General features: G+C 68.9%; 52 protein-coding genes and 2 pseudogenes (1 of these 54 only partly in view). 36 read left to right on the top strand and 18 right to left on the bottom strand.

Annotation, left to right across the window (positions count from 1 at the left end; genetic code table 11):
* Positions 1-182 precede the first annotated feature (182 nt).
* From trpD to AB0M65_RS09035, 3 genes are all read right to left on the bottom strand, one after another.
* Positions 183-1,211, bottom strand: a complete 1,029-nt coding sequence (gene trpD / locus AB0M65_RS09025) for an anthranilate phosphoribosyltransferase (protein WP_364023795.1) — start codon at positions 1,209-1,211, stop codon at positions 183-185.
* Between the two features lie 164 nt (positions 1,212-1,375).
* Complete coding sequence (locus AB0M65_RS09030) at positions 1,376-1,786, bottom strand: hypothetical protein (protein ID WP_364024025.1); 411 nt, start codon at positions 1,784-1,786, stop codon at positions 1,376-1,378.
* Between the two features lie 42 nt (positions 1,787-1,828).
* Positions 1,829-2,263, bottom strand: a complete 435-nt coding sequence (locus tag AB0M65_RS09035) for a hypothetical protein (protein ID WP_364023798.1) — start codon at positions 2,261-2,263, stop codon at positions 1,829-1,831.
* Positions 2,264-2,358: 95 nt separating this feature from the next.
* Between AB0M65_RS09035 and AB0M65_RS09040 the strand changes: the two genes are divergently transcribed.
* The 4 genes from AB0M65_RS09040 to AB0M65_RS09055 are packed head-to-tail and all read left to right on the top strand — an operon-like array spanning position 2,359 to position 6,651.
* Positions 2,359-2,982, top strand: coding sequence for a heme-copper oxidase subunit III (locus tag AB0M65_RS09040; protein ID WP_364023800.1), 624 nt, complete (start codon positions 2,359-2,361; stop codon positions 2,980-2,982).
* 56 nt (positions 2,983-3,038) lie between these two features.
* Positions 3,039-3,857 carry a cytochrome c gene (locus AB0M65_RS09045; RefSeq protein ID WP_364023803.1) on the top strand — a complete coding sequence of 273 codons (819 nt, stop codon included), beginning with the start codon at positions 3,039-3,041 and terminating at the stop codon, positions 3,855-3,857.
* Positions 3,854-4,987: a ubiquinol-cytochrome c reductase iron-sulfur subunit gene (locus AB0M65_RS09050; protein WP_364023806.1), complete on the top strand. Its 1,134-nt coding sequence runs from the start codon at positions 3,854-3,856 to the stop codon at positions 4,985-4,987. Before AB0M65_RS09045 ends, AB0M65_RS09050 begins: the two co-directional genes overlap by 4 nt.
* Entirely contained in the window at positions 4,984-6,651 is a 1,668-nt protein-coding gene (locus AB0M65_RS09055) for a cytochrome bc complex cytochrome b subunit (RefSeq protein ID WP_364023809.1), read from the top strand. Before AB0M65_RS09050 ends, AB0M65_RS09055 begins: the two co-directional genes overlap by 4 nt.
* 75 nt (positions 6,652-6,726) lie before the next feature.
* On the opposite strand, the gene AB0M65_RS09060 is transcribed toward AB0M65_RS09055, so the two are convergent.
* Complete coding sequence (locus AB0M65_RS09060) at positions 6,727-7,011, bottom strand: Lrp/AsnC ligand binding domain-containing protein (protein WP_364023812.1); 285 nt, start codon at positions 7,009-7,011, stop codon at positions 6,727-6,729.
* Between the two features lie 314 nt (positions 7,012-7,325).
* A complete protein-coding gene (locus AB0M65_RS09065) occupies positions 7,326-9,044 on the bottom strand; it encodes a DEDD exonuclease domain-containing protein (RefSeq protein ID WP_364023815.1) in 1,719 nt (572 codons plus the stop codon).
* Between the two features lie 96 nt (positions 9,045-9,140).
* On the opposite strand from AB0M65_RS09065, the gene AB0M65_RS09070 reads away from it, so the two are divergent.
* From AB0M65_RS09070 to AB0M65_RS09090, 5 genes are all read left to right on the top strand, one after another.
* The gene (locus AB0M65_RS09070; protein ID WP_364023818.1) at positions 9,141-10,529 is read left to right on the top strand and encodes an NYN domain-containing protein; all 1,389 of its coding nucleotides are present in this window, start codon (positions 9,141-9,143) and stop codon (positions 10,527-10,529) included.
* Between the two features lie 148 nt (positions 10,530-10,677).
* Complete coding sequence (locus AB0M65_RS09075; protein WP_364023821.1) at positions 10,678-10,920, top strand: hypothetical protein; 243 nt, start codon at positions 10,678-10,680, stop codon at positions 10,918-10,920.
* A 445-nt stretch (positions 10,921-11,365) separates the two neighbouring features.
* Complete coding sequence (locus tag AB0M65_RS09080; protein WP_364023824.1) at positions 11,366-12,418, top strand: C40 family peptidase; 1,053 nt, start codon at positions 11,366-11,368, stop codon at positions 12,416-12,418.
* A gap of 98 nt (positions 12,419-12,516) precedes the next feature.
* Complete coding sequence (locus AB0M65_RS09085) at positions 12,517-13,674, top strand: glycosyltransferase family 4 protein (RefSeq protein WP_364023827.1); 1,158 nt, start codon at positions 12,517-12,519, stop codon at positions 13,672-13,674.
* Positions 13,674-14,243, top strand: a complete 570-nt coding sequence (locus AB0M65_RS09090) for a dienelactone hydrolase family protein (RefSeq protein ID WP_364023830.1) — start codon at positions 13,674-13,676, stop codon at positions 14,241-14,243. The genes AB0M65_RS09085 and AB0M65_RS09090 overlap by 1 nt, the downstream gene beginning before the upstream one ends.
* Here AB0M65_RS09090 and AB0M65_RS09095 read toward each other — a convergent pair.
* Positions 14,231-14,854 carry a uridine kinase gene (locus tag AB0M65_RS09095; protein WP_364023833.1) on the bottom strand — a complete coding sequence of 208 codons (624 nt, stop codon included), beginning with the start codon at positions 14,852-14,854 and terminating at the stop codon, positions 14,231-14,233. The genes AB0M65_RS09090 and AB0M65_RS09095 overlap by 13 nt on opposite strands.
* A 64-nt stretch (positions 14,855-14,918) precedes the next feature.
* Between AB0M65_RS09095 and AB0M65_RS09100 the strand changes: the two genes are divergently transcribed.
* From AB0M65_RS09100 to AB0M65_RS09145, 10 genes are all read left to right on the top strand, one after another.
* Positions 14,919-15,173, top strand: a complete 255-nt coding sequence (locus AB0M65_RS09100; RefSeq protein WP_364023835.1) for a hypothetical protein — start codon at positions 14,919-14,921, stop codon at positions 15,171-15,173.
* A 25-nt stretch (positions 15,174-15,198) separates the two neighbouring features.
* Entirely contained in the window at positions 15,199-16,479 is a 1,281-nt protein-coding gene (locus AB0M65_RS09105) for an adenosylmethionine--8-amino-7-oxononanoate transaminase (RefSeq protein ID WP_364023838.1), read from the top strand.
* A 239-nt stretch (positions 16,480-16,718) separates the two neighbouring features.
* Positions 16,719-18,980, top strand: coding sequence for a bifunctional SulP family inorganic anion transporter/carbonic anhydrase (locus tag AB0M65_RS09110; protein WP_364023840.1), 2,262 nt, complete (start codon positions 16,719-16,721; stop codon positions 18,978-18,980).
* A gap of 358 nt (positions 18,981-19,338) precedes the next feature.
* Positions 19,339-21,522 carry a bifunctional SulP family inorganic anion transporter/carbonic anhydrase gene (locus AB0M65_RS09115; protein ID WP_364023842.1) on the top strand — a complete coding sequence of 728 codons (2,184 nt, stop codon included), beginning with the start codon at positions 19,339-19,341 and terminating at the stop codon, positions 21,520-21,522.
* 88 nt (positions 21,523-21,610) lie between these two features.
* The gene (gene bioD / locus AB0M65_RS09120) at positions 21,611-22,327 is read left to right on the top strand and encodes a dethiobiotin synthase (RefSeq protein ID WP_364024028.1); all 717 of its coding nucleotides are present in this window, start codon (positions 21,611-21,613) and stop codon (positions 22,325-22,327) included.
* 94 nt (positions 22,328-22,421) lie between these two features.
* Complete coding sequence (bioB, locus tag AB0M65_RS09125; protein WP_364023844.1) at positions 22,422-23,438, top strand: biotin synthase BioB; 1,017 nt, start codon at positions 22,422-22,424, stop codon at positions 23,436-23,438.
* Positions 23,425-23,628 (top strand): hypothetical protein, encoded by a 204-nt coding sequence (locus AB0M65_RS09130; RefSeq protein ID WP_364023846.1) that lies wholly within the window; start codon positions 23,425-23,427, stop codon positions 23,626-23,628. The genes bioB and AB0M65_RS09130 overlap by 14 nt, the downstream gene beginning before the upstream one ends.
* A 165-nt stretch (positions 23,629-23,793) precedes the next feature.
* Entirely contained in the window at positions 23,794-24,399 is a 606-nt protein-coding gene (locus tag AB0M65_RS09135; protein WP_364023849.1) for a DUF2567 domain-containing protein, read from the top strand.
* Positions 24,400-24,441: 42 nt separating this feature from the next.
* Positions 24,442-25,503 (top strand): M48 family metallopeptidase, encoded by a 1,062-nt coding sequence (locus tag AB0M65_RS09140; protein WP_364023852.1) that lies wholly within the window; start codon positions 24,442-24,444, stop codon positions 25,501-25,503.
* Between the two features lie 11 nt (positions 25,504-25,514).
* Positions 25,515-26,258 carry a dienelactone hydrolase family protein gene (locus AB0M65_RS09145; RefSeq protein ID WP_364024031.1) on the top strand — a complete coding sequence of 248 codons (744 nt, stop codon included), beginning with the start codon at positions 25,515-25,517 and terminating at the stop codon, positions 26,256-26,258.
* Positions 26,259-26,451: 193 nt separating this feature from the next.
* Here AB0M65_RS09145 and AB0M65_RS09150 read toward each other — a convergent pair whose 3' ends face one another.
* Both AB0M65_RS09150 and AB0M65_RS09155 read right to left on the bottom strand, forming a co-directional pair.
* Positions 26,452-27,165, bottom strand: coding sequence for an LON peptidase substrate-binding domain-containing protein (locus AB0M65_RS09150; protein ID WP_364023854.1), 714 nt, complete (start codon positions 27,163-27,165; stop codon positions 26,452-26,454).
* A gap of 40 nt (positions 27,166-27,205) precedes the next feature.
* A complete protein-coding gene (locus AB0M65_RS09155; protein ID WP_364024034.1) occupies positions 27,206-27,847 on the bottom strand; it encodes an NUDIX domain-containing protein in 642 nt (213 codons plus the stop codon).
* Between the two features lie 117 nt (positions 27,848-27,964).
* Here AB0M65_RS09155 and nadA point away from each other — a divergent pair, with 117 nt between their 5' ends.
* The 4 genes from nadA to AB0M65_RS09175 are packed head-to-tail and all read left to right on the top strand — an operon-like array spanning position 27,965 to position 32,730.
* The gene (gene nadA, locus AB0M65_RS09160) at positions 27,965-28,975 is read left to right on the top strand and encodes a quinolinate synthase NadA (RefSeq protein WP_364023857.1); all 1,011 of its coding nucleotides are present in this window, start codon (positions 27,965-27,967) and stop codon (positions 28,973-28,975) included.
* Positions 28,972-30,627, top strand: coding sequence for an L-aspartate oxidase (locus AB0M65_RS09165; protein WP_364023860.1), 1,656 nt, complete (start codon positions 28,972-28,974; stop codon positions 30,625-30,627). The genes nadA and AB0M65_RS09165 overlap by 4 nt, the downstream gene beginning before the upstream one ends.
* Complete coding sequence (gene nadC, locus AB0M65_RS09170) at positions 30,624-31,514, top strand: carboxylating nicotinate-nucleotide diphosphorylase (protein ID WP_364023863.1); 891 nt, start codon at positions 30,624-30,626, stop codon at positions 31,512-31,514. Before AB0M65_RS09165 ends, nadC begins: the two co-directional genes overlap by 4 nt.
* A gap of 46 nt (positions 31,515-31,560) precedes the next feature.
* On the top strand, positions 31,561-32,730 hold the full coding sequence (locus AB0M65_RS09175) for a S8 family serine peptidase (protein ID WP_364023865.1): 1,170 nt from the start codon (positions 31,561-31,563) through the stop codon (positions 32,728-32,730).
* A gap of 61 nt (positions 32,731-32,791) precedes the next feature.
* Here AB0M65_RS09175 and AB0M65_RS09180 read toward each other — a convergent pair whose 3' ends face one another.
* The 6 genes from AB0M65_RS09180 to AB0M65_RS09205 all read right to left on the bottom strand — a co-directional run bounded on the left by AB0M65_RS09180 (position 32,792) and on the right by AB0M65_RS09205 (position 37,058).
* Positions 32,792-33,169, bottom strand: a complete 378-nt coding sequence (locus tag AB0M65_RS09180) for a hypothetical protein (RefSeq protein ID WP_364023867.1) — start codon at positions 33,167-33,169, stop codon at positions 32,792-32,794.
* 10 nt (positions 33,170-33,179) lie between these two features.
* Positions 33,180-34,526, bottom strand: coding sequence for an alpha/beta hydrolase (locus tag AB0M65_RS09185; RefSeq protein WP_364023870.1), 1,347 nt, complete (start codon positions 34,524-34,526; stop codon positions 33,180-33,182).
* A 29-nt stretch (positions 34,527-34,555) separates the two neighbouring features.
* Positions 34,556-35,875 carry a PPE domain-containing protein gene (locus tag AB0M65_RS09190; protein ID WP_364023873.1) on the bottom strand — a complete coding sequence of 440 codons (1,320 nt, stop codon included), beginning with the start codon at positions 35,873-35,875 and terminating at the stop codon, positions 34,556-34,558.
* Entirely contained in the window at positions 35,872-36,285 is a 414-nt protein-coding gene (locus tag AB0M65_RS09195; protein WP_364023876.1) for a hypothetical protein, read from the bottom strand. Before AB0M65_RS09195 ends, AB0M65_RS09190 begins: the two co-directional genes overlap by 4 nt.
* A gap of 107 nt (positions 36,286-36,392) precedes the next feature.
* Positions 36,393-36,695 (bottom strand): hypothetical protein, encoded by a 303-nt coding sequence (locus AB0M65_RS09200; RefSeq protein ID WP_364023878.1) that lies wholly within the window; start codon positions 36,693-36,695, stop codon positions 36,393-36,395.
* A 21-nt stretch (positions 36,696-36,716) separates the two neighbouring features.
* Complete coding sequence (locus tag AB0M65_RS09205; RefSeq protein ID WP_073848466.1) at positions 36,717-37,058, bottom strand: WXG100 family type VII secretion target; 342 nt, start codon at positions 37,056-37,058, stop codon at positions 36,717-36,719.
* Between the two features lie 230 nt (positions 37,059-37,288).
* Here AB0M65_RS09205 and AB0M65_RS09210 point away from each other — a divergent pair, with 230 nt between their 5' ends.
* Together AB0M65_RS09210 and AB0M65_RS09215 are read left to right on the top strand one after the other, a co-directional pair.
* Positions 37,289-38,242 carry a hypothetical protein gene (locus AB0M65_RS09210; RefSeq protein WP_364023881.1) on the top strand — a complete coding sequence of 318 codons (954 nt, stop codon included), beginning with the start codon at positions 37,289-37,291 and terminating at the stop codon, positions 38,240-38,242.
* A gap of 78 nt (positions 38,243-38,320) precedes the next feature.
* The gene (locus AB0M65_RS09215; RefSeq protein ID WP_364023884.1) at positions 38,321-39,106 is read left to right on the top strand and encodes a hypothetical protein; all 786 of its coding nucleotides are present in this window, start codon (positions 38,321-38,323) and stop codon (positions 39,104-39,106) included.
* 73 nt (positions 39,107-39,179) lie between these two features.
* Here AB0M65_RS09215 and AB0M65_RS09220 read toward each other — a convergent pair whose 3' ends face one another.
* The gene (locus AB0M65_RS09220) at positions 39,180-39,878 is read right to left on the bottom strand and encodes a trypsin-like serine protease (protein WP_364024037.1); all 699 of its coding nucleotides are present in this window, start codon (positions 39,876-39,878) and stop codon (positions 39,180-39,182) included.
* A gap of 237 nt (positions 39,879-40,115) precedes the next feature.
* On the opposite strand from AB0M65_RS09220, the gene cpt reads away from it, so the two are divergent.
* Positions 40,116-40,646, top strand: a complete 531-nt coding sequence (gene cpt / locus AB0M65_RS09225) for a chloramphenicol phosphotransferase CPT (RefSeq protein ID WP_364023887.1) — start codon at positions 40,116-40,118, stop codon at positions 40,644-40,646.
* A 413-nt stretch (positions 40,647-41,059) separates the two neighbouring features.
* A pseudogene (locus tag AB0M65_RS09230) lies at positions 41,060-41,866 on the top strand (IS5 family transposase).
* A gap of 134 nt (positions 41,867-42,000) precedes the next feature.
* Here the strand turns inward: AB0M65_RS09230 and AB0M65_RS09235 are convergent.
* Both AB0M65_RS09235 and eccCa read right to left on the bottom strand, forming a co-directional pair.
* Positions 42,001-43,071, bottom strand: a pseudogene (locus tag AB0M65_RS09235) (DUF222 domain-containing protein); the annotation flags it as partial.
* A 416-nt stretch (positions 43,072-43,487) separates the two neighbouring features.
* Positions 43,488-47,429 (bottom strand): type VII secretion protein EccCa, encoded by a 3,942-nt coding sequence (gene eccCa / locus AB0M65_RS09240; protein WP_364023890.1) that lies wholly within the window; start codon positions 47,427-47,429, stop codon positions 43,488-43,490.
* 155 nt (positions 47,430-47,584) lie between these two features.
* Here eccCa and AB0M65_RS09245 point away from each other — a divergent pair, with 155 nt between their 5' ends.
* Genes AB0M65_RS09245 through eccD form a run of 6 tightly spaced genes read left to right on the top strand, consistent with a single transcriptional unit; the run spans position 47,585 to position 53,073 of the window.
* On the top strand, positions 47,585-48,361 hold the full coding sequence (locus tag AB0M65_RS09245) for a WXG100 family type VII secretion target (protein ID WP_364023893.1): 777 nt from the start codon (positions 47,585-47,587) through the stop codon (positions 48,359-48,361).
* A 25-nt stretch (positions 48,362-48,386) separates the two neighbouring features.
* Entirely contained in the window at positions 48,387-49,481 is a 1,095-nt protein-coding gene (locus tag AB0M65_RS09250) for a hypothetical protein (RefSeq protein ID WP_364023896.1), read from the top strand.
* Positions 49,482-49,499: 18 nt separating this feature from the next.
* Entirely contained in the window at positions 49,500-50,849 is a 1,350-nt protein-coding gene (locus tag AB0M65_RS09255) for a WXG100 family type VII secretion target (protein WP_364023899.1), read from the top strand.
* A gap of 5 nt (positions 50,850-50,854) precedes the next feature.
* Positions 50,855-51,340 carry a hypothetical protein gene (locus AB0M65_RS09260; protein ID WP_364023902.1) on the top strand — a complete coding sequence of 162 codons (486 nt, stop codon included), beginning with the start codon at positions 50,855-50,857 and terminating at the stop codon, positions 51,338-51,340.
* A gap of 30 nt (positions 51,341-51,370) precedes the next feature.
* Entirely contained in the window at positions 51,371-51,700 is a 330-nt protein-coding gene (locus tag AB0M65_RS09265) for a YbaB/EbfC family nucleoid-associated protein (RefSeq protein WP_233223736.1), read from the top strand.
* The gene (gene eccD / locus AB0M65_RS09270; protein WP_364023906.1) at positions 51,697-53,073 is read left to right on the top strand and encodes a type VII secretion integral membrane protein EccD; all 1,377 of its coding nucleotides are present in this window, start codon (positions 51,697-51,699) and stop codon (positions 53,071-53,073) included. Before AB0M65_RS09265 ends, eccD begins: the two co-directional genes overlap by 4 nt.
* A gap of 162 nt (positions 53,074-53,235) precedes the next feature.
* Here eccD and AB0M65_RS09275 read toward each other — a convergent pair whose 3' ends face one another.
* Positions 53,236-54,309, bottom strand: coding sequence for a type VII secretion protein EccE (locus AB0M65_RS09275; RefSeq protein ID WP_364023909.1), 1,074 nt, complete (start codon positions 54,307-54,309; stop codon positions 53,236-53,238).
* Positions 54,310-54,456: 147 nt separating this feature from the next.
* On the opposite strand from AB0M65_RS09275, the gene eccB reads away from it, so the two are divergent.
* The 3 genes in view from eccB to AB0M65_RS09290 are tightly spaced (at most 14 nt apart) and all read left to right on the top strand, a layout consistent with a single transcriptional unit that may run on beyond the window.
* Positions 54,457-55,881: a type VII secretion protein EccB gene (eccB, locus tag AB0M65_RS09280; RefSeq protein ID WP_364023912.1), complete on the top strand. Its 1,425-nt coding sequence runs from the start codon at positions 54,457-54,459 to the stop codon at positions 55,879-55,881.
* Between the two features lie 14 nt (positions 55,882-55,895).
* A complete protein-coding gene (locus AB0M65_RS09285; RefSeq protein WP_364024039.1) occupies positions 55,896-56,618 on the top strand; it encodes a response regulator transcription factor in 723 nt (240 codons plus the stop codon).
* On the top strand, positions 56,615-56,736 hold the beginning of the coding sequence (locus tag AB0M65_RS09290; protein WP_364023915.1) for a response regulator transcription factor. The gene runs 535 nt beyond the window's last position; the window shows 122 of its 657 coding nt (coding positions 1-122); the start codon lies at positions 56,615-56,617; its stop codon lies off the right edge, out of view. The genes AB0M65_RS09285 and AB0M65_RS09290 overlap by 4 nt, the downstream gene beginning before the upstream one ends.

Genomic DNA, 56,736 nt, shown 5'->3' on the forward strand with positions numbered 1-56,736 from the left:
TTGCACACCTCGCACGGGACGTAGACGTCCGGCAGGAAGTTCATCTCGATCTTGATCGTGCCGTCACCGGCGCACGCCTCGCACCGGCCGCCCCCATAGGACAAAAAATGTCCTATGGGGACCCCTCATGACACTCTCGGGAGGCGTCGCACTCTTGGGAGGCCTTGGGAGGCGTCGCGAAGCTAAGAGAAGGCGATCCACCGGTTCAGCAGGTCGGCGGCCGCACCCGAGTCGACGGCCGAGGCCGCCCGCGTCAGGCCGGCCGCCAGGTCGTCTTCCAGCGATCCGGAGAAGCCGGTGAAAGCGGCCAGCGCGGCCGCCGAGTTGAGCAGCACCGCGTCCCGCACCGGCCCGGTCTTCCCGGCCATCACCTGGCGGAACACCTCGGCGTTGTGCGCCGCGTCACCGCCGCGCAGGTCCTCCGTGGTCGCCCGCGGAATGCCGACCGACGCGGGGTCGAAGCCGCGTTCGGTGATCTCGCCGCCGGAGACCACCCAGATCGAACTCGTGGTCGTGGTGGTGATCTCGTCGAGCCCGTCGTCACCGCGGACCAGCAGCACGGTCATCCCGCGCCGCGCGAACACCTCGGCGAGGACGCGGGTCTTGTCCGCGTAGGCGCAGCCGATCAGCGAACTGCGTGGCTGCGCGGGGTTGGTCAGCGGGCCGAGCAGGTTGAACGTCGTCGGCACGCCGAGTTCGCCGCGTGTCGGGCCGGCGTGGCGCAGGGCGGGGTGGAACTTCGGCGCGAAGCAGAAGCCGATCCCGAGTTCGTTCACGCTGCGCTGGACCGTCTCGGGCGGCAGATCGATGGTGACGCCCAGTTCCTCCAGCACGTCGGCGGCGCCGGACTTCGACGACGCGCTCCGGTTGCCGTGCTTGGCCACCGGGGCACCCGCCGCGGCGGTCACCACCGTGGCCATGGTGGAGATGTTGACCGAGTTGGACCGGTCGCCACCGGTGCCGACGATGTCCACCGACGGCCTGTCGATGGTCACGCGTCTGGCGTGCGCCAGCATGGCGTCGGCCATGCCGGAGATCTCCGCCGGTGTCTCGCCCTTCGCCCGCAGCGCGACGGCGAAGCCGGCGATCTGGGACGGTGTCGCCGCCCCGCTCATGATCTGGTCCATCGCCCACGCGGTGTCCTCTTCGGACAGATCCGCGCGTGCGATGAGCTGGTTGAGCAGGGACGGCCAGGTCTTAGTGGTCACCATCGGAAGTCCTCCGGGGGTCTCGACGGCTGGACGCACGGGCCGCGAGAGCCGAGTACAACACCGGTACGAGGACCTCGCGGCCGCACGACCAGCGGAAACCTGGATGCGCCGGATACCCCCGAAGGGCTTCCGATGGCAACCACTTGGCGGCCACGCTCATCGGCTCAGCCGTGCACGGCCGGCACCCGCCGGGCGCGCAGCACGTCGGCGACCGTCTCGGCGGCGGTCAGCGGGTCGAGCGGGTGGACCAGTACCGCGTCGGCCTGCGACCAGGTCGCGAGCCAGCGGTCGTCCTTGCGCCGCACCGACACCACGATCGGAGGACAATCCTCGATCTCGTTCTTCAGCTGGCGGGTCAGCCCGATCCCGCCGGTCGGCTGCGCCTCGCCGTCGAGGATGGCCAGGTCCACGTTCGCCGCGTCCATCTCGGAGAGCACCTCGGAGATGCCAGACGCCTCGATGTAGTCCACCCGGCCGAGGTCGGCGGCGGGACGGCGGCCGACGGCGTTGATGATCGCCTCGCGCACCTCCGCCTTGTGGCTGAACACCAGGATCCGCATCGCCTGCTCGCCCATGAGCGCGCCTCCGCCTCGTCTAGTCATGTCGACCCCGCGATGTTATCCGCCATGACCGACATCACGTGTACCGGTCGGAGGCTGGAGCGCGTCCCAGCCCAGTGAATCCCCGCCGAGCCGCTGCGCCAGCCCCGCCATCCGCGACCGTTCCTGCGCGCAGTGCAGCGCGTCGAGGAGTTGGACGCGCACCGCGTGTGCCAGCGTGAAGCCACCGTCCGGTCCCTGTTCCCGCAGCTCCCAGCCGTCCTGGGCCAGGATCGAGGTCGCCTCCGCCACCTTTCCGGGCGGAAGTTTCAAATGGTGCCGCAGGATCGCCGGTGCTTCGGCGACCCAAGAGGGTGATCTCGCCAGCACCGAAGAGTCCGCCTCGGCGGGGTCGAAGGCCTCCGCGATGATCTCCACGCCGGGCGTGTCGACGCCGAGGCCGGGGCCTTTGCTCTTTCCGGCCAGGTCACGCAGCCGATCCAGTAAACCCATGAGTAGCCCGGTTCCCTCTTTCGTTCAGATGTGACCCGACACGCACGCGACTTGCCGTGGACCCACCCGGCGGGCCCCATGCGTGAGAGGACATAATGCGACGCGTGACAACGGCAGCTCCCACCATCAGCCAGCGGGTCCACTCGCTGAACCGGCCGAACATGGTCAGCGTCGGCACCATCGTGTGGCTGTCCAGCGAACTGATGTTCTTCGCCGGACTGTTCGCCATGTTCTTCACCGTGAAGGCGCAGAACGCGTCCGGCCAGTGGCCGCCGCCCCTGCACGATGAGCCCTTCCACCTCAACGTGACGTATGCGATCCCGTTCACGGTGATCCTCGTGGCGTCGTCGTTCACCTGTCAGTTCGGCGTGTTCGCGGCCGAAAAGGGTGATGTGTTCGGCTTGCGCCGCTGGTACATCATCACGTTGATCATGGGTGCGATCTTCGTCGGTGGCCAGGGCTACGAGTACCTGAGCCTGATCGACGAGGGATTGACCATCCCGTCCGGTCCGTTCGGCACGGTCTTCTACCTCGCGACCGGGTTCCACGGCCTGCACGTCATCGGCGGGCTCATCGCGTTCGTGTACCTGCTCATCCGCACCAAGCTGAGCAAGTTCACCCCCGCCCAGGCGACCTCGGCGATCGTCGTGTCCTACTACTGGCACTTCGTCGACATCGTGTGGGTGGGCCTGTTCGCGGTGATCTACATCCTTCCGTGAACCAAAGCCGCCACCACGACCTATCGGCCTGAACTGACAGCAAGGGTTGCCGCAAGATGACCTCCAGCAAGAACACTACGGAGCGCCGCTTCCGCAAGCGGTCGAAGGCTCGCAGGCGGTTCGCCGGCGCGCTGGCGCTCGGGATCGCGCTGCTGAGCGTGGGCGGGTTGTACGCCGTTTTCGCCCCGGAGCCGCAGACCGCGCAGGCGCAGGGCGAGTCCGCCCTCCTGCGTGAGGGCGAGAAGCTCTACAACAACACGTGCATCGAATGTCACGGTCCGAAGCTCGAAGGTGTCACCGACCGTGGCCCGAGCCTCATCGGCATCGGCGACGCGGCCGTGTACTTCCAGACTTCGACCGGCCGTATGCCCGCGGTGCGCCAGGAAGCCCAGGCGCAGCGCAAGCCGCCGAAGCTGTCCGAGGCCGAAATCAACGCGCTGGGTGCCTACATCCAGTCCAACGGCGGCGGCGCCCAGCGCCCCGCGGAGAAGGGCGACGCGCTGCGCGGCAAGGACGTCGCGCGCGGCAGCGAGCTCTTCCGCCTCAACTGCGCCTCCTGCCACGGCTTCACCGGCCGCGGTGGCGCGCTCTCGTCGGGCAAGTTCGCCCCGAACCTGGACCCGGCCACGGAAGAGCAGCTCTACACGGCGATGCTCACCGGGCCGCAGAACATGCCCAAGTTCTCCGACCGGCAGCTGTCGCCGGAGGAGAAGAAGGACATCATCGCGTTCGTCAAGTCCGTCAGTAACGGGAACAACTCACCCGGCGGTAGCTCGCTCGGCGGTATTGGCCCGGCTTCGGAGGGCGCGATCGCGTGGATCGTCGGGATCGCCGCGCTGATCGGCGTGACGTTGTGGATTGGATCGAAGGCATGAGCGCCGAAGGGCCGAAGCCGCCGACAGAGGCGGAATTGGCGGACATGGATCGCGACCAGCTGGTGAAGCTGGGTACCGCGCTCGACGGTGTCGAGATCGTGGAGTACCCGAAGCCCTGGCCGGTCGAGGGAACACGGGCGGAGAAGCGTGCCGAGCGCGCTGTCGCCCTGTGGTTCGTGCTGGCCGCACTCGCCGGCCTCGCGTTCGTCGTCCTCATCGCGTGGCCGCATTGGTTCGAGTACAAGGAGCCGGGTACGACCGGCTACACCAAGTACACGCTGTACACGCCGCTGCTCGGGGTCACACTGGGTCTCGCCGTGCTCAGCATCGGCATCGGCGCCGTCCTCTACACCAAGAAGTTCATCCCGGCCGAGGTCGCGGTCCAGGAGCGTGGTGACGGCGGGTCGAAAGAGGTCGACAAGGCCACCATCCTCGCGCAGCTGGCCCACTCGGGCAGCGACAGCACCATCGCGCGCCGTTCGCTGATCAAGCGGTCCGCGGGTGCCGGTGCCGGTGTACTCGGCCTCGCCGTCGCGGCGCTGCCGGTCGCGTCCTTCATCAAGGACCCGTGGAAGGACACCGAAGGCCGCGACTCGCTGTGGCACTCGGGCTGGAAGAAGAACTTCCCGGACGAGGTCGTCTACCTGCGCCGCAACACCGGCCGTCCGCACGAGGTCTCCCTGGTCAAGGTCGAGGACCTCGACGCGGGCGCCATGGAGACGGTGTTCCCGTTCCGCGAGTCCGAGCGGGAGGACGAGCACGCCTTGTCCGCCGCGTTCAAGCGGGTCGACAACCCGGTCATGCTGATCCGCCTCCGCCCCACCGACGCCGCCAAGGTCGTCAAGCGGGCGAACCAGGAGGATTACAACTTCGGCGACTACTACGCGTACACGAAGATCTGCAGCCACGTGGGCTGCCCGACCTCCCTGTACGAGCAGCGGACCAACCGCATCCTCTGCCCCTGTCACCAGTCGCAGTTCGACGCGCTTCACTACGCGAAGCCGATTTTCGGTCCTGCTACGAGGCCGTTGGCTCAGCTTCCGATTACAGTGGACAAAGAGGGTTACCTGGTCGCGCGCGGAGACTTCAACGAGGCAGTCGGGCCGGCCTTTTGGGAGCGTAAGTCATGAGTTCACTCACCACCCCGACGAAGGGGACGAACCCGGTCGAGAAGGCCGCGGGCGCGGGTGCGAAGTGGGCCGACGACCGGTATCACCTGGCCAAGGGCATGCGGCACCAGATCAACAAGGTGTTCCCGACGCACTGGTCGTTCCTGCTCGGCGAGATCGCGCTCTACAGCTTCATCATCCTGCTGCTGTCGGGTGTCTACCTGACGCTGTTCTTCGACCCCTCCATGGAGGAGGTCGTCTACAACGGCAGCTTCACCGGCCTGCAGGGCGTCGAGATGTCGCGGGCCTTCGCGACCACGCTCGACATCTCGTTCGACGTCCGCGGCGGTCTGTTCGTCCGTCAGCTGCATCACTGGGCCGCGCTGATCTTCGTGGCCTCGATGATGGTGCACATGTTCCGGATCTTCTTCACCGGCGCGTTCCGGCGCCCGCGTGAGGCGAACTGGGTCATCGGCGCGCTGCTGCTGGTGCTGGGCATGTTCGAAGGCTTCTTCGGCTACTCACTGCCGGACGACCTGCTCTCCGGTACCGGTATCCGCGCGACCCTGTCGGGCATCGTGCTTTCGGTGCCGGTCATGGGCACCTGGCTGCACTGGGCGCTATTCGGCGGGGAGTTCCCCGGCAACGAGATCATCCCGCGCCTGTACACGATCCACATCCTGCTGCTGCCGGGCATCATGCTCGCCCTCGTGGGCGCGCACCTCGCGCTGGTCTGGTACCAGAAGCACACGCAGTTCCCCGGCGTGCGCCGCAAGGAGACCAACGTCGTCGGCGTCCGGATCATGCCGGTCTTCGCGCTCAAGGGCGGTGCGTTCTTCGCGCTGGTCACCGGCATCATCGCGCTGATGTCGGGCCTCTTCCAGATCAACCCGATCTGGAACATCGGCCCGTACAACGTGGCGCAGGTCTCGGCCGGTTCACAGCCTGACTGGTACATGGCCTGGGCCGACGGCATGCTGCGGATCTGGCCCGCGTGGGAGCTCTACCTCGGGAACTACACGGTCCCGGCGGTCTTCTTCGCCGGTGGGCTCGGGATGCCGATCCTGATCGGGTTGCTGCTGATGTATCCCTGGATCGAGCGAAAGCTGTCCAAGGACACGGCGCATCACAACCTGCTGCAGCGTCCGCGCGACGTCCCGGTCCGGACCTCGCTCGGCATCATGGCGCTGACGTTCTTCGCGGTCATCATGCTTTCGGGCTTCAACGACATCATCGCGTTCGCCTTCGACATCTCGCTGAACGCGACGACGTGGGCGGGCCGGATCGGTGTGCTGCTGGCACCGCCGATCGCGTACTACATCACCTACCGGATCTGCCTCGGCCTGCAACGGGCCGACCGCGAGGTGCTGGAGCACGGTGTCGAAACCGGCATCATCAAACGCCTGCCGCACGGTGAGTTCATCGAAATCCACCAGCCGCTCGGCACGGTGGACGACCACGGTCACGCGATCGGACTCGAGTACCAGGGCGCGTCCGTGCCGAAGAAGATGAACAAGCTCGGCTCGGCCGGTCACGCCGTCGCCGGTTCGACCTGGTCGCCGGACCCGGTCGAGGAGACGATCGCGCTGGAGCGCGCCCGGTCCAACGGGCACGGCAACGGCAAGGTCGACGACATCGGCGGCGAGCCCTCGGCGGAGCGCAAGGAGATCACCTCCGGGCACTAGCTCGTCAGAAGTACGTGAAGGCCCCCTTACTTGCGCCAGGCGCAAGTAAGGGGGCCTTCATGTACTTGGGGGCGATCAGGCGCCTTCGACGCCGATGTCGAACGCGGACTCGCTGTCGGCCTTCGAGTACGAGCGGAACGCGATGTGCGTGACCGTGCTCAGCACGCCGGGGACCTTGCCGATCTTCGCCGGGATGAGGTCCGCGAGGTCCTCGTGGGCACTGACCCGGGCCGAGGCGATCAGGTCGACGTCACCCGCGCAGGAGTAGACCTCACGGACGCCCTCGATGTCCGCGATCGCCTGGGCCGCTTCGGGAATCGCATCGGCCTCGACCTGGATCAGCACGATCGCGGTGATCACTACAGCGCCTCCTACATCAAGGGATCCGGTGTCGCGATCCTAGCCCGCGACCCGTTCCGGCGCCGTCGCACTCACCGCCGTCACGTGAGTTCCGCCTTCAAGCACGCGAGTTACGTCCCCAAGCACGCGAGTTACGTCTTCAAGCACGCGATGACGGGGCGAAGAACGTCAAACGGCAGGGCACGCGACGCCAGGTCGCGACGTCGCGCGTGCTTGAAGGCGGAACATGCGTGCTTGAGGGCGGAACTCGCGTGCTTGAGGGCGGAACATGCGTGCTTGAAGGCGGAACACGCCAAACAGCGGGGCACGTGTCGCTAGCCCGCGACCTGTTCCAGTGCCGTCGCACTCGCCGCCAGGTCCAGCCACTCCTGCCAGCCACCCGCGACGGCTGCCTCCGCCCACGGGTGGGTCGTGCGCACGAGCCGGACGCCGGGCCGCGTCAGCCAGCGCAGCAGGATGCGGATTTCCTCCGAAATCGCGCCGAAGAGCGGGCCGGGGCCGGGGATCACCGTTTCCGCCGAGGCCACCAGCATCTCGACCACGGGCATCGGGTGGATCCCGCGCCGCGCGACGCCCGCCGACGCGAGCCTGCCGTGCCGGATCACCGCCAGTTCCCAGCCGCCGTTGCCGTCGGGTCCGGCGGCGATCAGTTCGGGGATGCCTGCCAGCGCCGACTGCCGGTGCGCCCGGCCGACCGCGCGGATCAGCCCAGCCAGTTCGTCACGGTGCTGGGCGGCCTGCTCGAAGTGCTCCGCCGCGGCGAGCCGGGCCAGCTGATCGGCGGCGGCGCGCAGCGGACGGCCGTCCGTACCGGCGATGAGACCGGACACGGCCAGCACACCGGGCCGGTACGCCTCCACCGTCTGCTGTCCCGCACACGGGGCCCCGCAGCGGCCGAGTTCGGCCAGCACACAGGGTTTGCCGCTCGGCGCGGTCGCCGAGATGCGTTGTGTGCACGTCCGCAGGCCGGAGGCGCCGGCGAGGGTGTCCGCGGCCGACCGTGCGTCGGTCTGGCTGCGAAAGGGCCCCAGCATGCCGTCTCGCGGCATGCGGACCACCGAGAGGCGCGGGAACGCCTCGTCGGTCAGTGCGACCCACCAGGCGTGCCGTGGGTTCTTGGAACGGCGGTTGTACATCGGGCGGTGTGCGGCGATCAGCCGCAACTCCCGGACCGCCGCCTCCAGCGCGTGCGAGCATTCGACCGCGTCGACCCGTTCGGCGAGCGCGACCATCTCCCGGATCCGGCCGCGGCTTTCCGAACCGGTGAAGTACTGCCGGACCCGGCGGCGCAGGTCGGACGACGTCCCGACGTAGAGCACCTCGTCGCTCGGGCCGCGGAACAGGTACACGCCGGGCCGCGACGGCAGGTGCTCGGCGAGCGAACGTTTGCGTCGCTGGGCCGAGGTGACCTCCGGCAGGTAGTCCAGCAGTTCTTCGAGGGTGTGGACACCGACGTTGCCGACGCGTTCGAGGAGCGCGTGCAGGACGTCCACGGTGGCGCGCGCGTCGGCGAGGGCGCGATGGTTGGGCGTCGTGCTCGCCCCGAACAACGCGGCCAGCGCGGAGAGCCGGTAGCTGGGCGTCTCGTCACGGGAGATGACCCGGCGGGCGAGCCGGACCGTGCAGACGACGGCCGTCTTCGGCCAGCGGTAGCCGTGCCCCTCGCAGGCCGCGCGCATGAACCCGGTGTCGAAGGGGGCGTTGTGCGCCACCAGCACGGCACCGGAGATGAATTCGAGGAACGCGGGCAGCACGCGCTCGATGCGGGGAGCGTCGTAGACCATCGCGCTGGTGATGCCGGTGAGTTCGACGATCTGCGGCGGGATCGGCATCCCCGGGTTGACGAACGTGGCGAACTCGCCGACGACCTCGCCCGCCCGTACCTTGACCGCGCCGATCTCGGTGATCCCGTCCGGACCGGGTTTCGTACCGGTGGTCTCCAGGTCGAATACGACGAAAGTGGTGTCCCGCAAGGGTGTTCCGAGTTCGTCGAAGGCGAGTTGTGCCGCCCCCGGCCGCCGTCCGGTGTCCATGTTCGGGCACAGTAGGGGTGGGCACCGACAATCTCAGGATCCGCACACGCCGTCCCATCGAGCGCGCCCCGAGCCCATGGGGCCTACGCTGGTGCGATGCAACCGCAGCCCGCAGTGCCCGAACTGCCGGAGGACGCCACCGGCGGACCCTCGGGTGTCGTGCCGTCGGCTGACGGTGACGACGCACTGGAAGAGGTACCCGCCGAAGGGTGGACGTCCCTCCCTGAGGCCGTGCGGGAGCGGATCGCCGAGCTCGCGGCGGCCGCCGTCGGCAAACTGCCGGTCGCCGACGTGCCGAGGCAGCTCCGTCCGGTCGCGAAGTTCGCCCCGGCGAAACGCGCGAAACTCGGCGGGACGGCGCTGATCGCCGCGCTGGGGGAGTCGTCGCAGTTCCGGGTCGCGGTCACCGAATGGCTGCGTGACCACCGCAAGGACGCCCTCGACCCGAACGACCCCGATTCCGTCACCGCCGCGGCCGCCGCCGTGCTGCTTGGCGAAGCCGGTGCGGCCGGACGGGTCCGGCTGGTGGCGAAGAACGCCGACGAGACGGCGTTGCGTGCCGAACGTGACACCGCGCTGGCCCGCAACCAGCGGCTCGAGGCCGAACTGGCCCAGCTGCGCGCGGAGGTGCGCGAGGCCAAGGACATCGCCGGTGGCGCGCGGGGTGAACGCGACGCCGAAGTCGAGAAGCTGCTGAAGCGCCTGCGGGAACAAGGCGTCCAGCTACGCCAGGCGAAGGACGCTGTCGCCGAAGCCCACGCGCAGATGGAGAGCGGCGGCGCGGAGCGGGCCGAGGAGATCAAGACCCTGAAGGCCCAGTTGGACCGTGAGAGGCAGCGAGTCGCCACTGAGCGGGCGAGGGCCGAGAAGGCCGTTATGGACGCTGAGATCGCCCGTCAGTCCGCGCGCGAGGCACGTCAGGCCGACGAGGTCCGGCTCGGACTGCTGCTGGACACGATCGAAGGCGCCGTCGGCGGCCTGCGTCGCGAACTTTCGGTGAGCGCGCGGGGCCAGCGTCCGGCGGACATGGTCCGCGGCGCGACGTCGGGTCTGGGGGCGGGCGGCAAGATCCAGGACGTCACCGCGCTCGACAGGCACCTCGCGCTGCCCAACGTGCACCTGATCGTCGACGGCTACAACGTCACGAAGACCGGATATCCGGAGCTGGCGCTTTCCGACCAGCGAGACCGGCTGATCCACCAGCTTTCCGCGCTGGCCGCGCGGACCTCGGCCGAGGTCACCGTCGTCTTCGACGGCGCCGGTGTGCTTTCCGTGCCGGCCGCGGTGCCGCGCGGGGTGCGGGTGCTGTTCTCCGAACGCGGGGTGCTCGCGGACGACGTCATCCGGTCCCTCGTCGCGGCCGAGCCGCCAGGGCGGCCGATGGTGGTCGCGAGCACGGACCGGGCGGTGGCGGACTCGGTGCGGCGTAAGGGTGCGCACCCCGTGCCGTCGGCGGTTCTCGTGTCCCGGTTGAGCCGGGTTTAGGGACTCCTTCCCCAGTACATGAAGGCCCCCTTCCTTGCGTCTAGCGCAAGGAAGGGGGCCTTCATGTACTTCAGGACAGCGCGGCCCTCGGAAACTGTCGGTGGTCGCTCTTAATGTGCGTCTCACCACTGAATGTGAGGAGACCGAGATGGACGACAAGGCCATCGCCGATATAGCGGACATTGAGAACCTCGTCATCGATTGCGACCGGTGCGCGGTTCGCGGTGACGCGTGTCATGACTGTGTCGTGAGCGTCCTTCTCGGCGCGCCACTGGCGCTCGAATGGGACGCCGACGAGCGGAGGGCGGTCGACGCGCTCGCCGAGGCGGGGATGATCCCGCGCCTCCGGATGGTGGAGATGGTGGAACAGGAGCGCCGGATGACGGCTTGAGACACGCCCGGACCGGGGCGTTCGACGAGTGGTCGATCCGATGAGGTGAACGGTAGGTAGTCATGACCAGCCCCAGGATGTAACGCCCGTCACATATTTCCACTCATGCTGGTCCGAAGGTGTTTCGGCGCATCACAGAGAGTTTTTACGATGGGCGTGGTGGACGTGGTGCCCGTGGTTTCGTAACCTGTCCGAGATCTCGTGGCCGGAAAGTCGTCGCCAGACGACGACACGGGATCGCCACTGAAGCAGCTTTGTCGGGGAGTTGCACCAGAACCAGCCGTGCGCCAAACCTGTTGCGATAGCACTCGGCCAGGCGCAAGGCGGGAACGCGGGGAACCGCGCGGGCCTCACGGCCGGCGACGCGGCCGCGCGGAAGAGGGCCCCCGACCTCTTCGTCCCGGGTTTCGGTCGGTGGCCGACAGCAAAGGAGACACGCGCGACCGTGCAGTCGCATCCAGTCAAGCGCGTGGTAGCAGGAGCTTTGGCCGCGGCCGCGGTGATCACCGCCGTTACGGTCGCCCAGCCTTCCGCCACCGCAGCCCCAGCCCCCGCCCCCCAGCAGCCCCCTTCCGGTTCGGAAGCGCTCGCCAAGTACCGCGACCTCGCGGCACAGGCCGAGAAGGCGAACGAAGACCTCCTCAAGGCGAAGGACGACCTCGCCGCGAAGCAGGGCGAGCTCGACAAGGCCACCGCGGACGCCGCGGCCGCGAAGGACAGCGGTGTCAAGGCGGCCGGTGACGAGAAGACCTACCAGGCCGAGGTCAACAAGTTCGCCGGTGCGTCGTTCACCAGCGGTGTGCAGCTGAACAAGCTGTCGTCGCTGCTGTCGGGCGCGTCGACCCAGGACTTTTTGGAGCGTTCTTCGGCGCTCGAGGTCCTCGCCGCGAACAAGAACGCCGCTCTCGGCAACCTCAGCGGTGCCGTCGCCCAGTCGGCGGCCGCTTCCAAGCTGGCTTCGGACGCGCAGGCGTCGGCCACTTCGGCTCGTGACGCCGCGGCGAAGCTGACGACGGACATCCAATCGCGCCAGAAGACGCTGAACGACCAGCTCAAGGAAATCGAGCGGGCCGGTGGCAACCTGAGCACCGCGGACAAGGCCGCCCAGAAGGACAAGGGCGGCGCGTTCCCCAACCTGCCCGCTCCTGGCCCGGCCGCCGCGGCGGCGCTCTCGGCCGCGAAGAGCAAGCTCGGCAGCGCCTATGTGTGGGGCGCGACCGGTCCGTCCACCTTCGACTGCTCCGGTCTGATGCTGTGGGCGTACAAGCAGGCCGGGCTCTCCCTGCCGCGGTCCAGCCGTCAGCAGTCCACCTTCGGCGCGCCGGTGGAGAAGTCGCAGCTTCAGCCGGGCGACCTGGTGTTCTACTACTCGCCCGTTTCGCATGTGGGCATGTACGTCGGCAACGGCATGATGGTGCACGCGCCGACCTCCGGTGACGTCGTCAAGGTGTCGCCGCTGCAGAACAACTACGTCGGGGCCCGTCGCCCGACCGCTTGATCGAGCACCTTTGTCCTGTGACGGGACAACCGAAAGGGGCGGCACCGCGCAGGCGGTGCCGCCCCTTTCGCGTGCGGAGGGCCAAGTAGCCTGCAGGGGTGCTGAGGACCCTGCTGGTGACCAACGACTTCCCGCCCCGGCCCGGCGGAATCCAGAACTACCTGAACTCGCTGGCCACTCGCCTGCCCGCGGACGACCTCGTCGTCTACGCGCCTTCCTGGGAGTCGAGCACCGGCTCGCACGGCGAATTCGACGCCGCCGCCCCGTTCGAGGTGGTCCGTCATCCGACGTCGCTGATGCTGCCGACACCGGACGTTCTCAAGCGGGCGAAGGAGATCATGCGCGCCCGTGACTGTGAGGCCGTCTGGTTCGGCGCCGCCGCGCCACTCGCACTGCTGGGGCACTCGCTGCGTTCGGCCGGTGCCCGCCGCGTGCTCGCCTCGACACACGGCCACGAGGTCGGCTGGTCCATGCTTCCGGGGTCGAGGCAGGCGTTGCGCCGCATCGGCGACACCGTCGACGTGGTCACCTACGTCAGCAAATACACGCGCTCCCGCTTTTCGGCCGCTTTTGGCCCGATGGCGGGGTTGGAGATGCTCCCGTGCGGCGTCGACACCGCGCTATACCGCCCGGATGCCGCCGCGGGCAAGGAAATCCGCGACCGGCATGGTCTCGGCGACCGGCCGACGATCGTCTGCGTTTCCCGGCTGGTTCCGCGGAAAGGCCAGGATATGCTCATAAAAATCCTGCCCGAACTCCGCAGGCGGATCCCGGACGTGGCGCTGCTGCTCGTCGGCGGCGGCCCGTACCGCAAGACGCTCGCCGGGCTTGTCGACGCGCTGGGGGTTGAAGACAACGTGGTTATCACTGGATCGGTGCCGTGGAAGGAGTTGCCGGCTCATTACAACGCCGGTGACGTCTTCGCCATGCCGGCACGGACGAGGGGGAAAGGGCTCGACGTCGAGGGGCTCGGCATCGTGTACCTGGAGGCTTCGGCGACCGGACTGCCGGCCGTCGCGGGGAATTCCGGCGGTGCGCCGGAAACGGTGCTGGACGAGGTCACCGGCCACGTCGTCGACGGCCGTGACGAACAGCAGCTGAGGGAGACCCTCGCGGCCTTGCTGGCCGATCCGGTGCGGGCGCGGCGCATGGGCGCCGCGGGCCGCGAATGGGTTGGCGAGAACTGGCGGTGGGACACCATGGCGAGCAGGCTTTCCGGCCTGCTCGACGGCGACCCGGTCGCGGCGGTGCGGTGATGGCCGACGTCGTGCTCTTCCACTCCGCGCTGGGACTCCGTCCCGCCGTGCTCGCCGCGGCCGATCGGCTCCGCGACGCCGGGAACAAGGTCTGGACACCGGATTTGTACAACGGCCGGACCGCCGACAACCTCCCCGACGCCATCGAGATCCGCGACTCGATCGAGCCGCATCTGATGTTCGACCGGGCAGAGGCGGCGATGGCGGACGTCCCGCCGGGTGTGGTCTACGCCGGGTATTCGCTCGGCGCGAGCTATGCCGCGCTGGTGTCCCGCGCCCGCGGTGACGCCTCCGCGCTGGTGTTCCTGCACGACGCGCCGACGTTCCTGCCCGGCATTCCGGCGACGATGCATATCGCCGACCCGGACCAGTGGCTGGTGCGGGACGATCTGCACCGCGCCGAGGAGAATCCGGACACCGAGGTCTTCAAGTACGCGGGATGCTCGCATTTGTTCACCGACCCGGAGACGAAGGAGAGCACGCCGTCCGACGCCGCGGCGGCGGAGCTCACCTGGGAGCGGGTCATCGATTTCCTGGAGCGGACCGACAAACGTCGTCAGGGTTCGTAGCGCGCCGGGTGGTTCGGGTCGTCGACACGGATGACGACGTCGGCCAGCGCGGCGGGGTCGACTTCCTGCTCGTAGCGCTCGTAGGCGGGCAGCGCCCACTCGTCGGGCACCCGGCGTTTGAGCGCTGACGGCGAGAGCCACAGGTGCACGCTCAGGTCGAAGACGAGGCCGGCCCCGAACAGGAACTCGCCGTCCACCAGGACGACGCCACCTTCGGGTAGTTCGACGCGTTCGGCGCGGGTGGCGCGATCGCGGACCGGGTCCCACAGCGAGGGGAGGACCCGGCCGCTGCCGTCCTCGGCGAGCGGGTCGAGCACCTCACGGCGTAGCGCGCCGATGTCGAGCCAATCGGTGTAGCGCGCGTCGGGGTCTTCCTTGCCGTGTTCGAAGCGCAGTGACGCCGGACGGAGGAAGCCGCCCGCCGAAACCCGCAACACCGCGTGACCGGCGATCCTCAGCGGATCGACCAGGGCTTCGGCGAGTTCTGTGGTGTTGGTCGCACCGGCCGCGCCGTCGATGGCGACCGCGATCCGGCGGCGGCCGGTGATCGCCGTGACGCGTTCGGTCAGTTCGGAGACCAGCAGGGCGGGAGAAATCGGACGGTAGCGCACAGACAGAGATCCTCCACCCGGACCGGTGACTGTCGCACAGTACACCCGGTAGGAGGATGAGGCAGTGCCCAAAGCAGCCGGAAGTGGTTGGCAGGTAGGCGTTTCCCAAACCGTGCCGGTCGGCGGCGCCAGGGTGTGGGACTTCCTGGCCGGACGCGAGGGTGTGGAGATCTGGCTCGGCCCCGGCGCCGAACTCCCACGCTGGCCGAACGCTGGACCAGTGCACTGGGATGGCCTGGACGTCGAGCCCGAAACCTTGCACTGGCGGGAAAGCACCCTCGTGCACGGGCTGGAAACCCTCCCTGTGCGCCTGCGCTGAGAAAGGCGTGTCGTAGGGTCGCCGGATGGACGCCGCCGAACTCCTCGCCCTCGACGCGGAACACGTCTGGCACCCGTATGGGCCGATGCCGGGCACGGTCGACCCGCTGCTGGTCCGCGAGGCGAGCGGTGTCCGGCTCACCCTCGACGACGGCCGCGAACTGGTCGACGGGATGTCGTCCTGGTGGGCGGCGATCCACGGCTACCGGAACCCGGTGCTGGACGCGGCGCTGGCCGAGCAGGCCGGGCGGATGAGTCACGTCATGTTCGGCGGGCTCACCCACGAACCGGCCATCACGCTGGCGAAGAACCTGGTCGACCTCGCACCCGACGGGCTGCGGCACGTGTTCCTGTGCGACTCCGGTTCGGTGTCGGTCGAGGTCGGCGTCAAGATGTGCCTGCAGTACTGGCAGTCGGTGGGGCGCAAGGAAAAGCGGCGCCTGATGACCTGGCGCGGCGGCTATCACGGCGACACGTTCACACCGATGAGCGTCTGCGACCCCGACGGCGGGATGCACTCGCTTTGGCGCGGGATCCTGCCGGACCAGCTGTTCCTGCCCAAGCCGCCCGGCGGATTCGACGACGAGCCGGACCAGGCGTATCTCGACCTGCTCGCGGCCGGGATCGAGCGGCACGCGGGCGAATTAGCCGCGATCATCGTCGAGCCGGTCGTCCAGGGCGCCGGCGGTATGCGCTTCCACCCGCCCGCGTACCTGCGCGCGCTGCGTGAGCTCACCGAGGCGAACGACGTCCTGCTCATCTTCGACGAGATCGCCACCGGTTTCGGCCGCACCGGCAAGATGTTCGCCGCCGAGCACGCCGGGGTGACGCCGGACGTCCTCTGCCTCGGCAAGGCGCTGACCGGCGGTTACCTCACGATGGCGGCGGCGCTGTGCACGCCGGGGATCGCCGACGGGATCTCGCGCGGCGAACTGCCGGTGCTCGCGCACGGGCCGACGTTCATGGCGAACCCGCTGGCTTCGGCCGTCGCCAACGCCTCGCTCGGCCTGCTGGCCGAAGGTCGCTGGAAGACCGACGTCCCGCGGATCGAGGCCGCGTTGCGAGCCGGGCTCGAACCCGCCCGCGAGCTGTCTTCGGTCGCCGACGTGCGGGTGCTCGGCGCCATCGGCGTGGTGGAACTGGATCATCCGGTGGACATGGCTGTCGCGACCGAGGTCCTCACCGCGAACGGCGTCTGGCTGCGGCCGTTCCGGAACCTGATCTACACGATGCCGCCGTACATTTCCGATGCCGACGACCTGGCCTCGATCACTTCCGCAATGGTCGCGGCCGCGCAAAAAGCGTAAAAACGGCCAAATTCAACCTAAAGAGTGTGACGGCGGCCACAGGAAACCTGGAAGGCCACGCTGGGTACAGAGCGTGGTCATGGGTTGGTCTTGATCAGGCGAACGGGCGAGTCCGATCGAGACCCTTCCCGGCTGGTTTGTCGCAAAAGTGTGGTATGCCCTAGTTCTCCAGTGCACAAGCAAACCTGAGAAACCTTTGCGTAGCAGACTTTTCGGCGCCGATCGGGTTTCCTGCCCCCATGATCGACTTCGTTGGTGACGAGCACGACACCGGGCCTCCGGGCCGCCGCCGTTCCGTTTCTTCGACCCTCCTGAGCAACCTCCGCCACGACATCCCGGCTTCGGTCGTCGTCTTCCTCGTGGCCGTTCCCCTCTCCCTCGGCGTCGCACACGCCGCCGGGGCCCCCTTGCTTGCCGGACTTGTCTCCGCCGTCGTCGGCGGGCTCGTCGCGAGCCTGTTCGGTGGTTCCGCCCTTCAGGTCAGCGGCCCGTCCGCCGCCTTGACCGTCGTCCTCGCGGAAACCATCGCCACCTTCGGCTGGGCCGCCACCTGCGCCATCACCGTCGCGGCGGGCGTGGTCCAAATCCTTCTCGGGGTGAGCCGCGTCGCCAGGGCCGCGCTGGCCATCTCCCCGGCGATCGTGCACGGCCTGCTCGCCGGGATCGGCCTGATCCTCGTGCTCGGCCAGTTGCACGTCGTGCTCGGCGGAGCCGCGAAGGGTTCCGCGATCGCGAACGTCCTCGCGCTGCCCGGTCAGATCGTCGGCCACCACGACCAGGCCGCGCTGATCGGTGTGGTCACCATCGGCGTGCTGCTGGCGTGGACCCGGATGCCGCGTTCGGTGCGCCGCGTCCCCGGTCCGCTGGCCGCCGTCGCGCTCGCCACCGTCCTTTCCGTCGCGGCCGGTATGGACCTGCCGCGCGTCGACCTCCCGAATGTCCTGCCGGGGCTGGGTTTCGTCCCCGAGGCGCCGTCCGGCTCCTGGACGGCGATCACCGCCGCCGTGCTCTCCATCGCGCTCATCGCCAGCCTGGAGAGCCTGCTTTCCGCCGTCTCCGTCGACAAACTACGCGACGGCCCCCGCACCGACCTCAACCGCGAACTGATCGGCCAGGGGCTGGCGAACGTCGCCGCCGGGTCGCTCGGCGGATTCCCGGTCACCGGCGTCGTGGTGCGGACCATGACCAACTTCGAAGCGGGCGCCCGGACCCGGGCCTCCGCGATTCTGCACAGCATCTGGATCCTCGGCTGCTGCCTGTTCCTGGTGGGTGCGCTGCGGCAGATCCCGCTCGCCGCGCTCGCCGGACTCCTCGTCTACGTCGGCGCGAAACTGGTCAACGTCACCAGCCTGCGGGAGGTTCGCCGCCACGGCGACCTGCCGGTCTATCTCGCGACGCTCGCCGGCGCGGTCGCCGTCAACCTGCTCACCGGGGTCGTCGCCGGCGTCATGGTGGCGCTCGTGCTCATGTTGCGCCGGATGCTGTTCTCCGGCATTCACGTCGAACCCGACGGTGCGCGGACCCGCGTCGTCATCGAAGGCGCGCTCACTTTTCTTTCCGTGCCAAGGCTCACGGCCATCCTGGCCGGTGTTCCCCAGCGCTCAGAAGTGACGCTGGAACTGCTCGTCGACTACCTCGACCACGCCGCTTTCGACTGCCTGCGCGGCTGGCAACGCGCGCATGAGCGAGCCGGGGGAGTGGTGATTGTCGACGAGATCGGGCATCCGTGGTTCGGACGCGGCAAGGCAGGTGTGCCGACCGTCCGCCGCGGCGTCGCGTCCCGGGTGGTGCCGCGCTGGCTCGCGCCGTGGTCGGAATGGCAGGCGGAGCACATCGAACTGCCGGGGCAACGCGGCGGCAGCGTGCCGTTGTGCCGGGGTGCTTCGGAATTCCAGCGGCGGACCGCGCCGCTGCTGCGGCAGACCTGGGACGGGCTCGCGCACGGGCAGCAGCCGCACACCCTCTTCGTCACCTGCGGCGACGCGCGGATCGTGCCGAACCTGATCACCACCAGCGGCCCCGGGGACCTGTTCACCGTGCGGAACATCGGAAACCTCGTCCCGCACGCCAGTACTGAAGCGGATTTCTCCGTGGGAGCGGCGATCGAGTACGCCGTCGGGATACTGCGGGTGCGGGAAGTGGTGGTGTGCGGGCATTCCGGCTGTGGTGCGATGAAGGCGCTGCTCGGGGACGCGCCTGCAGGGCTCGCGCAACTCGGCGGCTGGTTGCGTCACGGCGAGGAAACGTTGCGGCGCCGGGAAAGCGAAGGCCCGGTGCTGCTCGACGGCGCCCGTCCCGATCGCGAAGCCGATCGGCTCGCCCTGCACAACGTGGTGCAGCAACTGGAAAACCTGCGCTCGTACCCGGTCGTCGATGCCGCGCTGGCCCGCGACGAACTCCGGCTCACCGGGATGTACTTCGACGTCGGCAAGGCGAACGTATACCTGCTCGACGCGGCGCACCGGTCGTTCACTTCGGCGGCGACTCCGGTGACGTCCTAGCCCTTGCTGGGTCGTGAGTGGCGATTCGGGTTATTGAGGGGTAAGGCAATCGTGGTGTGATGCCCGGGCTCGCTGTGACCGGCTTGTTCGCGGGGTTGGCGGCCAAGGCGACGGCGTGACTCGCGTGCTTAAGGACGTAACTTGCGTGCTTGAAGGCGTAACTTGCGTGCTTGAAGGCGTGACTCGCGTGCTTGAAGGCGGATCTCACGACCTTCTGGGCCCGTAAGGCTTTTCGCAATGTCCCCGACATCTCGGGGCAACGAAGAGGCTTGGAAGTGGGCCACGCCACCCGCCCGTGGGACGATATTCACTCGAACAGGTGGTGCATAGCGGACAAATCACCAGTTTCCTGGTGATCATGAGATCCCTCGCCGTGCTCCGTCACGACCTGCCCGCGTCCTTGGTGGTGTTCCTCGTCGCCGTCCCGTTGTCACTCGGGATCGCGCTCGCGTCCGGGGCGCCGATCGTCGCGGGGCTGATCGCGGCCGTCGTGGGAGGTGTGGTCGCCGGCGCGCTCGGCGGCTCCCCGCTTCAGGTCAGCGGCCCGGCCGCCGGGCTGACGGTGATCATGGCCGAAACCATCGCGACCTTCGGCTGGGCGACCACCTGCGCGATCACCGTCGCCGCGGGCGCGCTGCAGATTTTGCTCGGGCTGAGCCGCATCGCGCGTGCCGCGCTGGCGATCTCGCCCGCCATCGTCCACGGCATGCTCGCCGGTATCGGCGTCACGATCGTCCTCGGCCAGCTGCATGTCGTCCTCGGGGGCTCGGCGCAGAGCTCCGCGCTCCAGAACATCGCCGAACTGCCCGCGCAGATCGTCGGCCACCACGACACCGCCGCGTTGATCGGCGTGCTCACCATCGCCGTCCTGCTGCTGTGGCCGCGGCTGCCCACGGCCGTCCGCAAGGTGCCCGGCCCGTTGGCCGCCATCGCGGTCGCGACCGTGCTTTCCGTGACGACCGGGATGACCCTGCCCCGCGTCGAATTGCCCGGTGACCTGCTCGCCATCCGGTTCGCACCCGAACTGCCGGGCGGAGGCTGGGGCGCGTTCGCCGTCGCGGTCGTCACCATCGCGCTGATCGCCGGCGTGGAAAGCCTGCTGTCCGCCGTCGCCGTCGACAAGATGCACACCGGCCCGCGTTCGAACCTCGACCGCGAACTCATCGGCCAGGGTGCCGCGAACCTGACCTCCGGCGCACTCGGCGGCCTCCCGGTCACCGGCGTGATCGTCCGCAGTTCGACCAACGTCGCCGCCGGTGCCCGCACCAGGGTGTCCGCGATCCTGCACGGGGTCTGGATCCTGGTGTTCGTCGCGGCGTTCGCCGGGCTGATCCAGAACATCCCGCTCGCCGCGCTCGCCGGTCTGCTCGTCCACGTCGGCGCGAAACTGGTCAACCCCGGGCAGCTGCGGCAGGTCCTCAAACACGGCGACCTGTGGCTGTATCTGGTGACGCTCGCCGGTGTCGTCGTCTTCGACCTGCTCACCGGCGTGCTGCTCGGCATCGCACTGTCGGTGCTGCTGATGCTGCGCCGCACCGTGTGGTCCGGGATCCACGCCGAACGCGACGGTGAGGAATGGCGCGTCGTCGTCGAAGGTGTCCTGACGTTCCTTTCGGTGCCGAGGCTCAGCCGCGTGCTCGCGACCGTGCCCGACGGCGCGAAGGTGACTCTGGAACTGATCGTCGACTACCTCGACCACGCCGCCTTCGAAAGCCTGTCCAGCTGGCAGCAGGGGCACGAGCGCACCGGCGGCGAGGTCGTCGTCGACGAGGTCGGGCATCCGTGGTTCGCCAACGGCAAATCCGGCGATCCCACGCTGACCAGGACGGACGCCGTCCGTTCGGTGCCACGGTTCCTCGCGCCGTGGTCGGACTGGCAGGCAAAGGACGTCGAGGTACCCGGCCAGCGCGGCGGACCGACCTTGCGTGGCGCGACCGAGTTTCAGCGGCGCACGGCCGCGCTCATGCAGCCCGCGCTCAGCAAACTGGCGGGCGGCCAGTCACCGCACACCCTGTTCATCACCTGCGGTGACGCCCGGATCGTGCCGAATATGATCACCACCAGCGGTCCCGGCGACCTGTTCACCGTCCGCAACATCGGGAACCTGGTGCCGGCCCGCCGGGCCGACCCGTCGATGGGCGCCACCGTCGAATTCGCCGTCGGCGTGCTGAAGGTGCGCGAGATCGTGGTCTGCGGGCACTCCGGCTGCGGTGCCATGCAGGCGCTGTCGACCGGTGCTCCCGACGGCACGCCGATGCTGGTGTCCTGGCTGCGGCACGCCGAGCCGAGCGCCCGGCGCAAGACCACGGTGACCATCGACGGCGAACGCCCGGACGCCGAGGTCAACCGGCTGGCGCTGCAGAACGTCCTGCAGCAGCTGGACCATCTGCGGCATTACCCGCTGATCGCCGAGGCCGAGGCACGCGGCGAACTGCGTCTGGCCGGGATGTACTTCGACGTCGGAGCCGCCCAGGTGTACCTGTCGGACGACGGTGACCGCAACTTCACGTCGGTGGGTGCCGTCACTACCTCAGGGAGCTGAAGGTGCCCTTCGGTCACTCCGGAGCGTGACCCAGAGCACCCTCGATCGTGGGGCCGCGCCCCGCAGACTAGATTCAACCCACGTGAGCATGCTGGTCATAACCGGCACCGGAACCGGTGTCGGCAAGACGATCACCACCGCCGCCATCGCCGCCTTGGCCGCCGTGCGGGGTCAACGCGTCGCCGTGCTGAAACCGGCGCAGACCGGGGTCGGCCCGGACGAGCCGGGTGACCTCGCCGACGTCCTCCGCCTCGCCGGTCCGGTCACCACCCGTGAGCTGCGTCGATATCCGGATCCACTGTCACCGGAGGCGGCCTCGCGGACGTCCGGGCTGCCGACGCTCTCCCCGAGTGAGATCGCCGCCGCCGCGAGCGACCTCAACGGCGGGCACGACCTCACCCTCATCGAGGGCGCGGGTGGTCTGCTGGTCCGGTTCAACGCCGACGGCGCCACACTCGCCGACGTCGCCTGGTCGCTGGGCGCGCTGGTCATCGTGGTGGCCGAGGCCGGGCTGGGCACGCTCAACGCGACCGCGCTCACCGCCGAGGTCGCGACCAAACGCGGGCTCACCGTGGCGGGTGTCATCGTCGGCTCGTGGCCCGAAGATCCCGACCTCGCGGCGGTGTCGAACCTGCAGGACCTGCCGGTCGCGGCCGGTGCCCCGCTGCTGGGTGTCCTGCCCGCCGGACTGGGCTCGGCCGATCACGGGGAGTTCGTCGAGCGGGCCAAGGCGGGACTCTCGCCGTGGTTCGGCGGCGAGTTCGATCCTGAATGCTTCGTCGGGCGCGCCTCCGCCCAGAAGTAGGGGGGTAGTGATCTGCGTCGCTGTGGCCGAGGCCGTCTCTCGTGCACGATGATGTGCCTTGCCGTACCGCCCCACCCCGAACAGGAGCCGCCCCGTGACCACAGCCCCGGAGACCGTCGACATCCTCGCCGCGGCGCGTGACCAGGTCCTCGAGCGCGGTGTCGGGCTCAGCGAAGAGCAGGTCCTCGAAGTGCTGCGGCTCGGCGACGACCACCTGACCGACCTGCTGGCGCTGGCCCACGACGTCCGGATGCGCTGGTGCGGCCCCGAGGTCGAGGTCGAGGGCATCATCAGCCTCAAGACCGGCGGCTGCCCAGAGGACTGCCACTTCTGCTCGCAGTCGGGCCGGTTCCCGACGCCGGTGCGTTCGGCGTGGCTGGACATCCCCGGCCTGGTCAAGGCCGCCCGCCAGACCGCCGAGACCGGCGCGACCGAGTTCTGCATCGTCGCCGCCGTCCGCGGTCCGGACCAGCGGCTGCTCTCGCAGGTCCGTGAAGGGATCAAGGCCATCCGCGAGGACGGCAACGACATCCAGATCGCCTGCTCGCTCGGCATGCTCACCCAGGAGCAGGTCGACGAACTCGTCGAGATGGGCGTGCACCGCTACAACCACAACCTGGAGACCGCGCGCTCGCATTTCGCGAACGTCGTCACCACGCATACGTGGGAAGAGCGCTGGGAGACCCTGCGCATGATCCGCGAGGCGGGGATGGAGGTCTGCTGCGGCGGCATCATCGGCATGGGGGAGAGCGTCGAACAGCGCGCCGAGTTCGCCGCGCAGCTGGCCGAGCTGAACCCGGACGAGTGCACGATGAACTTCCTCATCCCGCAGCCGGGTACGCCGTACGAGGGTTACGAGGTCGTCGAGGGCAAGGACGCGCTGCGTACCGTGGCCGCCTTCCGCCTCGCCATGCCGCGTCCGCTGATCCGGTTCTCCGGCGGCCGTGAGCTGACCTTCGGCGACCTCGGCACCAAACAGGGCATGCTCGGCGGTATCAACGCGATCATCGTCGGCAACTACCTGACCAACCTCGGCCGCCCGGCCAGCGCGGACCTGCAGATGCTCGACGAGCTGAAGATGCCGGTGAAGGCGATCAGTGACGTCCTCTGACCAACCGGCGTTCTGTGTCCACTGTGGACAGACGTCCGGCGGTGGTGCGGAACACCCCGCTTGTCACAACCCGAGAACGGCACTCGAACCGCCGCGTTACTGCACGTTCTGCGCGCGGCGGATGGTCGTCCAGATCACCCCGGTGGGCTGGACGGCGCGATGCAGCCGCCACGGCACCCTCTCCGGCTGACCCCCTCTGCCCGCGTTTAGTCCTCTAGTTGCGGTAGTTGCACGTGCAAGGACCGCAACTAGAGGACTAGACGCGGAGGGGTGGCGCGACTCGATGCCGGGGTTGCGTGCGCTGCGGGCGTCATTGGTTACGCTCTGCACAAGCAGCGTGAGGGAGGAGTCCGGGTTGGGCGAGACGTCGGGCAAACCAGCACACCTGTCTTCCAGCGTGCCCGACCCCTGGTCGGTGCCCATGCTGCCGAAGCCGCGGCGCCCGCATCCGAAGGTCGTCATCAAGGCGGATCTGCTGCCCGCGATCAGTGTGCTCTCCACGGCCGGGTTGCTCGGCTTCCCGCTGGCGTGGCTGTGGTCGCTGCTCGCGCCGCCGCAGCGGATGCGGGTGATCAACGCCAACGGCGGCCTGGCACCACTGGAGATGGAGAGCTGGCACCGCTTCGACGACCTCGCGATCTACGGTTTCCTCGCGCTCGGCACCGGATTGCTGATCGGGGTCGTCGCCTGGCTGCTGCGGGAGCGCCGCGGTCCGGTCGTGCTCGCCGCCGCCACCGGCGGGGCGGCACTGGCGGGCTGGCTCGGTACGACGATGGGCGTCGCGTTCGCCAACAGCCGCTACGAGATCGCCGCGACACCGGTGATCGGGGACGTCATCGCGAAGGCTCCGCAGATCGAGTCGACCTGGATCATGCTCGCCGCGCCGCTGATGACCACACTGGCCTACACGCTGCTGACCGCGTGGAACGGCCGGGAAGATCTGGGCCGCCGCCTCGGCTGAGTTTTCCTCTAGGGTGGGCCGGGACTTCTCTAGGGGGCTTTCTTGACTGACGACATCGAGGTTTCCCGGCACAACGCCGTCCGCTTCCCGGGTATCAGCCCGCGTGCGTACGAGCATCCCGTCGACCGCGGCGCGCTGGCCACGCTGCGTGCGGTGCCCGGGTTCGCGCAGGTCGTGAAGGCGGTTTCCGGTTTCTACGCCGAACGCGGTGAGCGGCTGATGGCGCTGGCGTCCGGGATCCGGGTGGGCCCGAAGCAGTATCCGGAACTGGACAAGATCCGCAACGAATGCGCGGAAACACTCGACCTCGAACGCGTGCCGAACTTGTTCGTCGCCCGCAGCCCCGAGGTCAACGCGCAGACGATCGGGATGGACGAGCCGTTCATCGTGCTCAACACCGCGGCCGTCGAGGCGATGGACCTGGCGTCGCTGCGGTTTGTGATCGGGCACGAGATGGGACACGTGCTGTCCGGGCACGCCGTGTACCGCACGATCCTGCTCCGCCTGATCAACCTGCAGATGTCGATGTCGTGGACGCCGGTCAGCGCGATCGGCATCCGGGTCGTCATCGCCGCGTTGCGTGAGTGGTACCGCAAGGCCGAACTGTCCTGCGACCGCGCCGGGCTGCTGTGCTCGCAGGACCCGACCGCCGCGTTGCGGTCGCAGATCCTGGTCGCGGGTGGTGTCGACCCGGCGAAGATCGACATCCCCGCCTTCCTGCAGCAGGCCGCGGAGTACGAATCGGTCGACGACATCCGCGACAGCTACCTGAAGCTGCGTTACGTCGAGACGATGTCGCATCCGCTGGCCGTGGTGCGTGCCGCGCAGCTGCAGAAGTGGGCGGCTTCGGAGGAGTACCGGGCGATCCTCGCCGGCGAGTACCCGCGCCGCGACGCGGACGCGCCGTCCTCGAACTGGACCGACGACCTGAAGTCGGCCGCGAGGTCCTACAAGGATTCCTGGAACAGCTCGGCCGATCCGCTGACGAAGGTGTTCGGCGACGTCGGCGAGGCGGTGTCCGGGGCGGCGGGCAAGGTGTGGAGCAAATTCGGCGGCGGGAACGAAGGCAACGGCTCCGGGGAAGCCCCGGAGCCCGGAAAGTAAGGACGAGGACCATCCCGACCAAGACACTGCGGATCCCCACTCCCGACGGCGAGGCCGACGCGTTCGCCGCCTTCCCCGACAGCGGCGGTCGGCACCCCGGGGTGCTGATGTACATGGACGCCATCGGCCTGCGCCCCGTGTTGCGGGAGATGGCCCGCGAGCTGGCCGGGCACGGGTACTACGTGCTCGTGCCCAACGTCTACTACCGGCATGGCCCGGCACCGGTGGTCGAACTGCCCGAGTTCATCGGGAACGACGACCGGCCCGGGCTTTTCGCGAAGCTGATGCCCTTGGTCCAGGCGCACACTCCCGAGCACGCCCTCCGCGACGCGGCCGCCTACCTCGGCTTCCTCACCACTCAGCCCGAGGTCGCCGCCGGGCCGGTCGCCGTGACCGGGTACTGCATGGGCGCCGTCCTGGCGATGCGCACCGCCGCCGCGCACCCCGGCCAGGTGGCGGCCGTCGCCGGATTCCATCCCGGCGCACTGGTCACCGACGCGCCCGACAGTCCGCACCGCCTCGTTTCCGGGCTCACCGCTCAGGTCCACCTCGGCCTCGCCGAGAACGATCTGACGCCCGAGGCCCGCGTCGAGCTCGAACAGGCGTTGGACGCCGCGGGTGTCGGCTACACCTGCGAGGTCTATCCCGGTTCGGTCCACGGTTTCACCATGGCCGACACCGGCGCCTTCGACCCCGCTTCGTCGCAGCTCCACTGGGAGCGGCTGCTGCCTCTTCTCGCGAGCGCCCTGGCGTAGCGCGGCCCTGTTGTGAGGGGCCCGCCATGTCATAAGGGGTCCCCATGGGACGAAAAGTGTCCTATGGGGACCCCTCATGACATTCGGGACCGGTTGGACGGGCTGGAGGGGCGGGACCGGCTGAACCGGCGGGACCGGCTGAACGAGCGAGGCCGGTTGGACGGACGGGACCGGCTGAACCGGCGGGACCGGCTCAGTTCAGGTTCGAGGGGCGCGTGAACTCGCCGAGTTCCCCCGGCGGCATCGGCACCGCGCCGAGAGTGTTGAGGAATCCGGCCTCCCGGGTCAGCAGGCGGCACGCGATCCGAAGCCGTCGCAGCGGATTGGGTTCTTCGAGCAGGCGCTGCCGGTCTTCCAGCGGGAGCAGGCAGTCCGCGGTGAGGCGGTAGGCGAGTGCGTTGATGTCGTCGTCGGGCGGGGAGGTCCAGTCGTCGGCGTGCCAGGCGGATTCGCAGTAGCGCCGGTGCGCGGCCTTGGCCACGTCGGCGAGCCTGGCGACGGTGTCGCCGTGCACCGACGAGACCCGGTCGTCGGGCACCCATTCGACCGAGCCGATCAGGTAAGGCGCGGAAATCCGGTCGAGTTCGAGCAGCCGGAACCGGCGCTTCGCGGTGGTGACGACGTCGAATCTGCCGTCCGGCAGCCGTTTCGCCTCGCGCAGCACCGTGGTGCAGCCGATCTCGTGGACGTGTTCGGTTCCGCTCACCTCCCGGACCATCGCCGTCCGTAGCGCGATGACCCCGAATTCGCGGTCCGGGACGACGTCGCCGACGAGGTCGGTCATCAGCTGCCGATACCGCGGTTCGAAAATGTGCAGAGGAAGGTGTGTTCCGGGCAGAAGCACGGTCTGTAGCGGGAACAGCGGTAAAATCGCCTTCCCGGTGGACTCTTCGCTCGGCTCGGTCACCCGTTCAAGGTACGGGCACGGCGTGTACTTCGCAGGACGGTCACTTTCCGGCAGGTGGACGGAATACCGCGAACGGGTCGGTGATCTGCATCCCCTTGCCCGCGAAGGAGAACAGCGCCGCCGGACGCCCGCCGCTGCGGCCGGGCGGGGCGGTGTGCCCGGTGGGGACGAGCAGCCCGCGTCGCGACAGCACGCGCTGCAGGTTCGTCGCGGACACCCGGTAACCCAAAGCCGCCGAATACAGCCCCCGCAACGCGGAAACGGTGAACTCCTCCGGCGCCAACGCGAACCCGAGATTCGAGTAGCAGAGCTTCGAACGGAGCCTGTCCCGCGCACGCAGCACGATCGACTCGTGGTCGAACGCCGTCCGCGGTAACGCGGAAATGTCGTGCCATTCGGTGTCTTCCGGGATCTCGGGGTCCACATCGGACGGTACGAGGCCGAGGAACGCCGTCGCCACGACACGCGGGCCCGGCACCCGGTCCGGCGCGCTGAACACGGCCAGCTGCTCCACGTGCTTCAACTGGCGGACGTCGACCTTCTCGGCGAGCTGCCGCCGGATGGACGCCTCGACGTCCTCATCCGGCCGCAGCCTGCCGCCGGGAAGGGACCAGCGGCCCAGATGGGGATCGAGCGCGCGCCGCCACAGCAGGACCCGGAGTGTGTCCGAGCGCGCTTGCAGGACCGCTCCCAAAACCTCGTGGACGAGGGGGGTCTGGGTGTTAAGATGACTTCGCACGGTTTTCGATTGTAAGGCGAAAACCGACTTTGGACAAATCGGTCCAGGAGGGCCTGAACGATGACGAGCACCCTGCAGAATGACCTGACCCCGTACGGTGGCGTCGTCGCCGACGCCGCTTGGGCGGAGGAGGTTCGGAGCCTCGCTCGCAAGCGCGACGCCGTCCTGCTCGCGCACAACTATCAGGTCCCCGAGATCCAGGACATCGCCGACTTCACCGGCGATTCCCTCGCACTCAGCCGGATCGCGGCGAACAGTGACGCGTCCACCATTGTCTTCTGCGGCGTGCACTTCATGGCCGAGACGGCGAAGATCCTGGCGCCGGAGAAGACGGTCCTGATCCCGGACGCGCGGGCCGGTTGCTCGCTCGCGGACTCGATCACGGGTGCCCAGCTGCGCGACTGGAAGGCCGAGCACCCCGGCGCCGTTGTCGTCTCGTACGTGAACACCACGGCCGAGGTCAAGGCGGAGACCGACATCTGCTGCACGTCGTCGAACGCCGTCGACGTGGTCGCCTCCATCCCCGCTGACCAGGAGGTCTTGTTCCTGCCGGACCAGTTCCTCGGCGCGCACGTCAAACGCGTGACCGGCCGGGAGAACATGCACATCTGGGCCGGGGAGTGCCACGTGCACGCCGGGATCAACGGCGCCGAACTGGCCGAGCGGGCCGCGGAGAACCCGGACGCGGACCTGTTCATCCACCCCGAATGCGGCTGCGCGACCTCGGCGCTGTACCTGGCGGGCGAGGGTGCCGTTGCCCCGGAGCGGGTCAAGATCCTCTCGACCGGTGACATGGTCCACGCCGCCCGCGACACCAAGGCGAAGTCGGTGCTCGTCGCCACCGAGATCGGGATGATCCACCAGTTGCGCAAGGCCGCGCCGGAGATCGACTTCCGCGCCGTCAACGACAGGGCCTCCTGCCGGTACATGAAGATGATCACGCCCGCCGCCCTGCTGCGGTCGCTGCGCGAAGGCGCCGACGAGGTCCACGTCGACGTCGAGACCGCCGCCCGTGCTCGCGCTTCGGTGCGACGGATGATCGAGATCGGGCAGCCTGGTGGCGGAGAATGACCGACCCGGTTACCGCCCTTGAGGCGAAAACCAGTCCCGTCTGGGAGGCCGCCGCCGATCTTGTGGTGATCGGCAGCGGGGTGGCCGGGCTCACCGCGGCACTGCGTGCGCGGGAACTCGGGCTGCACGTCCTCGTGGTCACCAAGGCGGCGGTGTCCGACGGGAACACCCGCTGGGCGCAGGGCGGGGTCGCCGTGGTGCTGGAGGGGGAGCACGAGCAGGGCGATTCGGTCGTCAAGCACGCCGCGGACACCCTCACCGCCGGTGCCGGGCTCTGCGAGGAGGACGCCGTCCGGTCGATCATCGACGGCGGCCCGGCGGCGGTGGCCAGGCTGCGTGCCGCGGGTGCCCGCTTCGATCCGGCGGTTGAAAGGGAAAACGAACTGGCGCGTACGCGGGAAGGCGGGCACAGCGCGTTCCGCGTCATCCACGCCGGTGGTGACGCGACCGGTGCCGAGGTCGAACGGACACTGGTCGCGAAGGCCGGTGACCGGCGGATCCCGGTGCTGGAGCACCACATCGCCGTCGACGCGATCCGCACGCCCGCCGGCGAGGTGGCCGGATTGACCGTCCTGGACCACAACGGCGTTCCCGGCGTCGTCCGGGCACCCGCCGTGCTGCTGGCCAGCGGCGGACTGGGGCAGCTTTACCAGGCGACGTCGAATCCGGAGATCGCCACGGGCGACGGGCTCGCGTTCGCGTTACGCGCGGGGGCGCAGCTCGCGGACATCGAGTTCGTCCAGTTCCACCCGACGGTCCTGTTCACCCCTGGCGCACGCGGCCGCCTCCCGCTGGTCACCGAGGCCGTCCGCGGCGAGGGCGCCACCCTTCACGACGCGACGGGTGCTTCGGTCATGCGTGGCGTGCACCCGCTTGGCGACCTCGCGCCCCGTGACGTCGTGGCCGCCGCGATCACGCGCCGGATGGTGCGGGCCCCCGGCGGTATCGACGATCACGTTTTCCTTGACGCCACAGGGATCGCGGGCTTCGCGAAGCGGTTCCCGACCGTCTACGCCGCCTGCGCGGCGATCGGGCTGGACCCGGTGAAGGACCCGATCCCGGTCACGCCGGCGGCGCATTTCGCCTGCGGTGGCGTGGTGGCCACTGTGGACGGACGCTCCGGCGTACGTGGGCTCTACGCGGCGGGTGAGGTCGCGCGTACCGGGTTGCATGGCGCGAACCGCTTGGCATCCAACAGTTTGCTCGAAGGACTGGTGGTCGGGCAGCGGGTGGCCGATGCGGTCGCCGCCGACCTCGCCGCCGGGCTGCTGGCCGATCCGCGACGTGGTGTGCTCAAGCCGCCCGCCACGGTCTCCGTCGCCGATCGCGACGCACTGCAGCGGGCGATGAGCCGCTACGCCGCGATCGGCCGGGACGCCGAAGGGCTGTCCGTCGTCGGTTCGGTGCTGGATCTTTCGGTACTCGAAAGTCCTTTGTGGACGCCTCGGATCGTCGAGGACGCGGCACTCACGCTGGTGGCGGAGGCGCTGGTCGCGGCGGCCGCGCGCCGGACGGAATCCCGCGGCTGCCATGTCCGTACCGATTTCCCCGGCCGCGACGAGAACAGCTGGCAGCGCAGTCAGCTCATCCGGATCAGCCCGTCGGGGCAGCCGGTGCTGGCCGATCCGATCGCTTTGGAGGGTGTGGCATGAGTGAATTCTCCCCGTTGGTCATCAAGGCACTGGCCGATCACGGCCTCGACGTCGCCGATGTACACCGCGTCGTCACGACGGCGCTGGGCGAAGACCTGCGGTACGGGCCCGACGCGACGACGAACGCCACCGTGCCCGAAGCCGCGAAGGCACTGGCCGAACTCACCCCCCGGGTGGCCGGGGTGGTCGCCGGGATCCCGGTCGCGCTGGCGGTGTTCGACCTCGTCCTCGGCAAGGAGCTGGAGATACTGGCCGCTCGCGACGACGGCGACCGGCTGATCGCCGGGGAACCCGCGCTGGTCGTGCGGGGCCCGGTCCGCGGGTTGCTCACGGCCGAACGCACCGCGCTGAACCTGCTGTGCCATCTGTCCGGTATCGCCACCGCGACCGCCGCTTGGGTGTCCACAGTGGAGGGTACGGCCTGCCGGGTCCGTGATTCCCGCAAGACCCTGCCAGGGCTGCGGTTGCTGGAGAAGTACGCCGTCCGCGCGGGCGGCGGGGTCAACCACCGGCTCGGCCTCGGCGACGCGGTGCTGATCAAGGACAACCACGTGGTCGCCGCCGGTTCGGTGACGGCCGCCCTCGCCGCGGTCCGCGAGCACGCACCCGAACTGCACTGCGAGGTCGAGGTCGACGACCTCGACCAGCTGGAAGAAGCGCTTGCCGCCGGTGCCGACGAGGTACTGCTCGACAACTTCACGCCGGAGGAATGCGCGAAGGCCGTCGACCGGCGTGACGAGATCTCGCCGAAGACCCGCCTGGAATCCTCGGGTGGTTTGCGGCTGGATTTCGCGCGGGCCTACGCGGAGTCCGGGGTGGACTTCCTCGCCGTCGGCGCGCTCACCCATTCCTCACCCGCCCTCGACCTCGGGATGGACCTGCGCTGACGTAGGCCACTAGAATTTCCTTGTGTGACAAGGGAATTCTGGAGGAATGGTGGGCATTGCCGGTAAAAGTGCCGTCGCGGTAAGTGTCGCTTTCGTGGCACTGCTGGGCGCTCCCGTCCCGGCGACGGCGATCGCCGAGCAGTGCGCGAATCCGACGGGGACCTATACCGCGGCCGTTCCGTGGGGACAGCGGCTGATCGATCCCGCGCGGATCTGGCCGCTCTCACGCGGCGCCGGTCAGCTGGTCGCGGTGATCGGCACCGGCGTCGACGGTGGCAACGGCCAGTTCGCGCGCGGCCAGCTCGTCGGCGGCCAGGGCACGGTGACCGAGGACTGCGACGGCCGCGGCACGATCGCGGCCGGGATCGTCGGTGCGCAACCGGATCCGTCCACGACGTTCACCGGGATCGCGCCCGGCGCCAAGATCCTGCCGATCCGCTACACCCAGGTGAACGGTGGCGGTGATCCCGGGCAGCTCGCGTCCGCCATCGAGATCGCGCTCAACCGTGGCGCCGGGATCATCCTGATCGCCGTCCCGGCCGCTTCCGACAATCCCGCGCTGACCGGCGCCGTGTCGCGAGCCAGGGAGAAAGGCGCGCTGATCGTCTCGCCCGCCGCCGGGACGCAGCAGGGCCAGACGTCCTACCCGACCGCCACCCCCGGCGTGCTCGCGGTGGGTTCGACCAACCAGGCAGGCGAGGCGGTGCAGACGGAATCCGGTTCCTACGTAGGGATTTCCGCGCCCGGCGCCGAGCTGGTCAGCACGTCGGCCGGAGCGGGCGGAACCGTGGCGCACCGGTGGCCGGTGAGTGATCCGAGCCTGGCCGCCGCACAGGTCGCCGGTGTCGCGGCCCTCGTGCGTGCTTATCACCCGGAGTTGTCGCCGGAGCAGGTCGTCGCCCGGCTGACACTGACCGCGCATCGTGGCCCGAGTGGCGGGCACGACCCCCGCCGGGGCTGGGGCGCCATCGACGCCTACTCCGCTGTTTCCGCCGCCATCCCGGCCGGGATGGCGGGTCCGGGCGGGCCGCCGAGCGTCGGCCCGGACACCGTCGTCGTCCCCGCCGCCGCCCCCGTCCGCGTAGGCGCGGACAAGGTCTCCGGAGTACTCGCGATCGTCGGAGTGGCCGTCGCCGTCGCGGCGGGCGTGGTGGTGGCCGCCGTCCGGCGGGGCAAACGCCGCGGCTGGCGTCCTTCGCGCTTCCGTGCCTCGTGAGCGGCAGCGGCGTACTGGGGGACACCACTGCCGCTCACGAGGTCTTTCGCGACCCCCGGTTCTAGGGGACGGGTACGCAGGCAGTCGAGCCCACGATGGCCACGCCGTCGCCGGCGCGGGAGACATGCACGTTGAAATCGGCGCCGTCGCGGCTGAACTGCGCGATGAGCTCACGCGGGTTGCTGCGGTCGCGCGTTCGCCAGCCCTGGCTTTCCAGCAGCGGCAGGACGACCTCGACGAGTTTGCGGACCGCCTCGGACGCGTCGTCCACGCGCAGCCCGTACTGCCAGCAGATCAGGCGGCCGGGTTGCGTCGGATCGCAGTCCAGTTCGCCTTCCACGGTGCGCTCCGCGCTGGAGCCGAAGGTGCCCGCGACGCCGTCGATGACCGCCGTCAATGCTTCGGCCAGCGGGTCGAGTTCGGTGTTCCTGGTGATCATGCCCAACCCCTCACAGTCCTCGGCCCACGCCTTCGACGACCATTTCGCGCAGCGAGCCGCCGGTGAAGCCCTCGTGCGTGAGCGGTCCGCCCGTGATCACACCGTAGATGTTGTTCCACGAGTCGGAACCCGGCTTGAGCACGCCGCTGTGGGAATCCATGCCCCACTGCAGATCGCCGTTCGCGTCCCGGCCGGTTTCCAGTTCGACGACGCCGGGGAAGCGGTCGGGGTCCGCTCCGTGCCCGGCGCCGAGCCATTCGATCGGTCCCGCGTTGCCCTGCGCGACCACGATCGGGTCGAACGGGGCGGTCATCGAGTACCGCCGCACCCCGGCCTGGCCGGCGGGGAGGTCGTCCGGGCCCCAGATGCCGTGGCCCATCCCCGCCGATTCGACGTGCAGGACCTGATCGGCCTTGAGCCCGAGTTGTTCGGCGAGCCCCACGGTCGCGCCGCCGTAGCTGTGCCCGACGGCGGTGAGCACGACACCCGGCCCGGCGTGGCTGTCGATCTGGCCACGCAGTTCATCGCCGAACGCCTTGAGCTCCGGCGCCATCGTCTGGGCGTAATGCGCGGCCGGGCCCTCGGTGATGACGTTCTGGGGGAAGACGCCGTCGGCCCACACCACCATCGCGGTCCGCCCGGTGGCGTCCGCGGCGACGAGGCTCTTGCCGAGGTCGGCGTAGCTCTGGAAGTTGTCGAACGAGGTGTTCACGCCGGGGACGAAGAGCCCCACGTTGCGGGTGCCGGGTTCGATCCGGCCGACGAGTTCGGCGATGCGGCCGTTGCCTGCCGGATCGAAGCGCAGGATCTGCCGATCGTTCGCGAGAATGTCCTCGTACAGGGCGATCCGGTTCCGCGCGTCCGTGATGTCGCCGGCTTTTCCGCCGCTCGCCAAGAGATCCGCGAGCTTGTCGCGTTCCGACGTCAGCGCGTCGGAGACCTTCGTGCGGTTCTGGGCGATCGCCGTCGCCCACTGCCCGGTGTCGGCCGTGCCGCCGATACCCGCCGGATTCCCGGCCTTGGGCAACGGGCTTTCCGGCAGCAGCGCCCGGTACGAGGCGGCGACCTGGACGTCGGCACGCCGGTAGCCGCCCGCCGCCGCGGCAAGGCCATGGTGGATCACCGTCGCCGTGGAGACCTGGCCGTCGAGTTTCCCGGCGAGGTCCTTGATCGTTTTCGTGTAGGTCGCCGAAGCCGCGTTCGACGCCGAAACCTGGCCGAACGCGGCGGCCGGGACGTTCTCCCCGGCCAGCGCGGTCCGCGTGGTCTTGAGTACGCCCGCGCGCTGTTCGAGTTCGGCCGCCGCCGCTTCGAGCCTGGCGGGGGCGACTCGGTAACCGCCCGCACTGGATGCCATCACCGAGCCGCCTCTCCTGTGTCAGGGAATCAGTACTGTTCGGGTTCTTCGCCGAGCACGGCCGGAGCGACCGGGGACGACTGGCCCCAGACGTTCTCGGTCTCCACGAGCCACGGCGGGATCCGGCGGCCGGAGCCCAGGTCGCCGCCCCCGCCCATCCCCATCGGCATCATGGGCATCATCGGCATTCCGCCCTTGGCCGCCGCCGCGCCCGCGGCACCGGCGGCTCCGCCTGCCAGCCCGCTCATCGCGCTGCTGCCCGAACCGTCGCCTGCCAGCCCGGAGAACGCGGCCGGTACCTCGCCGGGACCGGCGAGTCCGCCGCCGCCGATGGCACCGCCGATGGCACCGCCGTCCAGCGACGGCGCGCCGCCACCGCCGATCGGGATGCCGCCGCCGGCACCACCCGCGGTCGCACCCGCTCCGGCGCCACCGCCGACGACCTCGCCGTTCTTGTCCTTGCCCTCGTTCGGGTTCTTGCCGTTGGCCCAGCCGGGCACCCTCGGCATGATCGAACCGAACCGGCCGAGCGCCGCGGCCGAGGCCGCGGCGAGACCGGCGGTGAACATGTCACCGAACAACGGATTCGATTTGGGCGGCTGACCCGGCTGCCCGGTGGCGGGCGGGGTGGAACCGTCCGCCGGCAGCGGATGCGTGTTGTCACCCGGCGTCACTCCGACGCCGGGAGTGCCGCCGATGTTGTTGCCGATCGGCGGGGTGGTGCCGGGGGCCGCGCCGCCACCGGTGACCGGCGGCGGGGCGACGGCGTTCGGCGAGGCGGGGAAGGACTCCTCGGTCGTGGTGTACTCACCCGCGAGCTGGGTCATCACCACGATCGCCTTGCTGTGCGCCGCACTGGCCGCGCCCGCGGCTTGCTGCTGCGCCTCGACGTTTGAGATCGCCTGCTGCCGCTGCTGCGCGGCGGTGATGATGGTCGCCTGCGACGAATCCGGCGGCAGGAGCGGCGGGTTGACCGCGAGCGCGACGTCGGCCGGGGAGACGTCCGGCACCGCGACCGGCGGCGGCATCTCCTTCTTGGCCTTCACCAGCGCGTCCGCCGCGTCCTCGAGCAGGTGGTTCATCGCATGCGCGGTCTGGGCGACCTTGCGGATTCCGCCGACGAGGTCGGTGATCATCGTGTGGTACTTGTCGGCGGCGCCGCCGGTCCAGCTGTCGGAGAAGTCCGAGAGCTCGCCGGTCAGGTTCTCGGCCTGTTCGAACAGCCCGGAACCGGTGGACTGCCATTTGTGGGCCGCGTGGCGGGCCGTGTTGGGGTCGCCGGCCTGCAGCATCGCGTAGAGCTGCTGATGGGAGTAGGCGGCGAAGTTCGTGTGCGCGGTGTCGGTCATCCCTTGTTCCCCCCGCCGTTCGAGCCGTTGCCGCCCCCGTTGCCGCCGAGGACGCCGCCGAGCACGTTGAGCAGCGGATCGAGCAGCCCGGTCTGCTGGCTGGAATGGTTCATGTCGCCTGCCACGGTGTCGTCGGCCGCCGCGTAACCGTCGGCGACGGTCGTGGTGACGTCCTGCGCGAAGGTGATCGCGCCCTTGACCTGGTCCAGCAGGCCCTGCATTTCGGCGACAGCCGCCTGGTGTGCCTTGTTGAGAGAACCCGCTTCCCCGAACTCGCCGAACAGCAGCGGCTGCTCGCTCAGGGTCAGCAGGAAGTCGTTCGGCTTGGACATCGCGTGGATCTGGGTCTCCAGTTCCCGCACGAAGTCCTTCAGGGATTCAAGGTGGACGAAGTACGACTGGTCTTGCATTGATCCCGGTCTCTCTCGTGATCGGCCATGCCACTCGGGACGACTGCGCGAAAGCCGGCCGGCCGGTGCCGAGGGGGTGAAAGCACCGGCCGGCCGACGGATGGGGATCAGCCGGCGAACAGGCCCTGGTTCCGGTTCTCCAGGCTGTGCTGGAGGTCGTGGGCGTCGCCGACCTTGCCACCGAACTGCGCGATGATCGCCACGATGTCCGCGGTGGCCTGGCGCAGGCGAGTCTCGGAGCCCCTGGCCGCCTCACCGGCGGAGCTGCCGGAGGCGTACCAGGTCTGGGTGATCGGCTGCAGATTGGTGTGCAGCTGTTCGAGCTGGGAGGTGAGCGCCTTGGCCTTCGCGGCCAGCGAGGCCGAGCTGTGCTGCAGCGCGGCGAAGTTGATTTCGACGACGTCAGCCATGATTGGTGGTCCTCTCGAGGATCAGGGGTTCAGCCGGTGGATCACGGTCTGGTCAACGGTTCCGCTGACCCCGGTGAGGCTTTCCCGGACCTGCTCGTCACCCGAGTTGTAGTTCCGGTTGCTCTCGTGGACCAGCCGCGACATCGTGTTGAGCTCGTTCACGGCGATGGTCATCTTCTCCTGCAGGCGACGCTGCAGGTCCCAGAACGCGACCGCCTGGTCACCCTTGTAGTTGTGCAGGGTCTGGGTCAGCTCGCTCTCCAAGCTGGCCATCGTGGTCTTGGCGTTCGACGCGGTTTCCTCGAACCCCTGGACGGCGCGCGCCATCGCAGCTGCGTCTGCCTGATATCCCGTACCGGTCATGGATGGGCCACCTCCTCTCATCTCGCTGGAAATCCCGATGAGCACCAGGGACGGCCCTGTCTGCTCTTGTGAAGGACACGCTAGAAAAGGGAGAGGTGTGGTCAAACGGCACAACTGCCGGTTTCACTGACGGCACTATTACCCACAGGTCGGCGGTAGGGCTTTCCCTACCTTCGCTCCGGGGGAGTACTCCAGTGTCGTGCCCGGACCCCTGCGGCACGCTCGATCCTATGGTGGACAAGGGTTCTGGGGCAGTACTGCATCGGCCACTGATGATCTTGGCGGCGGCGATGGCGGTACTCGGGGTGATCGCGCTCGGTGGACTGATTTTTGACGATCGCAGCCTCGTCAACGCACCCATCTGGCTCAAACCGCTCAAGTTCACGATTTCCGTCGGTCTCTACGCGGTGACCCTGGCCTGGCTGATCGGACGGCTGACACGTGGCCGCCGGGTCGGCTGGTGGTTCGGGACGGTGTTCGCCGTCGGGCTCGGCATGGACATGGCGCTGCTGTTCTGGCAGATCATCGGCCGCGGCCGGACACTCCATTTCAACCAGGAGACCCCGGTCGACCGGTGGATCAACAACATGGTCGCGAACGGCGCCTTCACCGCATGGGCCGCGACCGCGGCGATCGCGGTTCTCCTGCTGTTCCAACGTCTTCCCGACCGGGCGATGAATTCCGCGTTACGCGCGGGTGCCGCATTGTCGGTCGCGGGCATCGGGGTCGCGATGCTGATGTTCGGGCCGAACGAGCGGCAACACGCCCAGTTCCAGGCAGGCGAGAAGCCGCCGGTCGTCGGTGCCCACGCGGTCGGTGTCCCCGACGGTGGTCCCGGGCTGCCGGTGCTCGGCTGGAGCACCGTGGGCGGGGACCTGCGGATCCCGCATTTCGTCGGGATCCACGCCATCCAGGTGCTGCCCCTGCTCGCTTACGGACTGCTCATGCTCGCCCGGCGCTACCCGGTCCTGGAATCGGAACTCGTCCGGCGGAATCTGGTCCGGACCGCTTCGGTGGGCTTCGCGGGGCTGCTGGTCCTGCTCACCTGGCAGGCGCAGCGCGGGCAGTCCATCGTGCACCCGGACTTCTGGACGCTGGTCACGGGTGCCGGGATCATCGCCGTCGTCGGTGCCGGTTCGCTGCTTTCCCTGCGTGTCCCGCGGCCGACGCACCAGTTGACGTGATCTTCACCGTACCTCCACGAAATCACTCGGGACTTCCTTCGACATCGGATAGTTTTCGGGGCGATGAAGGGGGTAAACGTGCTTCTGACACGTACTTTTCGGCGGTTTTCGGGCAGACGGACCGGCGTGGTGTTCACCGCCGCGGCGGTGTTGATCGGCGGGGTGGCTTGCTCGTCTTCACCGGATTCTCCGGCTGGTTCTCCGGCCGCGGACAAGTCGGCGGCACCCGAGGTGTTCGGCCCGTCGGGGTATCGGGGACTGACCTTGGGCATGGCCAAGGACGCCGCGCTGGCAGGCGGGAAGCTCGCCTCGGCACCGACGTCCACTTTGGACGGTTGTACCGATTTCTCCTATACCGGCGGCCCGGCACCCGACCCGGCGCGGCTGAAGGCGGAGGCCGACGTCGAGGCCAAGGCCAAGGACCTGAACAAGAAGGCCGACGAGCTGCAGGCGAGTCCCGACTCGAAGCCGGGCGGGTCCGCCTCCGAGAGCGCGAAGGCCGCGGAGAAGGATGCCGCGGACGCCAAACTGTACGCCGACGCCGCGATGGCGTCCGCCGATCTGGCGGGTAAGCGCGAGGAACGCGACAAGGCGTTCGCCGCCGCCGGGGGCGCCTCATTCGGCAAGGACGGGCTGCGCGAACTCGCGGCCCCCTCGGACGCCAAGACGGCCGAGAAGATCGGCGCCGGTTCGTCACTGGCCGAGCTGAAGACGGCCTACGATGCCAAGGGGATGAAGACCGGCGAGAACGGCCGCTTCCAGGTTCCTGTCGACGGCAAGCCGGACTGGGTCTACGAGTTCACGGTGAACGGTGACAAGGTCGGCTCGGTGTCGATGATCAACCCGAAGTCGAAGTGCGCTTGATCTTTCGGGCAGGAAGAAAGGGCCGTTCGGTTCCGGACGGCCCTTTCTGTGGTGTATTAGACGCTGTGGTGTTCTAGACGCCCGCGGTGGTGCGGATCCAGCTGCGGCTGGCCGCGACACTGGCGTAGTTCTGGGTACCCTGCGGGTTCGTGCCGGAGTTGCTGCCCGTCGAGCAGACGCCGACCTGGACGCCGCCCGAAAGCTGCGGGCCGCCCGAATCGCCGTGCCACGCCGAACCGTTGACGCCGACGCTCGCGATGGCCTGGCCGCCATAGGCGTCAGTGCTGGTGCCGGTGATGCGGACGTTGGCCGTCTTCAGGACGCTCGAAGGCGGGTTGTTGCCCTGGGTGCGGCCCCAGCCGTAGATCTGGTTGGTCGTGCCCGTGGACGGGTTGCCCGTGCCGAGCTTCATGTACGTCGTGCTGACCGCGGTCTTGAGGTGCAGCAGCGCGATGTCGCCACTCGGGGACGCTTTCTGCTGGTCGACGGCGGCCGAGGTGCCCTGGTTCAGGTTGACGTTGCCGACCTTCACGTGCATGCCCGGCTTGTTGAGGCAGTGCTTCGCGGTGAGGACCCACTGCGGGGCGATGATGGTGCCTGAGCAGTTGAAACCGCCGAACGCGGTGGCGTCGTCCCAGTAGATCTGGGCGCCCCACGGCGCTGAGCTCACCGTGCCGCCGCCGATGATGTCCTGGCCCGCGTCCGCGGCGGGGGTGGCTACGAGGGTGAGTGCCGCGGCGGCACCGGCCACCGTTGCGGCAATTTTGGACATACGCATGAATACGCCCTTCGGCCTGCGTCGGGGAGTTCGTTTCGACCTGAAACGGTTTCACCAAGTTAGGCGGCGGTAAGGGCTTTTGTAACCTACCGAAGTCGGTAAGCGATGCGAGGAAAGTAGTGGGCCGTCCGGGTGGGCTGATCGGGCGTGGACGTCCGTTGTATCCGGTTTGCAGGAAAAGCGTGCCGCGTCCTTTCCGGGTTCGAGTGAGGGTTCGCTTTACTGTGTCTGATGGCGACTCGGGTGATCGTGCTGAACGGTGGGTCCAGTTCGGGCAAGTCGGGGATCGCCCGGTGCCTGCAGGCGGTGCTGCCGGATTCTTGGCTGACCCTCGGCGTCGACACCTTGATCGACGCCATGCCGGTCGCCGTGGACGAGGGGATCTCCTTCGCCTCGGATGGCGGGGTGGATGTCGGGGCCGGTTTCCGGCGCATCGAGGACGCGTGGATGGCCGGTGTGGCGGCGATGGTGCGGGCGGATGCGCGCGTCATCATCGACGACGCGTTCCTGGGCGGTGCGGAGTCGCAGCGGCGGTGGCGTGACGCCTTGGATGGGCTCGAGGTGCTTTGGGTCGGAGTCCGGTGCGACGGTGCCGTGGCCGCCGGCCGGGAGATGGCGCGAGGGGACCGGGTCAAGGGAATGGCCGAGTCGCAGGCCGAGGTCGTACACCGGGGTGTGGTTTATGACCTCGAGGTGGATACCGGGGTGAGTGAGGCTCTGGCCTGTGCGAGGGAGATCGCCGCACGGGTGGAGTTGTTGTAGTTCACGGAGGCATCAGTCTGGCGTTCTTGACGCGATCGGTGAAGGTCCAGGACGTGAGCCGCACGCCGTGATCGGAGCGAATGCCTGTGCCAGGCTTAGTGGTCGGTTTCGGAAGTCCTTCGGGGTTTCGATGGCCCAGCTTCCCGCTGGACGTACGACCCCGAAAGGCCCGAGTGCAACCCGGTACGAGGGCCTTCCGGCCGTACGTCCAGCGGAAACCTGGATCCGCCGATACTCACGAAGGACTTCCGAAACCAACCACTTAAAGGCTCCGGCGAATGGTGCTGGTGGGGTGCCCTGAGTGTGAGGTAGGCACGGGCGTCGGTGATCATGCAGTTCTTGACGCTACGTGATCACTTGGATGGCCCGTGCCTACTGTTGCATCATCCCTGATCGAACCGCTCGGGGCTGAACTGGAGGTTCTGTCAGGGACTCGGCCGGAGTCTTCCCCGACGCACCCCTGGGGCTGCCACCGCCGCCGGATCCCTGACCGGGTCGTGTTTGAGCATGTCGTCGACGCTCTCGTGCACGGGTCAGGTCATGAACGCATCGCAACCCGAGGCTGCTCGGATCGCACCATCCGTCGCAGGCTCACCGCGTGGGCGGCCCAAGGTCTGGGACACGCGTTGCACAAGCTCGCGCTGACCGCATACGACAAGATCACCGGGATGGAGCTGGACGACCTGGCAATCGACGGATGCATCACGACAGCACCGTGTGGTGGTGACAAAGCCGGTCCGTCGCCGGTCGACCGCCGCAAAGGCGGCCTGAAACGCTCAACCGCCACCGACGCGGGCGGAGTACCCACAGGAATCGCCTCGGCAGGAGCGAACCGGCATGACTCGCCCCTGCTCGCACCCGCAATCGAAGCTACCAAACAACAAGTGTGAGTTCTACCAGTGAACACGGTGGTACACCTGGACTCTGCCTACGACGGCAAACCCAGCCGCGATGTGCTCGCCGAGCACGGACTCTTCGGCGAGATCGCGATCAAGGGCATCCCGAGCCCCATCCAGGTCGGCAGACGCTGGGTCGTAGAACGCACCCATTCGTGGATGAACAACTTCGGCAAGCTCCGCCGATGCACCGACCGCGACGGCACCATCGTCGACTTCTACCTCTACCTCGCCGCAGCATTCGTCACCGTGCGTTGCCTGACCCAGGCAGCCCGCCACACCCACCGCAGGGACAACCGCCCCACCACCCGACGCCTCAAATAACCCTCAATTGCCGGAGCCTCTTAGGGACGTGGTTGTCGATCGCTATCTCCAGGGTGTTGACGACGAGAGTGGTGTTCTGGGTAAACGGCTGCGGGACCGCGGTTCTTGTCACGCTGCATCAGAAGGAAGGTACCGTCCTCGTCGGGGCCGGGTCGCGGGTCGTGGAGCGGCTCGGGTGCCGCGGCGTAGGTGTGCCCGCTGGGGGTGGTGATGGTCATTCCGCCGTTACCGGTGGGCTCTGCTGACCAGCCGGGCTCGTTGCGGAGCTGGTTGTGGATTCTGCAGTAACCATGGCAGTTGTGGCGGTCGGTCTTGCCGTTCCTCGCCCACGTGACGATGTGGTCGATCTCGGAGAACTCCGCCGGACGATGACACCCTGGCTGAGTGCACTCACGGTCCCGCGCCTTGATCAACCGAGCGAGCGAAGCCGGGGATCGATACTTGTCGGCACCGGCTTCCACCAACTGCCCGGAAGCTGAATCGGTGATCAACCGCGACCACGTCGACTCAGGATCCGACGCGATCTCTCGGACCAGCCAATCGGGGATGTTCCCATACCCGGCCAGGAAAGCCGGATCGTTCCGGGCACCGATCAAGGTCAGCAAGTCGACATAGACGTGGATGTGCGCCTTCGGCTTACCGTGACCGTCCTCGGCCAGCAGGCGCTCGGCGAACACATCGGCACGATGCTGGTCCAACGTCTTGGACTTGTCTTTGTCCCGCCGAGTGCGTGCCCCGCGGTCGAGTGAGGCATAGACGGAACTTGCCACCTCCGAGGGCAGATACCCGGAGATCGTGGACATGGTCTCGCCCTCATGTGCCAGCGACACATGCCGCAGCGCGCGCTTCTTAGCGGCCCGCTCGCGATACCCGTCCGGGTCGTACTTCTGCACCGCCCAAGCGACCGAACCACGAATCGCCCCAGGATCCCGGCCGGCCAGACGAGACGTCATGTGTTCATCGACCTGGGCCGCGATCCTGTCGGAGACCTCGCGGGTGAGCTGGGTGACTTTCGAGGCCTTGAAAAGGTCGATGTCGCCGCAGTCCAGTTTTGCCAACGTCTTCGGCAACCGCGATACCAAAGCGCAGGAGATCTCGAGCAGCAGAAAGGCTTGGTTGCGAGAGACCGAGAAGCGCAGAGCGACTTCCTCAGTCACCGATCTTCGCGAACCACCCGCTGCGGCGAACTGAGCTAGCCAGCGCACCTGACGGCCCTGCGCCTGCCGAAGCAAAACCTCTTCGGCGAAGGCGGACTCAAGAAAGCGTGCGGCTTCCGTTTTGCAGGCGGGAGAAGTTGTCATGTGTTGATCGTAGGCAAACGTGGCGTCGGCCACACTGTTCAAACTGAGAGGATCCTGAGAAAAGTCCTTGATGCTTCGCAAGGAATTCTTTCCGAACAGAAACTCATGCCGCGGAAGGAATCGAGTGATCAAGTCGGCGCGTGGTGTTCCGTCGCGGGCGATGCAGTGCGAGTTGAGCACGTCAGGGAAGCAAGCATCGGACTTCCGCGGCCGGCTCTTGTCAATGCTGGATGAGAGACTGCCAGGCGTCACCTGGAACACGAACCCCATCGAACAGATTTGCCAGACACGCCCTCAGTCCTCCACAGGCAGTAGCGCCCTCAGTCCTCCACGGGCTTCGTCCAGGCGACCTGGACCAGCCCCGTCCCGTGCCGCCGCGAAACCAGCACACCCCGACCGGCGGGTTGTGGCCCGGGCTTCACATCCCCGAGCAGCGCCCCCTCGTCCCGTGCGCCGGACATCACGAGGCCGGGTGACCCGAGTTCGCGAATCCGTTGCAGTACGGGCTCGAACAGCGAACGCCCCGCCCCGCCGCTCCCGCGCGCGATGATGAGGTGCAGCCCGATGTCCCGCGCCTGCGGCAGGAACTCCAGCAACGGCAGCAACGGGTTCCTGCCCACCGTCGCGACCATCTCGTAGTCGTCGACCAGGACGAACAGTTCCGGCCCGCGCCACCATGACCGGTTGCGCAACTGCTCCGGCGTGATGTCCGCGCCGGGGAGCCGGTTCCGCATGGCCTGCTGGCATTGCTCGACCAGCCCGGTCAGCGCGGTCTCGGAGCCCGCGTAGCCCAGCAGGTGCGACTCCGGCACCGCGCCGAGCATCCCGCGCCGGTAGTCGGCGACGATGATCGCGGCTTCGGTCGGCGAGTACTTCGCAACGATGCCCTGCGCGAGGGCGCGCAGCAGTGAACTCTTGCCGGATTCCACATCGCCGAAGGCCACGAAGTGCGGTTCGGTGGCGAAATCGAGGTACACCGGCCGCAGATTCGATTCCGCGATACCGAGGGTGATCTGCTTGCGCGGTCCGGCCTCCAGTGAGTCCAGCGGGACCTCCGGGGGCAGCAATCGCACCGCCGGTGCGGGCTTTCCCTGCCAGGCCGCGGCGATCCGCCGGTTCAGGTCGAGCCCACCTGCGCCCACCGTCTCCGGCCGCTGGTCCGAATCGATGCGGGGGAGCGCGGCGAGGAAATGCAGTTTGTCCGCCGTCAGGCCGCGCCCCGGTTTGTCCGCCGGGACGTTCTGCGCGATCTTGCGGTCGATCAGCGAGTCCGCCGGCTCACCGAGGCGCAGTTCGAATTTGGTGCCGATGGCGTCGCGCAGCGGCGCCCGCATGCCCATCCACTGGTTGATCGAGACGACGACGTGGATCCCGAACCCCAGACCGCGTGACGCCAGGCTGGTGATCTGCTCCTCCAGCTGTTCGTATTCCTGCCGGATCGTGGTCCAGTTGTCCACGAACAGGAAGACGTCGCCGAATTCGCGGTCCTCCGTGCTCTCGCGGAACTCCGGACGCCGCTGGCGGAACGTGGTGATCGACTCGATGCCGTTGGCGGCGAAGAACTCTTCGCGCTGTTCGAGCAGGGTCGTCAATTCCGCGACCACCCGGCGGCAGCGCTGGGCGTCGCGCCGCGTGGCGTAGCCGGACACGTGGGGCAGCCCGGCGACCGGCGCCAGCGCGCCGCCACCCATGTCCAGTACGAACAGCTGGACCTCTTCCGGCGTATGCGTGAGCGCGAGCATCGCGGCGATGTCGCGCATCAGCGTGCTTTTGCCGCTCTGCGGCGCCCCGACGATCAGCGCGTGCCCGGCGGCACCGGAGAAATCGGCCCACAGCATGTCGCGCCGCTGTTCGAAAGGCTTGTCCACCAGTGCGACCGGGATCATCAGCTTGCCGTTGCCGCCCCAGCCCAGCGGACACAGGCCCCGCGCGGGGTCTTCGCCGAGCGGCGGCAGCAGCTGGTCCAGCGTCGGCGGTTCGGCCAGCGGCGGCAGCCAGATCTGGTGTGCCTCCGGGCCTTTGCCCTCCAGCCGCGAGATCATCGCGCCGATGATCGTCTCCCCGGTGCCCTTTTCGACCGGTCCCTCCGCCTCGACGGTCACCGGGATCTCCACCGGCGCCAGCGTGAACGGCATCAACCCCAGACTCTGGCCGTCCTTGCGCACGATCTTGCTGCGTGGCGGCAGCTCACCCGAGACGTACGCCGCCTTGAGCCGGATCAGCGTGTCGTTGTCGGATTTCAGGTACGCCGAGCCCGGCACGGGTGGCAGCTGGTAGGCGTCCGCGACACCGAGGACAGCGCGGCTCTCCGACGCCGAGAACGTCCGCAGGCCGATCCGGTACGACAAATGCGAGTCCAGCCCGCGCAGCCGTCCCTCCTCCAGCCGCTGCGACGCCAGCAGCAGGTGGATCCCGAGACTCCGCCCCAGCCGCCCGATCGCGACGAACAAGTCGATGAACTCCGGCCGCGAGGACAGCAGCTCGCTGAATTCGTCGATGATCACCAGCAGCGACGGCATCGGCCGCAGGTTGACACCCGATTCCCTGGCCTTTTCGTAGTCCCGCACCGATGCGTAGTTCCCAGCCGCGTGCAGAAGTTCCTGACGCCGCAACAGTTCGCCGTTCAGCGCGTCCGCCATCCGGTCGACCAGCGCGAGATCGTCGGACAGGTTCGTGATGACGGCGCAGGTATGCGGCAGCCCGGTCATCCCGGCGAACGTCGCACCACCCTTGAAGTCGATCAGCGCGAGATTGAGCTTCTCCGACGAATGCGTGACGGCGAGCGCGGTGACCAGCGTCCGCAGCAGTTCGCTCTTACCGGACCCGGTCGCGCCGATGACCAGCCCGTGCGGGCCCATCCCGCCTTCGGCGGACTCCTTGAGGTCGAGGTCGACCGCCCTGCCGTCGGGGTTGACGCCCAGCGGGATCCGCAGCCGGTCGCGCGCGGACCGCGGTGCCCAGGTGACCGCGGTGTCGGTGTCGCGGGGGTCACCGATGCCGAGCAGCCCGGCCAGTCCGAACGTCGCCGACATCGGCGACTCGCTGACCACCGCGGACCCTTGGAACAACGGCGTCAGCATCCGCGACAGCGCTTCGGCGGCCCCGCGGTCCAGAGTGTCGGGTGTGCCGAGGAAACCGAGCCGCTGTTCGGTCCCGTCGCCGACGACCATCCCGAGTTGTTCCGGGCTCGTATGCAGGCTCAGCAGCCGTTCGGACGACACCGCGCGTGGCTGCTCCACGCCGATCTCGATCACGGTGACGCCGAGCCTGCCCTCCTCGGCGACCAATCGGGTGTCGCCGAGCGTGTGCCCGCCGTCCACGAGCACGACGATATGCGGCTGCTCAAGCCGGGAGTCCGGCCGCCTGCTGAACGGGGGCCGGTCACCGAGGTCGGGACCGAGCAGATCGGCGAGCTTCCCGGAGCCGGCGTCGACGAGACGGCGCGGTCCGGCCGCGTCGGCGGCGGTGGAGGCCACATGCGGCAGCCATTTCGCCCATTCCCAGTCGTGCAGCCGGTCGTCCTTCACACACAGCGCGATCCGCAGATCGGCAGGCGAATGGAAGGTCGCGAGCTGGGTCAGCACCGCCCGCGCGGTGCCGAGTGTGTCCGGACGGCGGCCGGACAGCGTGACCTGCGCGAACGACCGCAGCGATACCGCGACCGGGAGACCGTCGACCGTCGAGTAGGTCCGGATGAAGTGCTTGAGGTTCGTCGAACACACCGGGTCGAGGTCTTCCAGCGGCACGGTCTGCGGCGCCTTCAACGGCGTCGCGAGCCGCTGCGGCCCGGTCCCGACGCGGACCTGCGCGAACTGCGAGTCGGACCGGCGGCGGTCCCACAGTCTCCCCGTCTCGACATACGCCCACAGATCCGCCGGATCGGGCTGCAGTGCCGCCATGGCCGCGCGCTGGTTGTCCGCGATGTCGCGGACCTGTCCGCGCAGACCGGTCAGATAACGCTGGTAGTCCCGGCGTTCCTCGTTGATCTGCGCCTTCTTCGCGGCACCACCGCGGCCGAGTGACATCACCACCATGCCCACCATCGCGGTGAGGAACAACGCACCGAAGATGTACGTCATCACCCCGCCGTCGCGTCCGATGTAGACGAACGACATGGCGCCCATGCCGAGCATCATCGGCATGAACATCAGCAGCTGCATGGCTCCGCCGCCAGCGCCCTTCGGCAGCATCGGCGGGGACTGCAGGACGATTTCACCGGGCTGCTCGCCCAGAGCCGGCAGGCGGTCGCGAGTGGCGCTCATCAGGGTCTTTCTGGCCGCTTGTGGGTAATCCTGCCGATCATTCTGGCCACTCGTACCGCCGTCGCGGTGGGTACTTTTGCCGTCCGCTCGCGTCTGGTGGCGAACTTACGCTGCTGGAACAGGCGCAGACGTGGGGGAACGAGAAAAGGAGAACCATGGTCGGCACGGGCGAGTACCGGGCGGAGCCCGAGGCCATGCGCTCGGCGGTCGGGAACCTGGGCGGCATCATCATGCAGGGCATCAACGTCGTCGCCGACCTCGAACGCACCGTCCTCCAGCCGATGTCGTTCGCCACCTTCGGCAGCGCGGTGGCGGCGGCGAACACCGCCATGCAGAGCCAGCAGGTGGTCGCGGTCCGCACCCTGCTGCAACTGCTGCAGCAGATCAACGGCTTCATCAAGAGCAGCGCCGACGCCTATCAGGCCGCGGACGAAGCGGTCGCCGGCGGTTACGGCGGGCGCCCCGGTGGCGGCGCGGGGTCGACGTCGTCGATCTGGGGGAATTCGCACGCGTCCGAACTGGCGACGCTGGCCATCAACGACAGCGCCGGGAGCAACGGTGAGCCGTCGTCGGTGGGCAACGTCCTGCGTTACCTGGGGGACGCGCGGCTGGGGCAGCTCGGCGACCACCCGATCACCGACGCGCGGTTCCATGGCGTCTCGGACTTCAACGACTGGCTGGCCGGTGACGCCGACAACCAGGCGCGGGTCGGGGTCATCGAGGTCTACGCCGGTACCGCGCGCAACTTCGGCGACGTGCCGGGCGGTGTGCACGGTGGCGACGTCGTCGTGGTCGAACCGCTCCTGTTCTCCGACAGCAAGCCGATCATCGCCATCGCCGGAGAAGGCGGGCAGCTCTACAACCACGGACTGATCGACGCGGAGATCAACGGCCTGGCGAAGGTCAGCGTCTACCGCCCGGCGTCCGTCTGACTTCCGGCCTGAGGAGCGAGGTTCCATGCTGACTTACCCGAATTCCAGTGCGATGGACGCCACGGCGTCTTCGGGCGGGCCGATCACCATTCTGCCGCAGATCCTCACCGGGCAACCGGAGCAGATCGCGAAGCATGTGCTCGAGGTGCTCAAGAAGGCCAACGAGTTCCTCACCATGTACAACGAGGTGACGAAGGCCGCCGAGCAGCTGGGCAAGATCTGGTCCGGCGGCGCGTCGGACTCCGCGCTGAAGAAGATCACCGACTCCCTGAACTCGCTGACCAAGATCATCCAGGTCGTGCAGAAGGGCGCCGAGCTGCTCGGCATCGCCGGGACACTGGTCAAAACCGCACAGACGGCCTACAAAGCGGTGGTCTCGGCGGTGAACCCGACGGTCGCTGGCCTGATGTCGAATCCGTGGACCTACGGTGCCGCTGTCGCGCTTTCCACCGCCACCAGTGCTTCGCTGCGCGCGTTCATCACCGCGATCGGCGCGTTGCTGAAGGCGCTCGGTGTCGTCGACCTCGCCAACCAGATCACGCAGATCGCCACCGTCATCGGCGAGGTCCAGAAACTGTTCGGGCACAGCGATTCCGGCAACGGTTCGGCGGGTAACGCGGCCGTCTCCGGTACGCCGGTCACCAACCCGCAGGCGCCGGGTTCGGTCGCCAGCGGCGCGGGACAGGCCGCCGTCGGCGGCTCCGGTGGTGGCGCGGGTGGCGGCTCGGGCTCCAGCGGCTCGGGCTCCGGCGGCTCGGGTTCCGGTGGTTCCGGTGGTGGGACGACGCCGGGCGAGACCCCGCCGTTCACCCAGTACCGGCCGCCCGCGCTGGGTGGCGGTTCGCAGGGAAACTGGCCGGGTGGCGCCGACTCCTGGATCCCGGTGGACAGACCGTCCGGCGGCTCCGGCGGTGCCAACGGCTCCCTGCCCGGTGCGGGCAACGGGAATCAGGTCACCATCACCACCGACCTGAGCACCGGCCGCTCGACCGTGCAGGCACCGGGCGGGCAGGACATCGATATCGACATCGACATGAACTACGGCGGCAAGCACTTCGAACAGCACGTCGACATCGACGTGGATAACGCTGTCGCGGATTCACCGGCGAAGGGCAGGTAGACCGTGTCGGGGAGCGGTGTGGTCGACGCGTCGGGCGTCGTCAGCTCGATACTGTCGAGCTACCGGCGGCTCGTGGTCGAGTACCAGCGACGGGTCACCGGTGACCCGTCGGCGCTGAACGCGGCCGGGCAGCGGTGTGGTGAGCGGGCTTCGACGGTTTCCGGCCGGGCGGACGAAATCGGCAAGGCGGCGAAGGCGCTCAACGCGTCCTGGGAGGGCGACGCCTACACCGCGTTCGCCACCGCCGCGGCGAAACTGAGCCAGGAACTCGGTGAGATCGGCACGAAGCTGACCGGCCAGTCAAACCGGCTGCGGGCCGGTGCGCAGGCACTGCGAGGCGCACGGTCCTGTGTGGACTCGATTCTCGCGCAGTTCGACCAGTACGCCGCCCAGCTCACCAGCCAGGCGCGGACGGCGAACGCGAACGCGGTCAACGCGTTCATCTCCGCCGCCCGGCAACTCGGCGAACGCGCTGTGCGGGCCGCTCAGGAGATCGCCGACGAACTGAGTGAGGAACTCGCGCGGCTGTTCCCGCCGGAGGGCACCGGCCGGATCGAGCACGAACTCGGCAAATGGGGCCGCGGTCCGCTGTACTGGCTCAACGGTGACGCGCTCGACGGCCGCAAGCGGCCGCGCTCGCATCCTTCTTGGTTCGGCAATTCCGGCTGGAAGAAGCTCACCTGGGACGGTCTCGAAGGCACCCGCGCCCCGCGTGCGGGCGACACCCCGTTCGGCAGGCCGAAGCCGGAAGGCTTGCGTGACAAGGCCTGGAACAGCACCGAGATCACCTATGCCAAGTGGAAGCAGGAGCAGGACGGCTTCACCCCGGGATGGGACGCCAAGGTCTCCTCGCAGGGCTGGGATCTCAAGGCGTCCGGGCACGCCGAACTGGCCGCCTTCAAGGAAGAACTCGAAGGCAAGAAGGAATGGGGCGTCGCTTCGGGCAGCGCCAAGGGGACCGCGTTCGTCGGCGGCGAGGTGAACGGTTCGCTGCAGGCAGGCGCGCACGGTATCGGTGTGCACGCCAACGCCTTCGTCGGCGGCAAGGTCGAAGGCGAACTCGCCGCGGACGTCGCGGGTATCGGCGTCGGCGCGAGCGGCACCCTCCAATATGGACTCGGCGCGCAGCTCGACGGCCAGGCCGTCTACGACGCCGGGCATCTCAAGGTCAACTTCAAGGCGGGTGTCGCGCTCGGTCTCGGTGCCGGGCTCGGCGCGAAGATCGACATCGACCTGCCGAAGATCGCGGACACCGCCGGCGAGTACGGTGGCGCGGCCGTCGACGCGGTGAGTGGTGCGGCCGGCCAGGCGGCCGACGCCGTCGGCGAGGCATGGGACGACGCGATCTCCTACGTGGGCACGTGGTGACAGGGATGAGCGAAGCGATGGCGCAGGACCGGGTTTCCCTCCCGCTCGGCTTCGACATCCCCGAGGGCTGGGTGCCGGTCGATCCGGCGTCCGTCGGTGCCGAGGGCGCGGTCTTCGTCGCCGTGCACTCCGGGCCCGCGGAGGAGTTCACCCCCAACATCACCTTGAGCGTCGGGCAGCGGCCGGACCAGGCGCAGATCACCGACATCGCCGACGAGGCCGTCGAACGGCTCGGCCGGACCATGGCGGCGCTCGAAGTGGTGCGGCGCAAGGTGATCGGCACTCCGGTCGCGCCGGGGGTGACGCAGGTGCTGCGTATCCGCACCGGCGAAGGGCAGGATCTCGTACAGACACAGGTGCAGCTGACCGTGCCGGGGGCGAGCCCTGCCGAGCGGCTGATCCTCGAAATCGCCTGCACCGCAGCACCCGAGGCGGCACGCCGTCTCGGCGACGACTTCCGGCGGTTCGTGGGCAGCGTCCACGTCCGGTGAGGATTTCACCGCAGATGAAGGAGAAGATTCGTGACCACCGACCCCTACGCCATGCCGGATATGGACGAGTTGCTGGACCAGGTCCGCAAACAGACCGAAGAGGTGCAGCGCATCCAGCGTTCGGTCGAGGCGATGGAGGTCAAGGCGCACTCGCGGCAGAACGAGGTCACCGTTGTGCTGCGTGGTGACGGCCGCTTCACCTCGATCGACATCGACCCGCGCGCACTGCGTCAGTACGACGCGCGCAACCTCTCGGAGATCGTGCTGGAGGCGGTCAACAACGGGCTGCAGAAGCTGGCCGAGGCCAGCAGCGCGAAATTCGCCCCGGTCATCGAGTCCGCCAAGTCGATCGAAGCATGACCGCCGCGATCGCGGGCTCCACCCGGCGCGTCACGGTGGTGACACCGAGGGCGCGTGTGGACGTGGCGCTGCCGCAGCAGAGCACGTTCGCCGAACTCGTCCCGCAGCTCGTGCGGCTCGCGGGCGCGTCGGGGCAGGCGTCGGCCGAGCATCCGGGGTGGGTGTTGTCGCGGCTCGGCGGCGCACCACTCGCGCTCGGCCTCACGGTCGCCGCGGCGCAAGTGCGTGACGGGGAAGTACTGCATCTGACCCCGCGGGAACGCCCGCGGGGTCCGCTGCTGTTCGACGACGTCGTCGATTCGATCGCCAGTGTCGCCGAATCGGGCACGGGCCGCTGGGGGCCGGGGGTCGCGCGCAGGGCGGGCATCGTCGCGTCGGTGGTGCTGCTGCTCGCCGGTGGCGTGCTGGTGCAGGCGGCCGCGGCAGGCAGCGTGCTGGCGCCGATCGGGACCGGGCTGCTCGCGCTGGTACTGGTCCTCGGCGGCGGCGCGCTGAGCCGCGCGTACGGCGACGCCGAGGCCGGTGCCGCCGGCGCGCTCGCCGGTGTCGGCGCGGCGTTGCTAGCCGGGATGTCGATCCTGTCGCCGCATCCGCTGTTCTCGCTGTCGGCAGGGCCGCTGGCCGCCGGACTGGCCGTCGTGACCGTCTACGGCGTGATCGCGGCCGTCTCGGTGGCGGACCGGCTGCCGTGGTTCGTCGCGGTCACCGTGTCGGCCGGGCTCGGCGCGATCACCACCGCCATCGTCCTGCTGGCCGACGTCCGCACGGTCTCGGCGGCCGCCGTGGTCGCCGTGGTGGCGACGGCGCTGGCCGCGGTGGCGCCGATGATGGCGCTGCGGCTCGGCAGGCTGCCGCTGCCACGGGTGCCCGACGACATGGACGCCTTCCGCGCCGACGAGGACCCCTCACTCGGCGAGGACATGGTCGGCGGGACCACGTACGCGCAGGCGTTGCTGACCGGACTGCTCGTCGCGCTCGGGCTCACCGTCGTCGCCGCGTGCGTTGTCCTCGCGTCGTCCGGCGGGGCTTGGGAAGCAGGCCTGTGCGCGCTGCTGGGCCTGGCGCTGATGCTGCGCTCACGTGCTTTCGCCGGCCGTTCGCAGCGGCTCGTGCTGATCGGCTTCGGTGCGGCGGCACTGGCGGCGGCCGGTTTCTGGCTCGCCGCGGGCGGGCCGCGTTCGTTCGTGTTCGGCGCCGGGTGCACCGTCGTCGTCGCGGCGGGCGTTTGCCTCACCTACGCGACGCGGGTCGCGAAGGGACGCCGTTCTCCTTACTGGGCAAGGACTCTCGATATCGTCGAGTTCCTGGTGCTGCTCTCGCTGATCCCGTTCGTCGGCATGATCGCCGGTGTCTACGAGGCTGTGCGCGGCTGACCCCCTCCGCGATTAGTCCTCTAGTTGCGGTCCTTGCGCGTGCAAGTACCGCAACTAGAGGACTAAACGCGGAGTGGGGGCAAGGGACCTAGTGACGTTACGTCCGTGAAGGACTCCTTCCCTACCCTCAGAGAGGAAAGGAGGCCTTCACGGACCGTCCCCTCAGTCCTCCAGCGCCAGCGGCAGGGTCCGCCGGACCGCCGCCGCGTGTCGTCCATGTAGCGGGGTCACCGCGATTCCGCCGGGCCGCACCGGCTCCGTCCCCGGCCGTCCGCCGACCCGGATGGTCACCTCGGACTTCTCGCGTCCGCCGGGAGTCCGGCCGAGCGTGTACGAAGTCGCGGTGAAAGCAGCGCCGGGCACGTGAAGATCCAGTGTCCGCGCGAGATCCCGCTCCGACCGCGGCCGGTAGCAGACCTGCGACGCGCCACCCCAGTCCCACGAACGCCAGCCGTTCACCGGCGCGTCCTGTCCGCTGCCGAGTGCGACGCGGAGTTCCTCGGCCAGTTCGCCCGCTTCGAGCACAGTGCTTTCGAATCCGGCTTCGGCCAGTGATCCCATCAGTGACAGCGCCGCGCAGGCGGTGCTCCGCAACGCTCCCAGCTCCCCGCCGCCCCTGGCCAGCGCCGCGATCGGCGCGTCCTCGGGGCGATACCGCACGGCGAGCCAGCGGACCCGCAGCACCGACTGTCCATTGGGGACGGTCCAGGTCAGCAGTTGCGCGCTGGACAACGGGATCCCGGTACTCCGGTAGGCCTCGCGCAGGATGCCGGCCAGCACGTCCGGGCCGGGCGGGACGGCGCCGACGGTGAGCCGCACGATGGCGCTCCAGCCGTCACCGACCTCGGCGACGCCGAAGCGGTTGCCCGCGCGGTCGACGTGCTGGCGCACCCGGACGGGACCGGCCAGCCGGTGCAGTGGATCGGGCACCTTACTCTTGTCGCGGCGCTTCAGCCGGTATCCGGCCCAGGTGAGCAGCCAGCCCGCGGGATGGCGCCCGGCGAAGCGGATCGACGTCGTGAGCACGAGAACGGCGGCCACGGCGGTAATGCTGATCCACGCGGCCCGCGGAACGCCGTCGACGGTGAAGGCCAGCAGGACGGCGATCCCGGCGATCTCCCACACAGCCGCTTGCAGCGGGCGGATGGGCAACAGCCAGGGCAGTGGCGCCGCACCCGCGGTGCCGCCATCGGCGGCCTGGCGGGGCGTCGCGGGCGCCGGGGCTTCAACCGACAAGGAATTCCCCTCCTCCGTGCACCCGCACGACGGTAATCGTGTCCCGCACGGGGGAGGGGCGTAAAAATTACCCTCACCGCGAACCTGGGCGGAACCTAACGTGATGAGCCTTCGGACGGGTGGGTACGAACGGCGGGGGACGGGAGCGTGTGGACGCAGCGGGACCAGATCCAGGCCTACCAATTCCTCCGCAGGAGGCTGGTGTCGGCACTGGTCTCGGCGGACGCCAACCATCCCGTGGCCCCGAGCCGCAGGCTGGTCATCGGCACCCTGTGCGGCCTCGGCGCGGCACTGCTGGTCACCGCCGTATTCGGCGTGATCGGCCTGCTGAAACCCTCCGGCGGTAAGGACTGGCTGGCGGGTGGCAAGGTGATCGTCGAGGAGAACACCGGCGCGCGGTACATCCTCGGCCAGGACGGCGCACTGCATCCCGTGCTCAACTACGCCTCGGCGCGGTTGCTGGCTGGCGGCAACGGTGACGCCACCGTGACCGTCCCGCCGGACAAGCTCGCGAAGGCGCCGCGCGGTGCCCAGATCGGGATCCCCGGCGCCCCTGATTCCCTGCCCACGGCCGCGGCGCTGGTCGGCACGCAGTGGACCAGTTGCTCACGCACGACGCAGGACGCCCCCGCGTCGGCCGAACCCGCGACGACCCTGCTGCTCGGCGCACCCGCGTCCGGCGTCGACCTGCCGAGGGATCAGGCCATCGTCGTTCGCGTCCCCGAGGGAGAGCGTTTCCTCGTGACGGCCGGGCGCCGCTACAAGCTCACCGCGGACGCCGCCGCGGCTTTGCAGTTCGACAGCTATCCGGCGATCGCGGTGTCGTCTCGGTGGATCGGCACCGTCGCCGCCGGACGCGACCTGGCCTACCGCGCCGTCGAGGACGCCGGTCGGCCCGGCCCGCGGGTCGGCGGCACCCAGACGAAAGTCGGTTCCGTACTCGGCGTCGTCGACGCGATGGCGTCACCCAACGACGCGACGACGTACTACCTCGTCCGCGCCGAAGGGCTCGAACCGATCGGCCAGACCGAGGCGAGCCTGCTGATCAACACGCCGGAGAACGCGGCCGCCTACCCGGGCGTCCCGGCCCCGGTCGCGGTGCGCGCGGCCGACGTCGCCGCGGTGCCGAAGGTCGGCGCGCCGAGGGCGGGCGGAGCCGATCCGGCGGACTACCCGGACCGGATCCCGCGAAAAGCACCCGTTACCGGACAGTCCGTGACGCTATGCGCACAGGGTTCTCGAATCGTTATCGCCGCGCAGGTCCCGTTGCCGCAAGGTGCGAAGGCGATACCGGTGACGGCGCGGACGGACGCGTTGGTCGCCGACGAGGTTTTCGTGCCTCCATCGGGAGGTGCGGTGGTGACGGAATCCGGTTCCGGCACGGTCTACGTCGTGACCGACACGGGGCTGAAGTACCCGGTGGCGAGCAGTGAGGCACTCGCCTCCCTCGGGTACGGCCAAGCCGAACGGTTGCCGGTTCCGAATGGGTTGCTGGCATTGGTGCCACGAGGGCCCGCGCTGGATCCGGCGCTGGCCGGGCGCACGGTATCGGCGACGGGTGGGACGGGGTGAGCGGAACGGTGCGGATGATCCAGGACAGGCCGGTGACGGACCGCGTCAACGTCGCGGTGATCGAAGACCATCCGTTGTACCGGCACGCGGTCGTCCGGGTGCTCAGCGAGGCACCGGACATCGAACTCGGCGCGGTCGTCGATTCGGTCGCCCGGTTCCACGTCCACCAGCAGCCGCCCGGCAGCGTGGTGCTGCTCGACCTCGGCCTGCCGGGGATCGCCGGCGCCGCGGCCGTGTTCCAGGTGTGCGAGCTGGGACATCACGTGCTCGTGGTGTCGGCGCAGGCGGAATCCGAGCAGGTGCTCGGCGCGATCGCCGCCGGGGCAAAGGGTTTCCTGTCCAAGGATGTCGACGTCGACGAGCTGCTGATCGCGATCAAGACGGTCGCGCAGGGCCGGGCCTACGTTTCCGCGGTGGTGGCCGGAATGATCATCAAGGACAACGCCGACCGCCCCGCGCCGGCCCCGGACGTCGCGCTCTCCGCGCGGGAGAAACAGGTCCTGCGGCTGGTCGCGGCGGGCGAACGCGACGTCGACATCGCCCGCATCCTGGGGATCGGGGTCCGGACGGTTCGTGGCTACCTGGACCGGATCCGTGACAAACTCGGAGAAAGAAGGCGGGCCGGTCTGGTCCGCAAGGCCATCCAGCTCGGGCTCGCGTCTCCGCCGGAGGTGCCCGGGCCGTCGCGGCCGGTCGTGCCCCGCGACGACGTGGGCGGATTCGAAGGACGCCGGTGAACGCAGACGAGCAGCAGCCGAAACGCGGCACGCCGATCAATGTCGGGGTGATCGAAGACCATCCGCTGTACCGGGACGCCGTCGCGCGTGTCCTCACCGAAGCACCGGACATCGAGCT

Origin of the sequence: Amycolatopsis sp. NPDC051071 (assembly GCF_040682875.1) — a bacterium.
GTDB lineage: Bacteria > Actinomycetota > Actinomycetes > Mycobacteriales > Pseudonocardiaceae > Amycolatopsis.

Coding starts and splice junctions, on each gene's coding strand:
- trpD (WP_364023795.1), bottom strand. CDS start 1,211: ATGGTGACCACTAAGACCTGGCCGTCCCTGCTCAACCAGCTCATCGCA.
- AB0M65_RS09030 (WP_364024025.1), bottom strand. CDS start 1,786: ATGGGCGAGCAGGCGATGCGGATCCTGGTGTTCAGCCACAAGGCGGAG.
- AB0M65_RS09035 (WP_364023798.1), bottom strand. CDS start 2,263: ATGGGTTTACTGGATCGGCTGCGTGACCTGGCCGGAAAGAGCAAAGGC.
- AB0M65_RS09040 (WP_364023800.1), top strand. CDS start 2,359: ATGCGACGCGTGACAACGGCAGCTCCCACCATCAGCCAGCGGGTCCAC.
- AB0M65_RS09045 (WP_364023803.1), top strand. CDS start 3,039: ATGACCTCCAGCAAGAACACTACGGAGCGCCGCTTCCGCAAGCGGTCG.
- AB0M65_RS09050 (WP_364023806.1), top strand. CDS start 3,854: ATGAGCGCCGAAGGGCCGAAGCCGCCGACAGAGGCGGAATTGGCGGAC.
- AB0M65_RS09055 (WP_364023809.1), top strand. CDS start 4,984: ATGAGTTCACTCACCACCCCGACGAAGGGGACGAACCCGGTCGAGAAG.
- AB0M65_RS09065 (WP_364023815.1), bottom strand. CDS start 9,044: ATGGACACCGGACGGCGGCCGGGGGCGGCACAACTCGCCTTCGACGAA.
- AB0M65_RS09070 (WP_364023818.1), top strand. CDS start 9,141: ATGCAACCGCAGCCCGCAGTGCCCGAACTGCCGGAGGACGCCACCGGC.
- AB0M65_RS09075 (WP_364023821.1), top strand. CDS start 10,678: ATGGACGACAAGGCCATCGCCGATATAGCGGACATTGAGAACCTCGTC.
- AB0M65_RS09090 (WP_364023830.1), top strand. CDS start 13,674: ATGGCCGACGTCGTGCTCTTCCACTCCGCGCTGGGACTCCGTCCCGCC.
- AB0M65_RS09105 (WP_364023838.1), top strand. CDS start 15,199: ATGGACGCCGCCGAACTCCTCGCCCTCGACGCGGAACACGTCTGGCAC.
- AB0M65_RS09110 (WP_364023840.1), top strand. CDS start 16,719: ATGATCGACTTCGTTGGTGACGAGCACGACACCGGGCCTCCGGGCCGC.
- AB0M65_RS09115 (WP_364023842.1), top strand. CDS start 19,339: ATGAGATCCCTCGCCGTGCTCCGTCACGACCTGCCCGCGTCCTTGGTG.
- bioD (WP_364024028.1), top strand. CDS start 21,611: ATGCTGGTCATAACCGGCACCGGAACCGGTGTCGGCAAGACGATCACC.
- nadA (WP_364023857.1), top strand. CDS start 27,965: ATGACGAGCACCCTGCAGAATGACCTGACCCCGTACGGTGGCGTCGTC.
- AB0M65_RS09165 (WP_364023860.1), top strand. CDS start 28,972: ATGACCGACCCGGTTACCGCCCTTGAGGCGAAAACCAGTCCCGTCTGG.
- nadC (WP_364023863.1), top strand. CDS start 30,624: ATGAGTGAATTCTCCCCGTTGGTCATCAAGGCACTGGCCGATCACGGC.
- AB0M65_RS09175 (WP_364023865.1), top strand. CDS start 31,561: ATGGTGGGCATTGCCGGTAAAAGTGCCGTCGCGGTAAGTGTCGCTTTC.
- AB0M65_RS09180 (WP_364023867.1), bottom strand. CDS start 33,169: ATGATCACCAGGAACACCGAACTCGACCCGCTGGCCGAAGCATTGACG.
- AB0M65_RS09185 (WP_364023870.1), bottom strand. CDS start 34,526: ATGGCATCCAGTGCGGGCGGTTACCGAGTCGCCCCCGCCAGGCTCGAA.
- AB0M65_RS09190 (WP_364023873.1), bottom strand. CDS start 35,875: ATGACCGACACCGCGCACACGAACTTCGCCGCCTACTCCCATCAGCAG.
- AB0M65_RS09195 (WP_364023876.1), bottom strand. CDS start 36,285: ATGCAAGACCAGTCGTACTTCGTCCACCTTGAATCCCTGAAGGACTTC.
- AB0M65_RS09200 (WP_364023878.1), bottom strand. CDS start 36,695: ATGGCTGACGTCGTCGAAATCAACTTCGCCGCGCTGCAGCACAGCTCG.
- AB0M65_RS09205 (WP_073848466.1), bottom strand. CDS start 37,058: ATGACCGGTACGGGATATCAGGCAGACGCAGCTGCGATGGCGCGCGCC.
- AB0M65_RS09210 (WP_364023881.1), top strand. CDS start 37,289: ATGGTGGACAAGGGTTCTGGGGCAGTACTGCATCGGCCACTGATGATC.
- AB0M65_RS09220 (WP_364024037.1), bottom strand. CDS start 39,878: ATGTCCAAAATTGCCGCAACGGTGGCCGGTGCCGCCGCGGCACTCACC.
- cpt (WP_364023887.1), top strand. CDS start 40,116: ATGGCGACTCGGGTGATCGTGCTGAACGGTGGGTCCAGTTCGGGCAAG.
- eccCa (WP_364023890.1), bottom strand. CDS start 47,429: ATGAGCGCCACTCGCGACCGCCTGCCGGCTCTGGGCGAGCAGCCCGGT.
- AB0M65_RS09245 (WP_364023893.1), top strand. CDS start 47,585: ATGGTCGGCACGGGCGAGTACCGGGCGGAGCCCGAGGCCATGCGCTCG.
- AB0M65_RS09250 (WP_364023896.1), top strand. CDS start 48,387: ATGCTGACTTACCCGAATTCCAGTGCGATGGACGCCACGGCGTCTTCG.
- AB0M65_RS09260 (WP_364023902.1), top strand. CDS start 50,855: ATGAGCGAAGCGATGGCGCAGGACCGGGTTTCCCTCCCGCTCGGCTTC.
- eccD (WP_364023906.1), top strand. CDS start 51,697: ATGACCGCCGCGATCGCGGGCTCCACCCGGCGCGTCACGGTGGTGACA.
- AB0M65_RS09285 (WP_364024039.1), top strand. CDS start 55,896: ATGATCCAGGACAGGCCGGTGACGGACCGCGTCAACGTCGCGGTGATC.